This is a genomic window from Allobrachymonas denitrificans DSM 15123, assembly GCF_900110225.1.
Lineage (GTDB): Bacteria > Pseudomonadota > Gammaproteobacteria > Burkholderiales > Burkholderiaceae_C > Brachymonas > Brachymonas denitrificans.
Genome location: NZ_FOCW01000003.1, coordinates 112,776 through 169,379, shown reverse-complemented (window position 1 = coordinate 169,379; position 56,604 = coordinate 112,776). Strand labels below are relative to the sequence as shown.

General features: G+C 63.4%; 52 protein-coding genes and 1 tRNA gene (2 of these 53 running past the window's edge). 24 read left to right on the top strand and 29 right to left on the bottom strand.

The genetic code is table 11. From position 1 onward, the window contains the following. The 3 genes from BMW28_RS08505 to BMW28_RS08495 all read left to right on the top strand — a co-directional run. Positions 1–1,046: the 3' portion of a Y-family DNA polymerase gene (locus BMW28_RS08505; protein ID WP_091816587.1), read on the top strand. Its footprint begins 271 nt before the window's first position; the window shows 1,046 of its 1,317 coding nt (coding positions 272–1,317); its start codon lies beyond the left edge, outside the window; the stop codon is at positions 1,044–1,046. A gap of 10 nt (positions 1,047–1,056) precedes the next feature. Further along, positions 1,057–4,302, top strand: a complete 3,246-nt coding sequence (locus BMW28_RS08500) for an error-prone DNA polymerase (protein WP_143280566.1) — start codon at positions 1,057–1,059, stop codon at positions 4,300–4,302. Positions 4,303–4,545: 243 nt separating this feature from the next. Next, positions 4,546–5,889, top strand: a complete 1,344-nt coding sequence (locus BMW28_RS08495; protein ID WP_091816582.1) for an NnrS family protein — start codon at positions 4,546–4,548, stop codon at positions 5,887–5,889. A gap of 3 nt (positions 5,890–5,892) precedes the next feature. Here the strand turns inward: BMW28_RS08495 and BMW28_RS08490 are convergent, their stop codons facing one another. Further along, positions 5,893–6,282 (bottom strand): sirohydrochlorin chelatase, encoded by a 390-nt coding sequence (locus BMW28_RS08490; protein WP_091816580.1) that lies wholly within the window; start codon positions 6,280–6,282, stop codon positions 5,893–5,895. A gap of 150 nt (positions 6,283–6,432) precedes the next feature. On the opposite strand from BMW28_RS08490, the gene BMW28_RS08485 reads away from it, so the two are divergent. The 11 genes from BMW28_RS08485 to BMW28_RS08435 all read left to right on the top strand — a co-directional run bounded on the left by BMW28_RS08485 (position 6,433) and on the right by BMW28_RS08435 (position 19,025). Further along, positions 6,433–8,178, top strand: a complete 1,746-nt coding sequence (locus BMW28_RS08485) for a nitrite reductase (RefSeq protein ID WP_456151127.1) — start codon at positions 6,433–6,435, stop codon at positions 8,176–8,178. Between the two features lie 85 nt (positions 8,179–8,263). Continuing rightward, positions 8,264–8,575 (top strand): c-type cytochrome, encoded by a 312-nt coding sequence (locus BMW28_RS08480; RefSeq protein ID WP_091816577.1) that lies wholly within the window; start codon positions 8,264–8,266, stop codon positions 8,573–8,575. Between the two features lie 186 nt (positions 8,576–8,761). Further along, positions 8,762–10,588 (top strand): nitrite reductase, encoded by a 1,827-nt coding sequence (locus tag BMW28_RS08475; protein WP_234970081.1) that lies wholly within the window; start codon positions 8,762–8,764, stop codon positions 10,586–10,588. Between the two features lie 135 nt (positions 10,589–10,723). Continuing rightward, the gene (locus BMW28_RS08470) at positions 10,724–11,059 is read left to right on the top strand and encodes a c-type cytochrome (RefSeq protein WP_323030974.1); all 336 of its coding nucleotides are present in this window, start codon (positions 10,724–10,726) and stop codon (positions 11,057–11,059) included. A 19-nt stretch (positions 11,060–11,078) separates the two neighbouring features. Beyond that, on the top strand, positions 11,079–12,296 hold the full coding sequence (locus BMW28_RS08465; RefSeq protein WP_091816574.1) for a cytochrome D1 domain-containing protein: 1,218 nt from the start codon (positions 11,079–11,081) through the stop codon (positions 12,294–12,296). Between the two features lie 9 nt (positions 12,297–12,305). Continuing rightward, a complete protein-coding gene (ahbB, locus tag BMW28_RS08460; RefSeq protein ID WP_091816572.1) occupies positions 12,306–13,340 on the top strand; it encodes a siroheme decarboxylase subunit beta in 1,035 nt (344 codons plus the stop codon). Further along, positions 13,327–14,505 (top strand): siroheme decarboxylase subunit beta, encoded by a 1,179-nt coding sequence (gene ahbB, locus BMW28_RS13150; RefSeq protein ID WP_091816570.1) that lies wholly within the window; start codon positions 13,327–13,329, stop codon positions 14,503–14,505. The genes ahbB (BMW28_RS08460) and ahbB (BMW28_RS13150) overlap by 14 nt, the downstream gene beginning before the upstream one ends. Positions 14,506–14,688: 183 nt before the next feature. Next, complete coding sequence (nirJ, locus tag BMW28_RS08450; protein WP_091816567.1) at positions 14,689–15,954, top strand: heme d1 biosynthesis radical SAM protein NirJ; 1,266 nt, start codon at positions 14,689–14,691, stop codon at positions 15,952–15,954. Then, positions 15,939–17,942, top strand: coding sequence for a cytochrome D1 domain-containing protein (locus BMW28_RS08445; RefSeq protein ID WP_327020815.1), 2,004 nt, complete (start codon positions 15,939–15,941; stop codon positions 17,940–17,942). Before nirJ ends, BMW28_RS08445 begins: the two co-directional genes overlap by 16 nt. A gap of 36 nt (positions 17,943–17,978) precedes the next feature. Then, on the top strand, positions 17,979–18,683 hold the full coding sequence (locus tag BMW28_RS08440; RefSeq protein WP_091816564.1) for a Crp/Fnr family transcriptional regulator: 705 nt from the start codon (positions 17,979–17,981) through the stop codon (positions 18,681–18,683). An 81-nt stretch (positions 18,684–18,764) separates the two neighbouring features. Further along, positions 18,765–19,025, top strand: coding sequence for a sulfurtransferase TusA family protein (locus BMW28_RS08435; protein ID WP_091816562.1), 261 nt, complete (start codon positions 18,765–18,767; stop codon positions 19,023–19,025). A 232-nt stretch (positions 19,026–19,257) separates the two neighbouring features. Here the strand turns inward: BMW28_RS08435 and cobA are convergent, their stop codons facing one another. After that, a complete protein-coding gene (cobA, locus tag BMW28_RS08430; protein ID WP_200785764.1) occupies positions 19,258–20,085 on the bottom strand; it encodes a uroporphyrinogen-III C-methyltransferase in 828 nt (275 codons plus the stop codon). Positions 20,086–20,232: 147 nt separating this feature from the next. Between cobA and BMW28_RS08425 the strand changes: the two genes are divergently transcribed. The 6 genes from BMW28_RS08425 (at position 20,233) to BMW28_RS08400 (ending at position 25,934) form a co-directional block, all read left to right on the top strand. Continuing rightward, positions 20,233–20,658 (top strand): c-type cytochrome, encoded by a 426-nt coding sequence (locus tag BMW28_RS08425; protein ID WP_091816559.1) that lies wholly within the window; start codon positions 20,233–20,235, stop codon positions 20,656–20,658. A 42-nt stretch (positions 20,659–20,700) separates the two neighbouring features. Then, positions 20,701–22,164, top strand: coding sequence for a cbb3-type cytochrome c oxidase subunit I (locus BMW28_RS08420; protein WP_200785763.1), 1,464 nt, complete (start codon positions 20,701–20,703; stop codon positions 22,162–22,164). Between the two features lie 104 nt (positions 22,165–22,268). Next, the gene (locus BMW28_RS08415) at positions 22,269–22,874 is read left to right on the top strand and encodes a cytochrome c oxidase subunit 3 (RefSeq protein WP_091816558.1); all 606 of its coding nucleotides are present in this window, start codon (positions 22,269–22,271) and stop codon (positions 22,872–22,874) included. A gap of 69 nt (positions 22,875–22,943) precedes the next feature. Then, a complete protein-coding gene (locus BMW28_RS08410) occupies positions 22,944–23,207 on the top strand; it encodes a cytochrome C oxidase subunit IV family protein (protein ID WP_091816556.1) in 264 nt (87 codons plus the stop codon). 38 nt (positions 23,208–23,245) lie between these two features. Further along, positions 23,246–24,049, top strand: coding sequence for a CbbQ/NirQ/NorQ/GpvN family protein (locus tag BMW28_RS08405; RefSeq protein WP_091816555.1), 804 nt, complete (start codon positions 23,246–23,248; stop codon positions 24,047–24,049). 25 nt (positions 24,050–24,074) lie between these two features. Next, on the top strand, positions 24,075–25,934 hold the full coding sequence (locus BMW28_RS08400) for a nitric oxide reductase activation protein NorD (RefSeq protein ID WP_091816553.1): 1,860 nt from the start codon (positions 24,075–24,077) through the stop codon (positions 25,932–25,934). A 50-nt stretch (positions 25,935–25,984) separates the two neighbouring features. On the opposite strand, the gene BMW28_RS08395 is transcribed toward BMW28_RS08400, so the two are convergent. The 8 genes from BMW28_RS08395 to BMW28_RS08360 all read right to left on the bottom strand — a co-directional run bounded on the left by BMW28_RS08395 (position 25,985) and on the right by BMW28_RS08360 (position 34,005). Beyond that, on the bottom strand, positions 25,985–26,686 hold the full coding sequence (locus tag BMW28_RS08395) for an SDR family oxidoreductase (protein ID WP_091816551.1): 702 nt from the start codon (positions 26,684–26,686) through the stop codon (positions 25,985–25,987). After that, positions 26,683–27,576: a phenylalanine 4-monooxygenase gene (gene phhA / locus BMW28_RS08390; protein WP_091816548.1), complete on the bottom strand. Its 894-nt coding sequence runs from the start codon at positions 27,574–27,576 to the stop codon at positions 26,683–26,685. The genes BMW28_RS08395 and phhA overlap by 4 nt, the downstream gene beginning before the upstream one ends. Positions 27,577–27,713: 137 nt before the next feature. After that, entirely contained in the window at positions 27,714–29,009 is a 1,296-nt protein-coding gene (gene fahA / locus BMW28_RS08385) for a fumarylacetoacetase (RefSeq protein WP_091816545.1), read from the bottom strand. Then, positions 29,006–29,551: a VOC family protein gene (locus tag BMW28_RS08380; protein WP_091816543.1), complete on the bottom strand. Its 546-nt coding sequence runs from the start codon at positions 29,549–29,551 to the stop codon at positions 29,006–29,008. The genes fahA and BMW28_RS08380 overlap by 4 nt, the downstream gene beginning before the upstream one ends. Positions 29,552–29,597: 46 nt before the next feature. Further along, complete coding sequence (gene hppD, locus BMW28_RS08375; protein WP_091816540.1) at positions 29,598–30,686, bottom strand: 4-hydroxyphenylpyruvate dioxygenase; 1,089 nt, start codon at positions 30,684–30,686, stop codon at positions 29,598–29,600. 46 nt (positions 30,687–30,732) lie between these two features. After that, positions 30,733–31,119, bottom strand: a complete 387-nt coding sequence (locus tag BMW28_RS08370) for a RidA family protein (protein WP_091816537.1) — start codon at positions 31,117–31,119, stop codon at positions 30,733–30,735. 88 nt (positions 31,120–31,207) lie between these two features. Beyond that, entirely contained in the window at positions 31,208–32,551 is a 1,344-nt protein-coding gene (locus tag BMW28_RS08365) for an amino acid permease (RefSeq protein ID WP_091816534.1), read from the bottom strand. 128 nt (positions 32,552–32,679) lie between these two features. After that, a complete protein-coding gene (locus BMW28_RS08360) occupies positions 32,680–34,005 on the bottom strand; it encodes an NAD(P)/FAD-dependent oxidoreductase (protein ID WP_091816632.1) in 1,326 nt (441 codons plus the stop codon). A gap of 257 nt (positions 34,006–34,262) precedes the next feature. Here BMW28_RS08360 and BMW28_RS08355 point away from each other — a divergent pair, with 257 nt between their 5' ends. Next, entirely contained in the window at positions 34,263–34,898 is a 636-nt protein-coding gene (locus tag BMW28_RS08355; protein ID WP_091816531.1) for a TetR/AcrR family transcriptional regulator, read from the top strand. A 73-nt stretch (positions 34,899–34,971) separates the two neighbouring features. On the opposite strand, the gene BMW28_RS08350 is transcribed toward BMW28_RS08355, so the two are convergent. The 12 genes from BMW28_RS08350 to uvrB all read right to left on the bottom strand — a co-directional run bounded on the left by BMW28_RS08350 (position 34,972) and on the right by uvrB (position 45,709). Then, entirely contained in the window at positions 34,972–36,270 is a 1,299-nt protein-coding gene (locus tag BMW28_RS08350) for a TAXI family TRAP transporter solute-binding subunit (protein WP_159430736.1), read from the bottom strand. A gap of 248 nt (positions 36,271–36,518) precedes the next feature. Then, a tRNA-Val gene (locus tag BMW28_RS08345) sits at positions 36,519–36,593 on the bottom strand. Between the two features lie 65 nt (positions 36,594–36,658). Then, complete coding sequence (gene dnaQ / locus BMW28_RS08340; RefSeq protein WP_091816526.1) at positions 36,659–37,381, bottom strand: DNA polymerase III subunit epsilon; 723 nt, start codon at positions 37,379–37,381, stop codon at positions 36,659–36,661. Positions 37,382–37,448: 67 nt separating this feature from the next. Further along, positions 37,449–37,787, bottom strand: coding sequence for an ISC system 2Fe-2S type ferredoxin (fdx, locus tag BMW28_RS08335; RefSeq protein ID WP_091816524.1), 339 nt, complete (start codon positions 37,785–37,787; stop codon positions 37,449–37,451). 19 nt (positions 37,788–37,806) lie between these two features. Beyond that, the gene (gene hscA, locus BMW28_RS08330; RefSeq protein ID WP_091816521.1) at positions 37,807–39,678 is read right to left on the bottom strand and encodes a Fe-S protein assembly chaperone HscA; all 1,872 of its coding nucleotides are present in this window, start codon (positions 39,676–39,678) and stop codon (positions 37,807–37,809) included. A gap of 145 nt (positions 39,679–39,823) precedes the next feature. After that, positions 39,824–40,351 carry a Fe-S protein assembly co-chaperone HscB gene (gene hscB, locus BMW28_RS08325; protein ID WP_091816519.1) on the bottom strand — a complete coding sequence of 176 codons (528 nt, stop codon included), beginning with the start codon at positions 40,349–40,351 and terminating at the stop codon, positions 39,824–39,826. A 6-nt stretch (positions 40,352–40,357) separates the two neighbouring features. Next, entirely contained in the window at positions 40,358–40,681 is a 324-nt protein-coding gene (gene iscA / locus BMW28_RS08320) for an iron-sulfur cluster assembly protein IscA (protein ID WP_091816516.1), read from the bottom strand. 72 nt (positions 40,682–40,753) lie between these two features. Further along, on the bottom strand, positions 40,754–41,146 hold the full coding sequence (gene iscU, locus BMW28_RS08315) for a Fe-S cluster assembly scaffold IscU (protein WP_091816513.1): 393 nt from the start codon (positions 41,144–41,146) through the stop codon (positions 40,754–40,756). Then, complete coding sequence (locus tag BMW28_RS08310) at positions 41,133–41,558, bottom strand: hypothetical protein (RefSeq protein ID WP_143280564.1); 426 nt, start codon at positions 41,556–41,558, stop codon at positions 41,133–41,135. The genes iscU and BMW28_RS08310 overlap by 14 nt, the downstream gene beginning before the upstream one ends. Next, entirely contained in the window at positions 41,558–42,772 is a 1,215-nt protein-coding gene (locus BMW28_RS08305; protein WP_091816508.1) for an IscS subfamily cysteine desulfurase, read from the bottom strand. Before BMW28_RS08305 ends, BMW28_RS08310 begins: the two co-directional genes overlap by 1 nt. Before the next feature lie 52 nt (positions 42,773–42,824). Beyond that, positions 42,825–43,364 (bottom strand): Fe-S cluster assembly transcription factor, encoded by a 540-nt coding sequence (locus tag BMW28_RS08300; RefSeq protein ID WP_091816505.1) that lies wholly within the window; start codon positions 43,362–43,364, stop codon positions 42,825–42,827. A 245-nt stretch (positions 43,365–43,609) separates the two neighbouring features. Further along, positions 43,610–45,709 carry an excinuclease ABC subunit UvrB gene (uvrB, locus tag BMW28_RS08295; protein ID WP_091816502.1) on the bottom strand — a complete coding sequence of 700 codons (2,100 nt, stop codon included), beginning with the start codon at positions 45,707–45,709 and terminating at the stop codon, positions 43,610–43,612. A 391-nt stretch (positions 45,710–46,100) separates the two neighbouring features. Here uvrB and BMW28_RS08290 point away from each other — a divergent pair, with 391 nt between their 5' ends. The 3 genes from BMW28_RS08290 to BMW28_RS08280 all read left to right on the top strand — a co-directional run bounded on the left by BMW28_RS08290 (position 46,101) and on the right by BMW28_RS08280 (position 50,310). Next, the gene (locus tag BMW28_RS08290; RefSeq protein WP_091816499.1) at positions 46,101–47,297 is read left to right on the top strand and encodes an amino acid aminotransferase; all 1,197 of its coding nucleotides are present in this window, start codon (positions 46,101–46,103) and stop codon (positions 47,295–47,297) included. 323 nt (positions 47,298–47,620) lie between these two features. After that, complete coding sequence (locus BMW28_RS08285; RefSeq protein ID WP_091816497.1) at positions 47,621–49,513, top strand: polyhydroxyalkanoate depolymerase; 1,893 nt, start codon at positions 47,621–47,623, stop codon at positions 49,511–49,513. Positions 49,514–49,599: 86 nt separating this feature from the next. Further along, positions 49,600–50,310 carry an RnfABCDGE type electron transport complex subunit B gene (locus BMW28_RS08280; protein ID WP_091816494.1) on the top strand — a complete coding sequence of 237 codons (711 nt, stop codon included), beginning with the start codon at positions 49,600–49,602 and terminating at the stop codon, positions 50,308–50,310. Between the two features lie 65 nt (positions 50,311–50,375). Here BMW28_RS08280 and BMW28_RS08275 read toward each other — a convergent pair whose 3' ends face one another. From BMW28_RS08275 to BMW28_RS08245, 7 genes are all read right to left on the bottom strand, one after another. Beyond that, entirely contained in the window at positions 50,376–50,882 is a 507-nt protein-coding gene (locus tag BMW28_RS08275) for a VOC family protein (protein ID WP_091816491.1), read from the bottom strand. Positions 50,883–50,952: 70 nt separating this feature from the next. Continuing rightward, entirely contained in the window at positions 50,953–52,188 is a 1,236-nt protein-coding gene (locus tag BMW28_RS08270; protein WP_091816489.1) for a cytochrome P450, read from the bottom strand. A gap of 14 nt (positions 52,189–52,202) precedes the next feature. Beyond that, positions 52,203–52,985: a dethiobiotin synthase gene (gene bioD, locus BMW28_RS08265; protein WP_091816487.1), complete on the bottom strand. Its 783-nt coding sequence runs from the start codon at positions 52,983–52,985 to the stop codon at positions 52,203–52,205. A gap of 67 nt (positions 52,986–53,052) precedes the next feature. Then, complete coding sequence (bioF, locus tag BMW28_RS08260) at positions 53,053–54,252, bottom strand: 8-amino-7-oxononanoate synthase (protein ID WP_091816484.1); 1,200 nt, start codon at positions 54,250–54,252, stop codon at positions 53,053–53,055. A 10-nt stretch (positions 54,253–54,262) separates the two neighbouring features. Further along, positions 54,263–54,556, bottom strand: coding sequence for a DUF167 domain-containing protein (locus tag BMW28_RS08255; protein ID WP_091816482.1), 294 nt, complete (start codon positions 54,554–54,556; stop codon positions 54,263–54,265). Between the two features lie 75 nt (positions 54,557–54,631). After that, a complete protein-coding gene (gene pncA / locus BMW28_RS08250) occupies positions 54,632–55,276 on the bottom strand; it encodes a bifunctional nicotinamidase/pyrazinamidase (RefSeq protein ID WP_091816479.1) in 645 nt (214 codons plus the stop codon). Between the two features lie 82 nt (positions 55,277–55,358). Then, positions 55,359–56,604: the 3' portion of an acetyl-CoA carboxylase biotin carboxylase subunit gene (locus BMW28_RS08245; protein WP_091816629.1), read on the bottom strand. Its footprint extends 815 nt past the window's final position; only the last 1,246 of its 2,061 coding nucleotides appear in the window; its start codon lies beyond the right edge, outside the window; the stop codon is at positions 55,359–55,361.

Here is a 56,604-nt window from a genome sequence, read left to right as displayed (position 1 = left end):
GGGTACGGCATGGTTTTGGGGCACCCCTGACCCAGCGACTGGATCCCTTGCCACTGTCCAGCATCGATGCCGTCCAGCAGGAAGCGGCCACGCTGGCTCGGCTTGGATGCCAGACGCTCGGACAGGTACGCTCTCTGCCCCGTTCGGGAACAAGTCGGCGTTTTGGTGCCGGCTTGCTGGATGCGCTGGATCAGGCTTATGGGCAGCGCCCCGAAACCTTTGTGTGGGAGCAGCTGCCGGAGCGCTTTCATGCCCGGCTGGAACTGATGGCGCGCATCGACACCGCACCGGCGCTGATGCACGGCGCCCGGCGCCTGTTGCTGCAGCTGTGCGGCTGGCTGGCTTCGCGCTGCTGCGGCGTCACGGCCATCACCTTGCGCTGGTGTCACGACGGCATGCGCTCGCGCCATGTGGACGAGGGAGGTGAATTGCGCATCCGCACGGCCCAGCCCACTCGGCAGATCGACCATTTGGGCCGCCTGCTTGCCGAGCATCTGGCCAAGGTGGAGTTGCAGGCACCCGTGGGCGAGTTGCAACTATTGGCTGACGAGGTGCAGCCTTTCGAAGAAGCGCCGGCCTCTCTGCTACCCGACCAGCGGCCCGATGATGAACCCCTGCCGCTGGTGCTGGAGCGCATTGCGGCCCGGCTGGGCAGTGCGCGCGTGGTGCGGCCTGTGCTGCGCGAAGACCATCGCCCCGAGTGGCAGGTACGCTGGCAGGAGGCTCAGGAGCCCTTGCCGCGCGCCGGAGGCCAATGGCAGGGAATGCCGCAGCCGGGTTTTCTGCTGCCGGAGCCCGTCCAGCTGGGCACGAATGCGGCCAATCGTCCGCTGTACCACGGCGTACTGACGCTGCTGTCGGGCCCGCACCGTATCGAAGGGGGATGGTGGCATCGGCTGCAGCAAGCCGATGGCAGCCAGCACACGGCCACTGCGGTGCGCGATTACTGGGTGGCGCACAGCGAACAGGCTGGCGTGCTGTGGCTGTACCAGACCCGGCTGGCGCAGGAGGGCACGGCCTGGTATCTGCACGGCTTCTTTGCCTGAGGGGATGGCCATGACGCGCCCTTCTCCCGCCCTTCCCGGCTATGCCGAACTCTGGTGCCTGAGCAATTTCAGCTTTCTGCGCGGCGCCAGCCATCCGCGCGAGCTGGTGGAGCGCGCGCACCGGCTGGAATACCAGGCACTGGCCCTGACCGACGAGTGCTCGCTCGCCGGCGTGGTGCGCGCGCATGAAGCGGCCAGGGAACGGGGGTTGAAGCTGCTGATCGGCGCCCAGTTCGAGGTGCAGCATGCCGCGCCGTTCACCCTGATCGTGCTGGCCTGCAACCTGAACGGATACGGCAATCTGTGCGAGTTCATCACCAGACTGCGCCGCCGGGCTGACAAGGGCAGCTACCGCCTGGAACGGCATGAGATTGTGCCGCGTGCCCTGGATGACTGCGTGGTGCTGGCCGCGCCTGCGCGCCCTGCCACACCCGAGCAACTGCTGGCCACGGCGCGCTGGCTGCTGGACGGTTTCAGCGGGCGTTGCTGGCTGGCGGTACGGCTGCTGCGCGAACTGGGCGATGAACTGTGGCAGCACCAGCTGCGCGAAATATCGGCGCTGACGGCGATTCCGCTGGTGGCGGCGGGCGATGTGCACATGCATGTGCGCTCGCGTAAGCCGCTGCAGGACGTGCTGACGGCCACACGCATCGGCAAGCCCTTGAGCGAATGCGGCTACGCGCTGCAAGGCAATGCGGAGCGCCATCTGCGCACGCGTTTGCGGCTGGCGCAGACCTACCCGCCGGACTTGCTCCAGCAAACCCTGCGGGTGGCCGAACGCTGCACATTCAGTCTGCAAGAGCTATGCTACCAGTACCCCGATGAAGTGGTGCCCGCCAGTGAAACCCCCGCCGCCTACCTGCGCCGCATGACCTACGAGGGGGCCAGCCTGCGTTGGCCGCGAGGGGTCAGCGACAAGGTGCGCGGGCTGATCGAGCACGAACTCACCCTGATCACCGAGATGGGCTACGAGCATTATTTTCTGACCGTGTTCGATATCGTGCAGTTTGCCCGCAGCAGGAACATTCTGTGTCAGGGCCGTGGCTCAGCGGCCAATTCTGCGGTGTGCTACTGCCTCCATGTGACTGAGGTGGATCCGGATCGCAGCACCCTGCTGTTCGAACGCTTCATCAGCAAGGAGCGCAACGAGCCCCCGGATATCGACGTGGATTTCGAGCACGAGCGGCGCGAGGAAGTGATCCAGTACCTCTATGAAAAATATGGCCGCCATCGCGCCGGCCTGACAGCCACCGTGATCAGCTACCGCTCCAGGTCGGCCATGCGCGATGTGGGCAAGGCGCTCGGTTTCGGGCCGGACGTGGTGGACGCCCTGGCCAGGGACCATCACTGGTGGGATGGCAGTGGCATCCGGCCGGAGGCTTTGCAGACCCTTGGCCTGTCCGCCGATGATCTGGCGGTGCGCCAGCTGGTGCACCTTACACGCACGCTGATCGGATTTCCGCGCCACCTTTCTCAGCATGTGGGAGGATTCGTGCTGACCAAGGGGCCTCTCTCGCGTCTGGTGCCAATCGAGAACGCCGCCATGAAGGATCGCACCGTGATCGAGTGGGACAAGGACGACCTGGATGTGCTCAAGCTGCTGAAAGTGGACGTGCTGGCGCTCGGCATGCTGACGGCGCTGCGCAAGATGCTGGATCTGGTCAGCCTGCGCAAGGGCGTGACTTTTCGCATGCAGGATATTCCGCCAGAAGACCCGGCCACCTACGCCATGATCAGCAAGGCCGACACCATCGGCGTGTTCCAGATCGAGAGCCGCGCGCAGATGAGCATGCTGCCGCGGCTGCGACCGGAGCGCTTTTACGATCTGGTGATCGAGGTGGCAATTGTGCGGCCGGGGCCGATCCAGGGCGGCATGGTGCACCCCTATCTGCGCCGGCGCCAGAATCTCGAGCCCGTGACTTATCCGAGCGAAGCCCTGAAGGATGTTCTGGAACGCACCAAAGGGGTGCCGATTTTTCAGGAGCAGGTGATGCAGATTGCCATGGTGGCTGCCGGCTTTAGCGCTGGTGAAGCCGACGATCTGCGCCGCTCCATGGCCGCCTGGCGACGAAAAGGTGGCGTGGAAAAGTACTACCAGAAGATCGTGGACGGCATGCTGGCGCGCGGCTATGAGCGCGCCTTTGCCGAATCGATTTTCGAGCAGATCAAGGGCTTCTCGGAATACGGCTTTCCCGAAAGCCATTCGGCCAGCTTTGCCCTGCTGGTGTATGCCAGCAGCTGGCTCAAGTGCCACCATCCGGCCGAGTTCCTGGCCGCCCTGATCAACAGCCAGCCACTCGGCTTCTACACCCCGCGCCAGCTGGTGAACGATGCCCGGCGCCATGGCGTGGAAGTGCGCCCGGTCGACGTGATGCACAGCGCAGTGGATTGCACGCTGGAAGATCTGCCGGAGTGCCTCGGCCTATTCACTGGAGCCACTGCAGACCCAAAGGATTGCGCCCCTGACTACCCAGCCCGGAAAGCGGAAAGCCAGATCAACGGCTTCTTGGCGCCCAAGCCCACACACGCAGTCGCACATCCAATCGCACACCCCGCAGTGCGCCTGGGCCTGCGCCTGGTCAACGGCCTGCCACACGCCGCCGCCAGACGCATCGTGGCTGAACGCGCCCGCGCGCCTTTCCGCAGCGCCGAAGAGCTGGCCCGCCGCTGCGGCCTGGGCCAGTCCGAAATGAAACTGCTCGCTGCCGCTGATGCGCTGATGAGCCTGAGCGGCCACCGGCGCAACCAGGTATGGGAAGCGGCCGGCCTGCATGCCATGCCGCACCTGCTGCGCGAGGCGCCTGTCAATGAGGCACAGTTCCAACTGCCAGCCGCCCCCGAAGGGGAAGAAATCCTCTGGGACCATGCCTCCACCGGCCTATCCCTGCGCCGCCACCCTCTCGCCCTGCTGCGCCCGCAACTGGCACGGCGCCGCCTGCTGTCCAGCGCCGAACTCGACCAGCTCCCCGATGGCGCCCTGGTGCGCCACGCCGGCATCGTCACCCTGCGCCAGCAACCCGGCACCGCCAAGGGCACGGTCTTCGTCACGCTGGAAGACGAAACCGGCGTGGTGCAGGTGGTGTGCTGGAAAAGCATCCGCGATGCCCAGCGCTCTGTGCTGCTGCAGGCCCGCCTGATGGCCGTGCATGGCCGCTGGCAGCGCGAAGGCGAAGTAAAGAACCTGATCGCCTTCAGGCTGATTGACCTGACCCCGTTGCTGGGCCGCCTGCCGACCGAAAGCCGGAATTTTCACTAGCGAACATGCCGCCCTCCAGCACTCGCACGGCGAGGAGCAGATTTCAGACATCAACGCCGCAACAGTTCCCCAACGAACGCCCGTGCTTGACGCCCATCAAGCAAAGCCATGCCTGCGGTGCCGGCAAGCCCCTAAATCCGAGAATATCACTCAACTTTTATCTACACTGCTTCCTGTAGGCGTACCGTCCAGCGGGCGCCTGGCTTTCTACCGTATCCGACACGCAAGATCAGGAGTACTTGCATGACCGACACCACCCAGCCCTCCCCGCGCCGCAGCATTCCGATCGGCAACGCACCGCCCAAGGCGGTCGACAAGGCCGCAGAACGCGAAGCCATGCGCGCCAGGTACGAGGCCATGCCCTGGCGCATGGCCCTGCTGAACGATGCCCCGCACCGCCTGGGCTTCTTCCTCGCCATGGTGCTGCTGTTCGTGTTCTCGGGCTGGTGGGCCTGGGTGCAGATTGCCCGCGTGACCGGTCTGTTCCAGCCGGCCTACGCCATCCTGCCCACGCTGCAGCACTCGGCCATGATGGTGCTGGGCTTCATGCCGCTGTACTTTGCCGGTTTCCTGTTCACGGCCGGCCCCAAATGGCTGCACGTGCCCGCGCCCGAAACCCGCGATGTGCGCGGCATGCTGCTGATGCAGGCCGGCGGCTGGCTGCTGTGGCTGATGGGCGGTCAGGGCCTGTACGGCCTCGCCATTGCCGGCGCCATCATCGCGCTGATCGGCCTGAGCTGGATGTTTGCCCTGTGGTGGAAGCTGATCCGCGCCAGCAAGGTCCAGGATCAGGTGCATGCGCGCACCGTGGGCATCGCCGGCATCATCGGCTGCGTCAGCCTGCTGGGCATGATCGTGAGCGTGCTCATGGGCAACGTGTCCACTGCCCTGCACTGGGTGCAGACAGCGCTGTGGGGTTTCATCCTGTTCGTGTTCATCGCGGTGGCGCACCGCATGATTCCCTTCTTCACCTCCAACGTGCTGCCGCTGATCGAGGTCTGGCGCCCGTTCTGGGTGCTGTGGCTGATGCTTGGCGCCGCCAGCTTCGAAATCGCCGCGCTCTGGCTGCAGGCCTGGGGCGTGCAGGGCAGCGCCTGGCTGATGTTCCGCGGCGTGGTCGAGATTGTGCTGGGCGGCATGCTGCTGTGGCTGGCCATTGTCTGGGGGCTGGCGCAAAGCCTCAAGATCCGCCTGTTGGCCATGCTGCATATCGGCTTTGTCTGGCTCGGCATCACCTTCGTGCTGTTCGGCATCACACAGTTTGCCGCACTGCGCTACGGCCAGGGCGCCCTGCTGCTGGCGCCGCTGCACGCCCTTACCATCGGCTGCCTGGGGTCGCTCATCATGGCCATGGTCACGCGGGTGTCCTGCGGGCACAGCGGCCGCACGCTGGTGGCTGACGACCTCGTGTGGCGGCTGTTCCTGCTGCTGCAGGTGGCTGTGGTGCTGCGTCTGGTCGGCGCCTTCCCCGGCTTCACCGCCCTGCTGCCACTGGCGGCTGCAGCCTGGTTCGGCATCGTGCTGATCTGGGGCAACCGTCTGGTGCAGTGGTACGGCAAGCCGCGCGTGGACGGCAAGGCCGGCTAGGACTCAGACATCCAGGCGGGTGCGCAGGGCTTCGTTCAGCACCCCCGCCACCGCCTGGTGAAACGCCGGCATCTCGCCAATCGCCGGCGCCAGGCGCCATTCCACCCCGCGCCAGTTGGCACTGAGCTGCTCCAGCAGTTTGGCCATGTCCACCCGCACATGGTGGCCTGCCCCGAGGAACATGGGGATGACCAGCACATGCCGGCACCCCTGGCGCGCCAGGGCATCGCCTGCTGCCAGGCACTTGGGCTCCTGGATTTCCACAAACCCCAGTTCCACTGCCAGCCCCGGGCGACCCGCCTTCAGCAGTTGCGCCACTGCCTCGAAAGGCTGGCTCCAAGCTGGATCACGTGACCCGTGGGCCACCAGCAATGCGCCGTCCATTTCCGTCATGTTTGTGTCAACTCCGTGTATCGATGGGTTTGCATACGTCAATTACATTTGTTTGCAGATTTTGATCCATTGACGGCAGTCAATGCTGCGGAAAAGCACCATCAGGATGATCGACCCCTGCAATGTAAGCAAACACTACAGGAGCACACGATGAGTTCATTCAAGATGAAGTTGCTGAGCGCCAGCCTGATTATGGCAGGGGTCGCTGTGGGTGCGCAGGCGCAAACCAGCGCCGCCGCCAAGTCGGACGGCCAGAACCATACCACGGCCGTCCAGGCCACTTATGAAAACGCAGGCAGCTCCCCCGTAGGCAAGGCGGACATGCACCAGGACATCAACCCCAAGGCTCCGCCGATGTCCAAGACCGAATTCGAGCGCGCCAAGGAAATCTACTTCCAGCGCTGCGCCGGCTGCCATGGCGTTCTGCGCAAGGGCGCAACCGGCAAGGCCCTGACGCCCGACATCACGCTGGAACGCGGCAGCGAATACCTGAAAACCTTCATCGCCTACGGCAGCCCTGCCGGCATGCCCAACTGGCAGACCTCCGGTGAAATGACCGCCGCCGACGTGGACCTGATGGCCCGCTACATCCAGCAAACGCCTCCCACACCGCCGGAATTCTCGCTGGCTGACATGGAAAAGTCGCGCAAGGAATATGTGCCCGTTTCCAAGCGCCCGACGAAGAAGATGAACAAGTACAACATCGACAACCTCTTCTCCGTCACCCTGCGTGACAGCGGTGAAGTGGCCCTGATCGATGGCGACACCAAGCAGATCATCAACATCGTCAAGACCGGCTACGCCGTCCACATCTCCCGCCTGTCCAAGTCCGGCCGCTACCTGTACGTGATCGGCCGTGACGCCCGCTTGAACCTGATCGACCTGTGGATGGAAAAACCGGACAACGTGGCCGAGATCAAGGTGGGTCTGGAAGCCCGTTCCGTCGAGACTTCCAAGTTCAAGGGCTTCGAGGACAAGATCGCCGTGGCCGGCACCTACTGGCCGCCGCAGTTCGTGATCATGGATGGCGATACGCTGAAGCCGCGCAAGATCGTGTCGACCCGTGGCATGACCGTGGACAACGAGTACCACCCCGAGCCGCGCGTGGCAGCCATCGTGGCCAGCCACTACCGTCCCGAATTCCTGGTCAACGCCAAGGAAACCGGCAAGATCTACATGGTCGACTACACCGACCTGAGCAACCTCAAGACCACCACGCTCGACGCGGCCAAGTTCCTGCATGATGGCGGCTTCGACAGCACCGGCCGCTACTTCATGACGGCTGCCAACGCTTCCAACAAGATCGCCGTGGTCGATACCAAGGAAGACAAGCTGGCCGCCCTGGTCGATGTGGGCAAGACCCCGCACCCGGGCCGCGGCGCCAACTTCGTGCATCCCAAGTTCGGCCCCGTTTGGGCAACTTCCCACCTGGGTGACGAAAGCATCAGCCTGATCGGTACCGATCCGGTCAAGCACAAGGCCAATGCCTGGAAAGTGGTGCAGACCATGAAGGGCCAAGGTGGCGGTTCTCTGTTCATCAAGACCCATCCCAAGTCCAAGAACCTGTGGGTCGACACCACCCTCAACCCCGATGCCAAGATCAGCCAGAGCGTGGCCGTGTATGACATCAACAACCTGAACGCCGAAGCCAAGATCATCGACATCGCGGCCTGTGCCAAGCTGACCGATGACGGCGCCAAGCGCGTGGTGCAGCCCGAGTACAACAAGGCCGGGGACGAAGTCTGGTTCTCCGTCTGGAGTGCCAAGAACAAGGAATCCGCGATTGTTGTGGTCGACGACAAGACACGTGCCTGCAAGACCGTGATCAAGGACAAGCGCCTGATCACGCCGACCGGCAAGTTCAACGTCTACAACACGCAGCACGACGTGTACTGATTGACTGCAATCAATGAGCCATTCTTCGCGGCCCTACACAATGGGCCCGAAGCCAACAAGGTTTTTCAACTGGAGTGAACCCATCATGAGCAAGCGTCTTATTACTCCCGCCCTCGTCGCCGTCGGTCTGCTGTTCGGCATCGCCAGCAACGTGCAGGCCAGCGAAGCCCTGGCCAAGTCCAAGAACTGCATGGCTTGCCATGCCGTGGACAAGAAGATGGTTGGCCCTTCCTACAAGGATGTGGCGGCCAAGTACAAGGGCAAGGGTGCTGAAGCAACCCTGGCTGCCAAGATCAAGAAAGGCGGCGTGGGTGCCTGGGGCAACGTGCCCATGCCTCCCAACAACGTGACCGATGCCGAAGCCGCTTCGCTGGTCAAGTGGGTCATGTCCCTGTAATACGGTTGACGTATACGTAAAGTCGATGCATGTGCATCGGCTTTTTTTATTTCCTGAACGCGCAAATCCGTAGCAAACAGGCACATTTTGATGCATCATCCAACAGGTTGACGGCAGTCAATGCAATAACCCCACGCCAAGGCGATGATTCGTTCCGAACCCTAGCCAACAAACCTGGAGTCAACTATGAGCCCGTTCCAGCTGAAGTATCTTGCTGCCACCCTGGCAGTCGTCGGCATCTCCGTAGCCGGATGCAGTAACAAACAAGATGCGGCTCCCACCGCAGCTTCCGCGGCTTCTGCCGTCAGCGCAGCACCGGCCGCCAGCGCACAGGCCCCTGCCGAGAATGCAGCAGCCAAGAGCGACGCCGCCAGCCATGGCGACACCACCGCTGCCACCTACGCCAACGCCGGCTCCTCCCCGGTAGGCGCAGCAGCCCTGCACCAGAACATCAACCCCAAGGCTCCGCAAATGACGCAGGCCGAGTTCGAGCGCGGCAAGGAAATCTACTTCCAGCGCTGCGCCGGCTGCCATGGCGTGCTGCGCAAGGGTGCTACCGGCAAGCCGCTCACCACCGACATCACGCTGGAGCGCGGTACCGAATACCTGAAGACCTTCATCGCCTACGGCAGCCCCGCAGGCATGCCCAACTGGCAGACTTCCGGCGAAATGACCGCCCAGGACGTGGACCTGATGGCCCGCTACATCCAGCAGGAACCGCCCACTCCGCCCGAGTTCTCGCTGGCTGACATCGAAAGCTCCCGCAAGGAATACATCCCGGTCGACAAGCGTCCGACCAAGAAGATGAACAACTACAACATCGACAACCTCTTCTCCGTCACCCTGCGTGACAGCGGCGAAGTGGCCCTGATCGATGGCGACACCAAACAGATCATCAACATCGTCAAGACCGGCTATGCGGTGCACATCTCCCGCATGTCCAAATCGGGCCGCTACCTTTACGTGATCGGCCGTGACGCACGCCTGAACCTGATCGACCTGTGGATGGAAAAACCGGACAACGTGGCCGAAGTGAAGGTCGGTCTGGAAGCCCGTTCCGTCGAGACTTCCAAGTTCAAGGGCTTCGAGGACAAGCTGGCGATCGCCGGTACCTACTGGCCGCCGCAGTTCGTGATCATGGATGGCGATACGCTCAAGCCGCGCAAGGTGGTTTCCACCCGTGGCATGACCGTGGACAACGAATACCACCCCGAGCCGCGCGTGGCAGCCATCGTGGCCAGCCACTACCGTCCTGAATTCCTGGTCAACGCCAAGGAAACCGGCAAGATCTACATGGTCGACTACACCGACCTGGCCAACATGAAGATGACGGTGCTGGATTCTGCCAAGTTCCTGCATGATGGCGGCTTCGACAGCACCGGCCGTTACTTCATGACGGCTGCCAACGCCTCCAACAAGATCGCAGTGGTCGATACCAAGGAAGACAAGCTGGCCGCCCTGGTCGATGTGGGCAAGACCCCGCACCCGGGCCGTGGCGCCAACTTCAAGCATCCCAAGTTCGGTCCGGTGTGGGCCACCTCCCACTTGGGTGACGAAAGCATCAGCCTGATCGGTACCGATCCGGTCAAGAACAAGGCCAACGCCTGGAAAGTGGTGCAGACCATCAAGGGCCAGGGTGGCGGTTCTCTGTTCATCAAGACCCATCCCAAGTCCAAGAACCTGTGGGTCGACACCCCGCTGCACCCGGATGCCAAGATCAGCCAGAGCGTAGCCGTGTATGACATCAACAAGCTGGACGGCGCTCCGCAGATCATCGACATCGCTGCCTGCGCCAAGCTGGCTGACGACGGCGCCAAGCGCGTGGTGCAGCCCGAGTACAACAAGGCCGGTGACGAAGTCTGGTTCTCCGTCTGGAGCGCCCTGAACAAGGAATCCGCCATTGTGGTGGTCGACGACAAGACCCGCGCCTGCAAGACCGTGATCAAGGACAAGCGCCTGGTCACGCCGACCGGCAAGTTCAACGTCTACAACACGCAGAACGACGTCTATTGATCCACGCCCTTTCCTGAAAAGGCGCACAGGCCGGGCGGGCAACCGCCCGGCCTTTTTACTGGGTTGCCGGCAATCAAGGTTCCGCCTGCCGCAGCCTCCTATACTTCACTCAATCCAACCACATGGTGCCGCGAGATGTTGCAGTTGATCCGAATCATCGTGATGTGTGGCGCCTGCCTGGCCAGCATGGCCCAAGCGCAGGAATCTGCCCCCGTACCCTCTGAAGCCCGCCAGCGAGAACTGCTGCACCTGCTCAAGCAGGATTGCGGCGCCTGCCATGGCATGACCATGCAGGGCGGCCTGGGCACCCCTCTTACCGCCGAAGCGCTGCGCGACAAGCCCGTCGACAGCCTGGTTGCCACCATCATGGGTGGCCGCCCCGGCACCGCCATGCCGCCATGGAAGCCATTCATGAACGAGCAGGAAGCCCGCTGGATGGTGGAGCTGCTGCAGGCCGGCAAGCATCCGTAAGCATTTCAGGGAGTCCATCATGACCAGCAAGAACATCCAGTCCACCTCTTCCCTGCGCCGGCTGCCCGGCGCCCTCTCGATCCTGGTGGCCGCGCTGGCCCTGGCCGGCTGTGCCGCCACGGGCGGTGCGGTACGCGGCACCGGCGACCTCGGTGTCGTCATCGAGCGTGCCACCGGCAGCGTGCAGATCGTCGAAAACAGCACCGACACCAGCCTCGCCCAGGTCAAGGGCCTGGGCGACCTCTCGCATGCCTCCGTGGTGTTCTCGCGCGATACGCGCTACGCCTACGTGTTCGGCCGCGACGGCGGCCTGAGCAAGGTCGACATGCTCACGCACAAGCTGGTCAAGCGCGTGATCCAGGCCGGCAACAGCATCGGCGGTGCCGTCTCCACTGATGGCCGCATCCTGGCCGCCCAGAACTACGAGCCGGGCGGCGTCAAGCTGTTCGATGCCGACACGCTGGAACTGCTGGCGGACATTCCTGCCGTGGGCGCCGATGGCAAGCCCTCCAAGGTGGTCGGCCTCGCCGACCTGCCGGGCCAGCGCTTTGCCTACAGCCTGTTCGAAGCCGGCGAAATCTGGATGCTCGACGCCTCCAACCCGCGCCAGCCCAAGGTGACCAAGTTCCACAACGTCGGCAAGCAGCCCTACGATGGCCTGGGCAGCTCCAACGGCCGCTACTACATCGCCGGCCTGTATGGCGAGGATGGTCTGGCCATGCTCGACACCTGGGCCAAGGACCTGCAGGTGCGCCGCATCCTGCCCGACTACGGCAAGGGCCGCGAGAAGCAGCCTGTCTACAAGATGCCCCACCTGCGTGGCTGGGCCATTTCGGGCGACTATGCCTTCCTGCCGGCCATCGGCCACAAGCAGGTACTGGTGGCCGACAACCGCAGCTGGAACCAGGTGACTGCCGTGCCGGTGTACGGCCAGCCCGTGTTTGTGATGGCCGAGCCCTCCGGCCGCAAGGTGTGGGTCAACTTCGCCTTCCCGCACAACGATACGCTGCAGGTGATCGACGTGCCTTCCATGAAGGTGGTGCAGACGCTCAAGCCGGGCAAGGCCATCCTGCACATGGAGTTCTCGCCCAAGGGGGACGAGATCTGGGTTTCCAGCCGCGACGAGAACAAGGTCGTGGTGATCGACACGCAAAGCTACACCACCCGCAAGGTGCTGCCGGCAGAAAGCCCGTCCGGGATTTTCTTTACCTGGCGTGCCAGCCGCATGGGCATGTAAGCTTGGCCCATGCACGCCACTGATGACTCCTACCGGGCTGCTCCCGAGGCAGCCCTGGCAGATTCTGCCCCGCAACTCGCCCTGCTCGATGCCTGGCAACGCGGCTTTCCGCTGGAGCCCCGGCCCTATGCGCGCATTGCTACAGCGCATGGCCTGAGCGAAGCGGAGCTGCTGGCCCGCCTGCGGCAGGTGCTGGAGCAGAAGCTTCTAAGCCGCGTCGGCGGCATTTTTGCTCCCAATACTGTCGGCGCCAGCACGCTGGCCGCAGTGACGGTGCCGGCGGACCAGGTCGAAGCCGCCGCAGCGCTGATCAACCGCTACCCGGAGGTCAACCACAACTACCTGCGTGAGCACCACTACAACCTGTGGTTTGTGGTGGCCGCAACCGACCGGGCTGGCGTGCAGCGCGTGCTGGCCGAGATTGGCGAGGCGCTGAATCAGACCGTGCTGGATCTACCGCTGGAAGCCGAATACCACGTGGACCTCGGTTTTTCGCTGCAGGATGGCAGCAAGGCCGCGCACCGCCCTGCCCCTGCCGCCCTCACACACATCACACCCGAACAACGCGCGCTGATGGCTGCGCTCGGACATGGTCTGGCGCTGGAGTCGCAGCCCTATGCCATCATGGCAAAGTCCATTGGCTGGAGCGAGCAGCAAGTCATCGACCAGCTGGCCGAATGGGTGCACAGCGGCGTGCTGCGCCGCCTGGGCCTGATCGTGCGTCACCACGAGTTTGGCTACACCGCCAATGCCATGTGTGTGTGGCAGGTGCCACCCGAACTGCGCGATGCCAAGGGCGAAGCGCTGGCGGCTCAGCATGGCGTCAACCTTTGCTACGCGCGCCCGGCACGCGGCAGCCACTGGCCCTACAACCTGTTCTGCATGGTGCACGGCAAGGACCGCACCGAAGTCAGCCTGCGCGTGGCGGAGCTGAACCAGGCCGCCGGCCTGGAGCAATTGCCGCACGCTGTGCTGTTCTCCACCCGCCGCTTCAAGCAAAGCGGCGCCCTGTATGGAAGGATGCGCCCCCATGCCGCAAGCTGAATCCGCCCCGAAGCATCCCCAAACACCCGGCACAGCCTCGTCCGACGCGCGCCGGCAGGCAGCCGAACTGACAGCGCTGGAGGCAAGCATCGTCAACACACTGCAAGGCGACTTTCCCCTGACACACCGGCCGTTCGACGTGGCAGGACAGAGGCTGGACATCAGCGGCAAGCAACTGCGCAGCACCATCGCCAGCCTGCTGGAACGCAAGGTGCTCACCCGCTTCGGCCCGCTGTTCCAGATCGAGCGCATGGGCGGTCAGTTCGTGCTGGCCGCGCTGCAGGTGCCCGAAGAGCGCTATGACGAGGTCACAGCCCAGGTCAACGCCTTTGACGCCGTAGCCCACAACTACCGGCGCGAGCACGCGCTCAACATGTGGTTTGTGCTGGCCACCTCCACACCGGCCGGGATGCAGCAGGCCATAGCCGACATCGAGCAGGCGACGGGTCTGCCGGTACATGCCTTTCCCAAGCTGGAGGAGTATTTCGTCGGCATGCGCTTTACCGTGGGGGGAGAACAGCCCGTGGGTGTGGTGGCCCCTGCTGATGCGCTTGAAGCCGGCAACGCACGCAATGCTCCCGGCACCGCGATCCAAGGTGTAGCAGACAAACTGGACGCCATTCGTGCCGACGACGGCGCTGGTGCCCAATCGGATGCCAGCGCGCCTCCCGATTCAGGCGTGGCAGTCCCGACCCTGCACGACGAGGACTGGCCCCTGATCCGCGCCTGCCAGGCAGGCCTCGCGCTCGACACCGATACGCCCTATGCCACCCTCGCCTCCCAACTCGGCTGGACGGAAGACCGCGTGCTGCAGCGCCTGCAGGAACTGCTGGACGCCGGCATCATCCGCCGCATCGGCGTGGTGCCGAACCATTACGCCATTGGCTACCGCTTCAACGCCATGGGTGTGTTCGATGTGGATGATGCGGCGATCGCACGGCTCGGTCCGCAGGTGGGTGCGCTGGATTTCGTCACCCACTGCTACCGCCGCCCGCGCGACCTGCCCCTGTGGCCCTACAACCTGTTCGCCATGTGCCATGGATCCAGCCGCGAGGCCGTGCTGCAGCAGATCGCGCAGGTGCGCGCCCTGCTCGGCACCGACTGCCGCGGCCACGATGCGCTTTTTTCCACGCGCATCCTGAAAAAATCCGGCTTGCGCGTTTAAGCTGCAGGGGGTATCGGAAAAAGGAGAATATGCGGGATCGGGGACATTCACCTGCATGCTTTTCCCTACCCCGGGGCGCCTTACAGGACGCCTCTCAAGTGCGAGCTGACGGAGGATTGACGGCAATTAAGTGCGCCCGACGCCGTCTGTGGTCTACTTTCGTTGAAGTTTACGGAGTTGTACATGCTGCGCCTTACCACCTATCTGCAGGGTCTGCTGTCCGAGCAGCCTGACCGTTTCGTCCCGGCCCGCAAGCCCAGCGGCCCTGTCGTCATCTGGAACCTGATACGGCGCTGCAACCTCACCTGCCAGCACTGCTACGCCAGCGCCGCCAACAAGGACTTTGCCGGCGAACTGGATACGGCCGAAGTGTTCCGCGTGATGGACGACCTGTACGACAGCGGCGTGCGCGTGCTCATCCTCTCGGGCGGCGAGCCGCTGATGCGGTCGGACATCTTCGAAATCGCCGCGCGCGCCAAGGCCAAGGGCATGTACACCGGCCTGTCGAGCAACGGCACGCTGATCGACGAACACAACGTGGGCCATATCGCCTCGGTGGGTTTCGACTACATCGGCGTCAGCCTGGACGGCATCGGTGCCACGCATGACGCCTTCCGCGGCCTGCCCGGCAGCTTCGAGCAGTCCATGCGCGGCATCCGCCTGTGCCATGCCCACGGCATGAAGGTGGGCGTGCGCTTCACCATGACCGAAGAGAACGCCCACGACCTGCCCGCCCTGCTCAAGCTGGTGGAAGACGAGGACATCGACAAGTTCTACTTCTCGCACCTCAACTACGCCGGCCGCGGCAACGCCAACCGCGAGACCGATGCCCTGCACCAGCGCACGCGCTGGGCCATGGACATGCTGATCGACGCCTGCGCGCAAAGCATTCGCAACGACCGCCCGCGCGAGTTCGTCACCGGCAACAACGATGCCGATGGTGTTTATCTGTTGCAATGGGCGCAACGCAATTTCCCTGATCGGGAAGAACAAGTCAAACAGCTGGAACAGAAACTCTACAGCTGGGGCGGCAACAGCAGCGGCGTCAACGTCGCCAACATCGACAACCGCGGCTACGTGCATCCCGACACCATGTGGTGGAAGATCCGCCTCGGCAACGTGAAGGAGCGCAGCTTTGGCGAGATCTGGCAGGACACCAGCCACCCGCTGATGGCCGGCCTCAAGCAGTCGCCACGCCCGGTCACCGGCCGCTGTGCCAACTGCCAATACCTCACGCTTTGCAACGGCAACACCCGCGTGCGTGCCTGGGAACTGACGGGCGACTACTGGACGGCTGACCCGGCCTGCTACCTGAGCGATGCCGAACTCGGCATCACGCCCGGCAGCTACTCCGAAGAGGAGCACCGCCTGGCCCGCCGCCTGCGCAGCATTCCCATCCAGCCGGTTTCCCTCGACGATCAGGAGGTCGCACCATGCGCTCACGCATGATTTCCCGCACGGCTGGCGCGGCCAGCCCGTTGGCTCGTACCCTGACAACAGCCCTGGTTGGCTTGAGCAGCGTTGCGGGCCTGTCCACGGCGGGCTGCGCACAGGCGGCTCCGGACAACTCCAATACGCAGATGCTGGAGTGGATGCAGCGCGCCCACCAGCCGGCAGGCGGCACGTCCTCCGCCACTTCTGCGGCCAGCACGGCGCCAGCAGCTTCCATCACGAGCAAGGGCTCGGGCAGCACGGCAGGCGCAAGCACTTCCACCGGTACGAAGCCGGCATCCAGCATCCGCACTGCCAGCCCAACGGCTGCGACCAGAACCGCAACACCCCGTCCAGCAGCCCCGCCATCCACAACAACAGGAACGCGCAAGGTGGCCGTAGCCTCCCCCGCGAAATCCACCGTCTCACCAGGCGTACAAGCCACACCGGCCTTGAACAAGCCCGCTGCAGGCGCTGCCCCGGCCGGCACTCAGACCGCCGTCGCCATCCCTGACGCCCGCCTGGCCAAGCTCTACCAGCAGCAATGCGCCACCTGCCACGGCAGCGAACGCCTCGGCGCCATGGGCCCGGCCTTGCTGCCCGAGAGCCTGGAGCGCATCAAGCCGGCCGAAGTGCTGCGTGTCATCCGCCAGGGCCGCCCGGCCACGCAGATGGTGGGCTATGCCGACAAGCTGAGCGAAGCTGAAATCCAGGGTCTTGCACGCTGGGTGCAACAACCCCCTGCAAAGCCGGTCGGCTGGACCGATGCCGAAATGCGCGCCTCGCACCGCGAGTTCGTCAAGCCCGACTACTCCGACAAGGTCAAGCCCGCCTTCAAGGTCAACGACCCACACAACCTGTTCGTGGTGGTGGAAGCCGGTGATCACCACGTCAGCGTGATCGACGGCGACACCTTCACCCCCATCACCCGCTTCGAATCGCACTTCGCGCTGCATGGCGGGCCGAAATTCACGCCGGATGGCCGCTTCGTCTACTTCGCCAGCCGCGATGGCTGGGTCAGCCAGTACGACCTGTACACGCTGAAGAAGGTCGCCGAGATCCGCGTCGGCATCAACACGCGCAACGTGGCCGTCTCGTCCGACGGCAAGTGGGTGCTGGCCGGCAACACGCTGCCGCAGAATCTGGTGCTTCTGGATGCGCAGGGCCTGAAACCGGTACGCACCTACCCGGTGAAAGACCGCGAAGGCAAGTCCTCCCGCGTCTCTGCTGTCTATGACGCTGCCCCACGCAACAGCTTCGTGGTGGCGCTCAAGGATTCGCCGGAGCTGTGGAGCATCTCCTACGATCCCAAGGCCGAACCCTTCTACGCCGGCTTTGTGCATGACTACAAGATGAAGGAAGGCATCCCCACCAAGGGCTTTCTCAACCCGCGCGTCACGCCGCTGCAGATGGTGCTAGACGATTTCTACTTCGATCCCGACTACAAGTACGTGATGGGCGCCTCGCGCGACGGCAAGGCCCAGGTCATTTCGCTGGTCTCGCGCGGCAAGGTGGCCGAGCTGCCCCTGCAAGGCATGCCGCACCTGGGTTCCGGCATCACCTTCAATGCCAATGGCCGCCTCTACATGGCCTCCACCAACCTGAACACGCCCACGATTACCGTGATCGACATGCAGAACTGGAAGGTGGCCAAGGAGATCCCGATTCCCGGCCCCGGCTTCTTCCTGCGCAGCCATGAAGAAACGCCCTACGCCTGGGTCGACTCCATGATGTCGCCCACCGCGAAGGACACCATTTCCATCATCGACAAGCGCACGCTCGAAGTGGTGCGCCAGCTCAGGCTGCGGCCCGGCAAGACCAACGCCCACGTGGAGTTCACGCGCGACGGCCGCTACGCACTGGTCAGCATCATGGAAAATCCCGGCGAATTGATCATCGTGGATGCAAAAACCTTCCAGGAGGTCAAGGCTTTGCCCATGTCCAAGCCGATTGGCAAATACAATGTCTTCAACAAGGTCACGCGATCCGAAGGCACGAGCCACTGAGCGTGAGCGAGATCCACACTCCGTCAGATCAGAGGCATGAGAAAAGAAGTCGACGTCCGCAAGCTGGTTCGCTATCAACCCCTGTTCCAGGAACTTAACGACGCCCAGATCGAAGCTCTCATGCCCGGCATCCGCGAGGTACGGATCGAGAAAGGCCGCGACCTGTTCCACCGCGAAGACCCCTGTGATGGCTTGTGGTTGGTGGTGTATGGCCGCGTCAAGCTGTTCATCACCTCGCCGCAGGGCAACGAGAAGGTAATCGAGATCATGCAGGCCGGCCAGAGCTTTGGCGAAGCCGTCATGTTCCTGCGCCGCCCCTACCCGGTCAGCGCCCATGTGCTCGAAGACAGCATGCTGCTGCATGTGAGCGAATCGGCCATCTCCAACGCCATCGAAACCGACAAGTCCTTCGCGCGCCACTTGCTGGCGGGCCTGTCCATGCGCCTGCATACCTTTGTGCAGGACGTGGAGCGCTACTCCATGGAGAACCCGCTGCAGCGCGTGGCGGGCTATCTGGTGCAGCTCAGCGAAACGCCCGAAGCCGATGCATTCACCGTCAGCCTGCCGGTCAACAAGAACCTGATCGCCTCGCGCCTGAGCCTGGCGCCAGAAACCTTCTCGCGCGTGCTCAACCAGCTCAGCGCTGCGGGTTTCATCGAGGTTGATGGCAAGGACATTACGGTCAACAATCCATCGGGCATGCTGCTGTTTGCCCAGACCTCTGGCAAGACCAAGTCCTGACCACCCTGCCGGATGTGCCCGGCTGGTCCGGGACATCGGGCATTCCAGCCGACAACAACAAGCATATTTCCGGGAGCATCCATGTCAGACAGCAAAGCCACCGAACCGGTCAAGCCGATTGACCTGCGCAAGTTGCCGCCGCCCGAGCCGATGCTGGTGATCATGGATGCCATTGCCGATCCCCTGCCGGCCTGTGGCTACTGGGCCTTCCTGCTGCCGCGCTTTCCGCAGCCGCTGGTTTCCATGCTGAACGACCGCGGGCTGGATTATCGCGTCGAACCCGAGGAAAACTATGACGGCGTGATCATGCGCATCGCGCCGGAGTTTCCCGAAGACGATTAAGTAGCGCAGCGGGGCGCCCCGCCAGACGTTCCCCCGACTATTCCGCCATGCCGCTGCGGTGCTGCGGTGCTGCCGGTGCTGCCGGTGCTGCCGGTGCTGCCGGTGCTGCCGGTGCTGCCGGTGCTGCCGGTGCTGCGTAGCATATCGCGCTGTAGTAGCGCCCACCTGAACGCAGTACCGCCCATGCAAAACGACCGCCCAGGCAGGCGGCCGCATTCTCCCGAAAGCCGCCTCAGGCCGCTTCCACCATCCCCCGTTTCGCCTGCTCGATCAGCGGATACAGGTCTGCATGCAGCGTCACCACGCTGCCGATGATCAGCAGCACTGGAGACACCAGGCCGGAGCCTTGCAGCGCTTCTGCCAGCGCCCCCAGGGTGGTTGTCAGCACCTCCTGTTGCGGCGTGGTGGCACTGGCCACAGCCGCCACCGGCGTATCGGCTGCGTGGCCGTGCGCCATCAGTTCCGCCGCAATGCGCGGCGCCTCGCCCAGCCCCATGTACACCACCAGTGTCGACGCGGGATTGAGGTGACGCACCCACTCCAGATCGTCACAATCCTTCTTGCGGTGTCCGGTCACGAAACTCACCATCTGCGCATGGTCGCGGTGCGTGAGCGGAATGCCGGTGCTGGAGGCCGCGCCCATGGCTGCGGTCACGCCCGGCACCACCTCGCAGGGAATCCCTTCACTGGCCAGCTCCTGCATTTCCTCGCCGCCGCGTCCGAACATGAAAGGGTCGCCCCCCTTGAGACGGACCACGCGCAAGCCCATGCGCGCCTTGTTGACAATCATGCGATTTGTTTCTTCCTGTGGCAGCATGTGTCTGTTTGCGCGTTTGCCTACGCAAATGCATTCGCACCGTTCGGGAATCAAGTCGAGGATCTCTTGCGAAACCAGCAAGTCGTAAAGGACCACGTCTGCCTCGCGCAGCCGCCGTAACGCCCGCAGCGTCAGGAGTTCCGGGTCTCCCGGCCCTGCTCCCACCAGGCTGACCAGCGGCCCGTTTTCGGGCTGTGATGCACCGGCGGCCTCCACTGTGCATGCATTGTTGGTGTTCCTCATGAATGACCATCCTTGTACTGCTGATTTGCGAGGCTCCAGTGTACAAACGGAGCGGCAGGTTTTTGATTGACTGGGGTCAATGCCTGCAGAGCGACGTGAAACTTACATTACATCGTGTTGCAAAGGCACTTTCAGAAAGGATGTGGTATGTCAGCAAGCTTCACCAAGTCGACAGCCCGTAATATTTTTTACGGCGGGTCGACGTTCTTTTTCCTGCTATTCCTGGCACTCACGTTCCAGACCGAACGCAGCTTCCCCCAGTACGACAACCGCGCCGCCATCACCGACCAGGTCGTGCGTGGCAAGAAGATCTGGGAAACCAACAACTGCATTGGCTGCCACACCATGCTTGGTGAGGGCGCCTACTTCGCTCCGGAGCTCGGCAACGTGTACCCGCGCCGTGGTCCCGAGTTCATCAAGGCCTGGATGAAGGCCCAGCCGAGCAAGGTGCCTGGCCGCCGCCAGATGCCGAACTTCCACCTGACCGACGAGCAACTGGATGATCTGGTGGCATTCCTGAAATACAGCTCCGAAATCAAGACCCACAACTGGCCGCCCAACAAGGAAGGCTGATCACCGGTCCGGAACTATTCATCAACGATTGAGGAGAAAACCATGACAAGCGCGACCTTGCCCGTGGATGCCGAAAGACTGGCACCCATCGCGCCGGCTGATGTGGCACCCAGCCCGGCAAAAGTGAAATACGCCTCCCAGGCGGTAGCAAAACCCTACTTCATCGCCGCCATCGGCCTGTTCGTCGGCCAGATCATCTTCGGATTGATCATGGGCGCCCAGTACATCTGGGGCGACTTCCTGTTCCCGGCGATTCCGTTCAACATTGCCCGCATGGTGCACACCAACCTGCTGATCGTGTGGTTGCTGTTCGGCTTCATGGGCGCAGGCTACTACCTGATTCCCGAAGAGTGCGAACGCGAGTTGCACAGCCCGAAACTGGCGCTTGCGCTGTTCTGGATCTTCCTGGTTGCCGGTGCGCTGACCATCGTCGGCTACCTGATGGTGCCCTATTCCACGCTGGCCGAGATGACCGGCAACGATCTGCTGGCCACCATGGGACGGGAGTTTCTGGAACAGCCGCTGATCACCAAGATCGGCATCGTGATCGTGGCCCTGGGCTTCCTGTACAACCTGTCCATGACCATGGCCAAGGGTCGCAAGACCACCATCAGCCTGGTGATGATGATCGGTCTGTGGGGCCTCGCCATCTTCTTCCTGTTCGCGTTCTACAACCCGCACAACCTCGCCCGTGACAAGTTCTACTGGTGGTGGGTGGTGCACCTCTGGGTGGAAGGCGTGTGGGAACTGATCATGGGCGCCATGCTGGCCTTCGTACTGGTGAAAGTCACCGGCGTTGACCGCGAAGTGATCGAAAAGTGGCTGTACCTCATCATCGCCATGACGCTGATCTCCGGCATCATCGGTACCGGCCACCACTACTTCTGGATTGGCACGCCGGGCTTCTGGCAGGTGTGGGGTTCCATCTTCTCCGCCCTGGAGCCGATTCCCTTCTTCATGCTGACGATCTTCGCCTTCAACGTGGTGAACAAGCGCCGCCGCGAACACCCCAACAAGGCTGCCGTGCTGTGGGCACTGGGCTGCGCCGTGATGGGCTTCCTGGGCGCTGGCGTGTGGGGCTTCCTGCACACCCTGTCCTTCGTCAACTACTGGACGCACGGCACGCAGATCACTGCCAGCCACGGTCACATGGCCTTCTACGGAGCCTATGCCATGGTCGTGATGTGCATGATCTCCTACACCATGCCCATCATCCACGGCCGCGAAGCCAACAGCAACCGGTCACAGGTGATGGAAATGTGGGGCTTCTGGCTGATGACCGTCTCCATGGTGTTCATCACCCTGTTCCTGACGGGCGCCGGCATTGTCCAGGTGTGGCTGCAGCGCTATAGCGATACCCCGATGAACTTCATGATGACGCAGGACAAGATCGTGATCTTCTACTACCTGCGCCTGATCTCCGGCTTCACCTTCCTGTTTGGCGTGATCGCCTACGTGTGGAGCTTCTTCATCGGCGCCGACAAACCGAAGTCCGCACTGCGCTGATCTCCGGATTTTCACCCGGCCGCTTTCCGGGGCGGCCTTGGGGCGACGCGGCAACGTCGCCCTTTTTTCTTTCTGCCGAGCCATCCGGCATCTGGAGGCATTGCATGCAGTCCCCTGCAACTTCCACTCCCCCCCAGCCCCCGCATGAACGTCGCGTTCCAGGCGACATGGCCATGTGGGCCTTCATCCTGATCGAACTGACGGTTTTCGGATTCTTCTTCGGCGCCTATGCCTGGTCGCGGGCAAAGCAGCCCGAGGTTTTCGTGCAGGGCCAGGCGCAACTCGACATCGGACTCGCCCTGATCAACACCGTGCTGCTGATTCTGGGCAGTGCTGCCGCTGCCTGGGCGGTCTGGCTGGCACGCCGTCCGCAGGCACAAGCCGGTCAGGTCCGTGTGGCCCTGATGACCGCACTGGCCTTCGGCGCCGGCTTTCTGGTGCTCAAGATGGCCGACTTCGTCATGAAGCTCAATGCCGGCTTCGACATGGCCACCGACGACTACTGGATGTTCTATTTCTCGCTGACCTTCTTCCACTACCTCCACGTCATTCTCGGCATGGTCTTTATCGGCATGGTGTGGGTACGGCTGCGTTCCGTGGCAAGCTGCGGAGACGAGCAGGCCTACTGGGTGGAAACCGTGGCCTCCTACTGGCACATGGTGGATCTGGTCTGGCTGGTGCTGTTCGCACTGGTCTACATCGCCCACTGAGGCGTTCACCCCCGTTTTTCTTGGCTGGCGTCAATGCGACGCAAGCGCATTTCCGGAGATAGTGCACCCATGCGCAGTTTCAGCTTTCCTCCCAGTGTGGCCGTGATCACCGTGATCCTGCTGGCCCTGACAGGACTCGCGGCCTGGCTGGCCGAATCCGGCACCGCCCTGCCCCTCCGCCTCGGCATCGTGGCGCTGGCCATGGCCTGGATCAAGGGCTTTCTGGTGGCCGAGCATTTCATGGAATTGCGCCACGCCCCGCTCTACCTGCGCCTGTTCGTGCAGCTCTGGCTGGCCCTGGCCTGTGGCGGGCTGATGATGGTCTTCTGGTAAGCAGCTGCCGCACCCCCTAACGATTGGAGTACCCCCCTATGAACGCCTTGAACGAGCCCGTGTTCGAAGTCCCCTATTACCAGCCCACCGGCCAGGAGTGCGAGCTGTTCGAGCAGGCCTGGAAACAGCACCTGCCCATGCTGATCAAGGGCCCCACCGGCTGCGGCAAGACGCGCTTCGTGGCCCACATGGCTGCCCGTCTGAAGCTGCCGCTTTTCACCGTCAGCTGCCACGACGACCTGACCGCCGCCGACCTGATCGGCCGTCACCTGATCACCGCCGGCAGCACCGTGTGGTGCGATGGTCCGCTCACGCAAGCCGTGCGCACCGGCGGCATCTGCTATCTGGACGAAGTGGTCGAGGCACGCAAGGACACCACCGTGGTGCTGCACCCGCTCACCGACGACCGCCGCATCCTGCCGATCGAACGCACCGGCGAGGTGCTGCACGCGCCCGACAGCTTCATGCTGGTGGTGTCGTACAACCCCGGTTACCAGCATGTGCTGAAAACACTCAAACCCTCCACGCGCCAGCGTTTCGTCGCCATGTCCTTTGATTTTCCGCCGCCCGAGGTGGAAATCGGCGTGGTGCAGCAGGAAAGCGGCGTGTCTGCCGAAGTGGCACAGCGCCTGGTCGGTCTGGCCACCAGCCTGCGCCGCCTGCAGGGCTATGACCTGGAGGAATCGGTCAGCACGCGCTTGCTGGTCTATGCCGCCAAGCTGATGGCCGCTGGCATGCCGCCACGCATGGCCTGCCTGGCTGCCCTGGTCGAGCCGCTGTCTGACGAGTCCGATACCATCGCCGCGCTGCAATCCATTGTCGACACGCAGTTTCCAGCCTGATTGATCGCCTGAAGGAAGTACGGTCATGGAAGAGAAAGTCGGTAGCTGGTGGGATTCGCTCATCAAGAAGGCCGCCTATCGCGGCTATCCGCAAGCGGCCGTGCGGCTGGACACCATGGAGAAAGTCGCGCCCGTGTTTTTCCGCGCCATGGGCGGGAACCCGGCGCTGGGCCTGCGCAGCACGGTGGGCACCGAGCATCAGGGCAGGCGCTCCCTGCTGGAGCGCATCGCCGGCACCAATGACCGGGTGGAACTGGCCTGGGCCGATGACAAGTCCCTCTTCCTGCCCGAACAGATCGACCTGTTTCCCGACAAGAGCCTGAACCGCAAGCTCTACTTCTGGCTGCTGGCGCTTAGCGCGGAATATGTGCCCGAGTTGAGTGATGCCAAAATGGATTGGTTGCGCACCAACCAGGAAGCCACCCAGCGCTGCCTGGCAGCCATGCCCGGACTGGCTCAGGTATACCAGGAACTGGTGGCCGCCTACATCCCGCTGCGGGGCAGCATGGGCATGATGCCGGCCGCGCAGGCTGTCACCGAAAAGGCCATCCGCGAGGCGCTGGAGCATCCCGGACAGCCGCTGTCTGCCACGGTGAACAGCCTGGAGGGCATCATGCCGGTGCATCTCTGGTCGCATCCCACGCCGCCCTCCATGCCTGCTGTGCGGCGCAAGGACGACGATGACGAAACCGATGCCGAAGCCACGCTGCACAACCAGAAGGAATCCAAGAAGCAGCGCCGCTACCGCGCCAAACAGGCCGAGCAGGACGAGCGCAAGAACGGCCCGCTGATGATCTTCCGCGCCGAATCCATCTTCACCTGGGACAACTTCGTCAAGGTGAACCGGCACGACGACGATGACGAGCTGGGCGACCTGCGCGCCGCCGACGACATGGATGAGCTGGCGATTGCACGCGATACCAAGAAGCGCTCTTCGCGCCTCAAACTGGATCTGGACCTGCCCGCCAACGCCTACGACGACACCCCGCTGGGCCCTGGCATCCTGCTTCCCGAGTGGAACTACAAGACCCAGCAACTGGTGGCGGACCATTGCTGCGTACAGCCCATGCTGCCCAAGAACTCGCACCCGACCGAGCTGCCGGAGCGCCTGCAGCGCAGCGCGCATCGCCTGCGCCGCCAGTTCCAGGCACTGGCACCGCAGCGCAACCGCCGCTTCGGCCAGATCGACGGCATGGACCTGGATCTGGACCGTGTTGTGCGTTTCTTCACCGAAGTGAAATCCGGCAAAGCCGAATCCACCGGCAACTTCTACCTGGACACCCCTCGCAACGAGCGCAGCCTGGCCTGCCTGCTGCTGGCCGATGTGTCCCTCTCAACCGAAGCCTGGGTGGGCAAGGGCCAACAGGCCAGCTCGGTGATCGACGTGGTGAAGGACAGCCTGATGCTGTTTGCCGAGGCGCTGCAGGCCTCCGGCGATGCCTTCGGCCTGTACGGTTTCTCCTCGCTCAAGCGCAAGCAGGTGCGCTACCTGACGCTCAAGGGCTTTGACGAGTCCTACAACGAAGTCACCCGGGGGCGTATTGCGGCGCTGTCCCCGGGCTTTTACACTCGCATGGGCGCGGCCATTCGCCAGTCCACCGAAATCCTGCTCAAGCAGCCCGCACACAAGCGCCTGCTGCTACTGGTAACCGATGGAAAACCAAACGATCTGGACCACTACGAAGGCCGCTACGGCGTGGAAGACACGCGCCAGGCCGTGCTGGAAGCGCGCAAGGCGGGGCTGGTACCCTTCTGCGTGACAATCGACCGCGAGGCCGGAGAGTATCTGCCGCACCTGTTCGGCACGCACCATTACGTGGTGGTGCCGGATGCCACGCGGTTGCCCAAGGTGCTGACGCGCTTGTATTCGACCTTGTCGCAATGATTCAGGCTGGCTGCTTCCGGGTTGCCCTTCCCTGACTTGCGCGTACTGCCTCACACGCGCCCGGTAACGGGAATCGCAGCGCCATGAATGGCGCGGGCAGCGTCGGACGCCAGGAAGGCAATCACGTCCGCCAACGCCTCAGGGGCTACCCAGCGCGATACATCAGCGTCGGGCATGGCGGCGCGATTATCGGGCGTATCGATGATCGAGGGCAGCACGCAGTTGACGTTGACGCCCTGGTCACGCAGTTCGGCCGACATCGCCTCGGTGAGACGGATCAGCGCAGCCTTGGAAGCCCCGTAGGCCCCCATGTCTGCAGCGCCCTTGAGTGCGCCCGCCGCGCCGACAGTCACAACCTTGCCACCGCCCTGCCCGATCAGGTGCGGCACCACGGCGGCGGCAATGTTCAGCAGGCTGCCCGCGTTCAGGCCCAGCAGAAAGTCCCAGGTCCTGGCAGAAGTCTCGTGCACCTTCTCGCCCATGCGAAAGCCTCCTGCCACATGGCACAGGGCGTGGATGCGTCCGACGCGCGCCACTGCGTCTGCCACGCGGGCAGCCACCTGATCACCGTCCAGCAGGTCGACGTCGATCAGAACCGCATCGGCCAGGGTGCCAAAACGGCCATGCAGCACGTCGGCGTCGCGGTCCAGCAGCACCAGGCGTGCGCCACGCTGGTGAAAGGCGGAAGCCACGGCCGCGCCCAGCTGGCCGGAAGCCCCGGTGATCAGAACAGTTTCTCGTTGCGTGCTCATGCCAGAATTCCCTCCCGTTTCTGTGTGTGGTAGCGGCCGGTGCCGCGCGTGAAGACGCGGTCACTGTCCAATACATCGCCCGGCAAATGCTCCCCCGCCTTCGTCACGCGGTCGTAGTAGGGATCGAAGTCGACCTGAGCCAGCGCCAGCAGGTCGTCGATCTTGTCCAGCACGAAGTACGTCTCCTGGAAATCGTCGATGCGATAGAGCGTGCGCATCACGCGCTCGAGCTCGAAGCCGATGCGGTTGGGCGAATGGTCTTCCACCGAAAACACCGTTTCGGCAGACGAGGAGACAATGCCGGCGCCGTAGATGCGCAGTCCCTCGGGCTGGCGTACCAGGCCGAACTCGACCGTGTACCAGTACACGCGTGCCAGCTTGTCGAGCACGCCCCGCTGGTTGGCGCGCAGGCCGCCCTTGCCGTAGGCCTGGATAAATTCGGCGATCACGGGATTCATCAGCAGCGGCACGTGGCCGAACACATCGTGGAAAACGTCGGGCTCTTCCAGATAATCCAGTTCATGCGGCTTGCGGATGAACTGGCCGGACGGGAAACGGCGGTTCGCCAGGTGTTCGAAGAACACGTCGTCAGGAACCAGGCATGGCACGGCCACCACCTGCCAGCCGGTACGCTTGGTCAGCACCTCGGACAGTTGCTCGAAATTGGGGATCTGGTCGGGACCGATGGGCAGGTCCTGCATGCCGCGAATGAATTCGTCGCAGGCGCGCCCCGGCAGCAGCCGGCTCTGACGCTCGTACAGCGTCTTCCAGACTGCGTGCTCCTCGGCGGTGTAGTTTGCCCAGCCCTGGTCGATGGTCCAGTCCGGCCGGTCCGGCTGATAGCCGGCTGCCAGCCCGTGCTTGGCGGATTCATGGGATTGCGATTGCACGGATCTTTCTCCTTACGTTCATGTGTCTTGCCGCGCCTGGGCAAAGTCGTGAAAGACGAACTCGCGCGACAGCGTGCCGCCACGTTCGAAACTCGCCCTCCATGCAGATAGGGGCGCCGGCTGGGCGCCGGCAAGCTTCATGCGGCCTCGCCTTGCATCTGCAGACTCGGCAGCACCGTGCCGCGGCACTCGCCGAAGCCGATGCGGCGTGCGCCTTCGCGTTCGCAGTAAGCCCGCAGGACGATGGTGTCGCCATCCTCCAGAAAGGCACGACGCTCGCCGTTGGACAGCGTGATCGGGTTCTTGCCGCCGGTGGTCATCTCCAGCAGGGAGCCGGCCTGATGCTTCTCTGGGCCGGAAAGCGTGCCGGTGCCGAACAGGTCGCCGGCGCGCAGCGCGCAGCCATTGACCGTGTGGTGGGTGACCAGTTGCGCCACGGTCCAGTAGGCTGCCTCGGAAAAGTTCGAGCGGCTGATGACATCGCCCGCGTGCCCTGCCTGCGCCATGCGCTCGGTCTGAAGCACCACCTCCATCTGGATGCCGATGGCACCACGCTCGCGGTTCTCGGCCGAGTCCAGGTAAGGCAGCGGCCGCACATCGCCCGCCGGCCGCTCAAATGGCAGGCGGAACGGTGCCAGCGCCTCGAGCGTCACCATCCAGGGCGACACGGTGCTGGCAAAGTTCTTCGACAGGAACGGGCCCAGCGGCTGGTATTCCCATCCCTGCACATCGCGCGAACTCCAGTCGTTGAACAGGGTGATGCCAAACACGTGTGCCTCGGCATCCTGCATGCGCACCGGCTCGCCCAGCGCATTGGGTCGGCCCACGAAGATGCCCAGTTCCAGCTCCAGATCCAGCTTGGCGGTTGGTGCCAGAACCGGTTGCGCCGCATCGGGCGCCTTCACCTGGCCCAGCGGCCGGCGAAAGGCGGTGCCGCTGGGCAGCAGCGTCGAGGCACGCCCGTGGTAGCCGATAGGTACCCACTTGTAGTTGGGCAGCAATGGATTCTCGGGCCGGAACTGTCGCCCGACCTCGGTGGCGTGGTGGATGCCAACGTAGAAGTCGGTGTAGTCCCCCACCTCGCACGGCAGGCCCAGCTCCACCGCAGACTGCGCCACCAGGGCCGCCTCGAAGGCTGTGCGCTGGCTGCTGCCCTCGCGCAGTCCGTCAGACAACGCCAGGCGCAAGGCGCGGCGCTCCTGCGGCGTCGCCTGCATCAGCTGGTTCATGTCGGCATGATCCACCAAGCCTGCTGCGCGAAGGTCCAGCACCTGGTCGCCGATCGCGACGCCCAGGCGCCAGGCGGTTTCGCCAGCCAGGCGAAAGCGCCCGAAGGGCAGGTTCTGGATCGGAAAGTCGGAGCACGGGGCATTGGCCGATTCCACCCAGCTGCGCAGCGCCGGATCGTGGGTTGCGTCGAGGTATGCGTTCATGATGACGCCCCTAGTTCCCTGGCGTGCAGGAAGGCAGCATGCTTGGGTGCACGCTTGGTTTTGGACCAGTCTTCCAGCATGTCCCATTTCACCGCGTCCAGCTTCTTGAGCATGGCCTCTTCCTCGGGATCGGGGCACGCCAGTTCGACACGATGGCCGTTGGGATCAAAGAAATAGATCGAGTGGAAGGCGCCATGGTCGGTCACGCCGAGCACGGGCACACCGCGGCCTTCCAGATGCGCCTTGAATTCCAGCAGCTCGGCCCGGTCCTTGACCTTGAAGGCGATGTGCTGCACCCATTCGGGCGTGTTCGGGTCGCGTCCCATCGGCGGCTGCGTGGGCAGTTCGAAAAAGGCCAGGACATTACCGTTGCCGGCGTCCAGGAAGACGTGCATGTACGGATCTGGCGCCTTGGTCGAGGGCACGAGGTCCTCGGCGATGGCCAGTACAAAGTCCATGTTCAGGTTGTCGCGGTACCAGAGCACCGTTTCCCTGGCGTCCTTGCAGCGGTACGCAACATGGTGGATGCGGTCGATTTTCATGGGGTGTGTATCCAGTGACTGAAAGAAATGAAGTGGAGAAGCCGGGTCAATCGGCCTTCTGCGTTTCGATCACTCCACGGTTGACCTGGTCACGCTCCAGCGACTCGAACAAAGCCTTGAAGTTGCCCTCGCCAAAGCCTTCGCGGTAGTTGCCCTTGCGCTCGATGAATTCGAAGAAGACCGGTCCCAGCAGGGGTTCCGAGAAGATCTGCAGCAGCAGGCGCGGGTTGCCGCCTTCCGTCGTGCCATCCAGCAGGATGCCGCGGGCCTGCAACTCGCCCACCGGCTGCCCGTGCCCGGGCAGCCGCTTTTCCAGGTTCTCGTAATAGATGTCGTTGGGCGCAGTCAGCAGCGGAACACCAGCCATCTGCAGCTGGTCAATCGACTCCAGCAGGTTGTCCGTGAGCAAGGCGATGTGCTGGATGCCCTCGCCGTTGAATTTCATCAGGAACTCCTCGATCTGCCCGCCGCCCTGCTTCGCCTCTTCGTTGAGCGGAATGCGGATCAACCCGTCGGGTGCAGTCATGGCCTTGCTGGTCAGACCGGTGTATTCACCCTGGATGTCGAAATAGCGGATCTCCTGGAAATTGAACAGCTTGCCGTAGAAGTCCGCCCAGTAGGCCATGCGGCCGCGGTAGACGTTGTGCGTGAGATGGTCCACGACCTGGAAACCATGTCCCTTGGGATGACGGTCCACGCCGGGCAGAAACTCGAAGTCGATGTCGTAAATGGACTTGCCGTCCTCGTAGCGGTCGATCAGGTACAGAGGCGCACCGCCAATGCCCTTGATGGCCGGCAGGCGCAGCTCCATCGGGCCGGTGGGAATGTCGACCGGCTGTGCACCCAGCTCGAGCGCACGCTGATAGGCCTTGTGGGCATCCTTCACGCGGAAAGCCAGGCCGCAGGCCGAGGGGCCGTGCTCGGCCGCGAAATAGGCAGCCTGCCCCGGCTCGTTGTTCACGATGAAATTGATGCCGCCCTGGCGGTACAGCTGCACATTCTTGGAACGGTGGCGCGCCACATGGGTAAAGCCCAGTTTTTCGAACAGCGGCTCCAGCACGCCGGGAACGGGCGAGGCGAACTCGACAAATTCGAAGCCCGTCAGGCCCATGGGGTTGTCGAACAGATCAGACATGGCTGTATCTCCTGCAAAAAAGTGGAATGGATGTGGGGCCGAGGCCTTATCGGCTCGCAGTCGTGTCCAGCGCCTGCACTTCGATCTCCACGCCAACGCCAAAGGCCAACTGCGCCTGCACCAGGCTGCGCACCGGGTACCGTCCTTCCTTGAAATAGCTGCGGTAAACCTCGTTGAAAGCGGCGAAGTGGGCCAGGTCGCTGAGCCAGACGTTGACCTTGACCACCTCGTCCAGCGAGCTGCCGAGCCCCTGCAAGGTGTTCGCGATGCTCTTCAGGACAGCGTGCGTCTGCTCCTCGATGGAACCGGTGTGCGGGCGCTTCGCGTCGTCGAAGGGAATCTGGCCCGACAGCATCAGAAAGCCGCCAGCGCGAACGGCGGAAGAGAACGGCATGCCGCCGGGAGCGGGATAGAAAGTGGGAACAGAAGTCATGGAGTGGTCTCGGAAAATCAGAAAAGGATGGGAATAAGGTGAACAGCCGGGGGTATCCATGGGGACACCCCCGGCTACAGACAGTGCGTCAGGTAGTGGCGGGCACTGCCGCTGCCGCCGGCTGGCGGAAGGTCACGCGGAAAGCCACATAGACCACCAGCAGCCACACCGGAATGGCAATGGCCGAACTGCGGATGGCCGGCGTCAGGGCCATCACCACCACCACCAGAGCCATGGCGGCCAGGCAGATGTAGTTGGACATCGGGGAGCAAAGCGCACGGAACGTCAGCTTGGCGCCGCGGGCCTCATAGGCCTTGCGAAAACGCAGATGCGTCAGGATGATGATGGTCCAGGTGATGACCAGCGCTGCCACAACCAGCGACATCAGCAGCCCGATCACACCGGCCGGAGCCACGTAGTTCAGCACGATGCACAGCGCCGTGATGATGCCCGGGTAGACGATGGCACGCACCGGCACGCCGCGCTTGTTCACCTGCATCAGCGCCCTGGGTGCATTGCCCTCCTGCGCCATGCCGTACAGCAGACGGCTGCTGCTGTAGACCATGCTGTTGTAGACCGACAGCGTGGCCGTCAGGATCACGAAGTTCAGCACATTGGCCGCCATGTTGGCGCCCAGGCCGGAGAACACCAGCACGAAGGGACTGCTGCTGTAGATGTCTCCTCCTGCCTGCATGTGCGTCAGCAGCTCGGTCCAGGGCTTGAGCGACAGCAGCACCGCCAGCGAGCCGACGTAGAAGATCAGCACGCGGAAGATGAGCTGGTTGATGGCCTTCGGAATCACCTTGCGGGGATTCTCTGTCTCGGCAGCGGCGAAGCCCAGCATCTCGACACCACCAAAGGCGAACATGACGAAAGCAAACGCCATCGCAACCCCCTGGATACCATGAGGCAGGAAACCGCCGTGCGACCAGAGGTTGCTGACCGTCTGCGTGGGGTTCGAGCCGGAAGACAGCATGTAAATGCCCGCCAGAATCATGCCGAGCACGGCCACGATCTTGATGAGTGCGAACCAGAACTCAAACTCGCCGAACACCTTCACGTTGATGAAGTTCACCCCGTTGATCGCGACGAACAGCACGGAGACGATGATCCAGGTGGGAATGTCAGGCCACCAGAACTGGATGAACTTGGCGCTGGCCGTGAGTTCGACCATGCCAACCAGCACGTAAAGCGCCACGCAGTTCCAGCCCGAGAGAAATCCCGCGAATCTGGAGAGGTAGCTGTTGGCGAAATGGCTGAACGAGCCGGCGGAAGACTCCTCGACCAGCATTTCGCCGAGAAAGCGCATGATCAGGAAGATGATTGCGCCGCCAAGGGCATAGCCCAACAGCACGCCAGGCCCGGCCAGTTCGATGACGCCTGCCGAGCCGAGAAACAGGCCCGTGCCGATGGTGCCACCCAGCGCGATCATCTGGATGTGGCGGTTCTTGAGCCTGCGCTCTAGATGTCCTGAAGAAGAAGGTATCACCGGATTGTCTCCTCGAATGTCTATGTGGTGGTGGGGAATCAAGTAGGCGCAAGGCGCCGTGTGTCAGGAATTCATTGCTCTGCGCGGCCGCGCCACATGTCCCAGGCCAGCGTGAGGCCCACGCCGATGTCGCGCAGCGGGCGCGGCGGGATGTAGTTGGCGGTGCCCTCGACCAGGAAGTCGTCGATCAGCGGGTTGTCACGGCCCAGCGCCAGGTCGGCAATCAGCATGCCGGCAGCGGTGTGGCGCACAATGCCCGAGCCATTGCAGCAGGAAGCCGCAAACGCGTTCTCGCCGATGGGCCCGAAGGCCGGCGCATGGTTTTGCGATACGGCCAGCCATCCCATCCAGAAATGCTCCAGCTGTATCTCGCCGAGTTGAGGAAAGCGCCGGCGCAGCAACTCCAGATTCATGGCCCTGGCCTTGGCACGGCGCTCTTCGTTGGTGTTCAGGCTGGGCGAATATTCAAAGCCCTGGCGGATCATCAGCCGGCGGTCCTGGGTCAGCCGCAGCGTCGAACCCGCAACGCCGTGGGCAGGCGTCACCCCCCAGGTCACGTCGCTGCCCAAGCTGGCGATCTGTGCGTCGGACAGCGGGTGGGTCAGGCTGGCGAACAGCAACACCGGCACCTGGCGCTCCCCGTACACGCCGAACGATTGCGAAAAGGCATTCACGGCCAGGATCAGCTTGCGGGCGCGAATACTTCCCTTGGCAGTGCGCACATAGGGCGAAGCGCCCTTGAACTCGGTCTCGATGACCGGCGATCTCTCGAACAGCTGCACCTGCGACGGAAGACTGTCCGCCAGGCCACGCACCAGCGCGGCAGGATTCAGCAGGTGCGTGCCAGGGGTATAAACGGCTGCTGCGTAATAGTCGGTACCCAGACGGTCGCGCAGCGCGGCACGCTCCAGGTATTCGTAGGACTCGCCCCAGGCGTCCAGATTGCGCGCATACGGCGCAAGCGACTGGGCCGCCACGTCGTCGGTCACGGCCACGTGGTAGCGGCCACGCTTGTTCCAGTCGCAGGCGATGCCGTGCTCGGCCACCAAGCGGTCCAGCGCGTCGACTGCAAAGCGGTTGACACGAATCACGCTGCGGCCCTTCTCGACGGCTGCGTCGGAAGGGGAAGAGCTGTGCGGCAAGTCAATGGCGAAGCCGGAATTGCGACCCGACGCGTTTTCTCCGACCACGCCCGCTTCCACCACCGCTATGGTGGCGTCCGGCTGCTGCAAGGCGAGCTGGCGGGCAGCGGCAAGCCCGGCGTACCCTGCGCCGACAATGACCCAGTCAACATCCAGGTCACCTTGCAGCGAGGGTCGTGGCTGGCGCGGGCCTGCCAGGGCACTCCATCCGTTGGTGCGATCATCATTGGGCAGATCCGTGATACTGCGCGGCATCTTTGTCATCTCCTTGCCCCGAACACAGCGGAGCGTGGCCGCAACTGTAAACAACAATAATTTATTATTGTTTTATTGATTTCACGCATTGACAAGATCCGTTAGATGTGCCTGCGAATAAACGCACACACTTGAACTCCGGCCCAGCGCCTTGCCGTAGACCCCATTCAGGGCACCACTCGCCTGTCACGCTGCCATCGGGCAAGCAGTCGAAAAATCGGGAGTGTTTCCCGTTGTTTTTGCAATAGACTCAATGCATGACCGTGCCCGCAAGACAACGGCGTGTGCGCACGCCACAGAACGAACGCGTGGAGGCGACGCAGCGCAAGATCATCGATTCCGCTCTGCACCTTCTGCGCGAGCAAGGATTCAAGAGCGCTACGCTGCAGGCGATCGCCCGTGGCGCCGAGGTTTCCTTGGGCGCCTTGCAACATCACTTCGAAAGCCGTGACGTGCTGATGGAGCGGCTGGTCGATGAAGTGATGGCACCGTTGGGCGACCAGGGCAGCGTCTGGCCCGACAAGGCCCTGCCCTTGCGCGAGCGGGCCGATCAGTTCGTCAACCGGGCCTGGGGCAACATCTTCGGCAGTGCCAATTACGTGGCTGCGTGGAGCCTGTTCTTTGGCTGCAAGTCCGCATCAACGCTGTTCGAGAACATCGACGAACGCAGGGGTGATGTCGACCGCACGTTCAACGCCCGCTTTCTCGATGCGTTCCCCGAACTGGAGAAGACGCACCCCGATCCCCAGGGTTTTGCCATGCTGGTCTTCTCCAGCCTGCGGGGCGCCGGCGTACTGGAACTGTTCAGCGTGGATCCGGCAGAACACCGGGGCAGCATGCAGGCGCTGGCCAATGTCATCGTCCACGCCTGCGGCGGCGCGGACGCTGCCTGAGCCATCACCATCCGTTTTACCCACCAGAGACGGTTTGCCTGCACTGCAGGCCCCCGGCTCCAGTCAGTCCTTTTCAGCGCGAAAGCGTTTGACGAATCTTGCTTTCCAGCTCCATGGTGGCCGTCAACAGGGTGCCAAAGGGCTGCTTCTTGCCACTAGGCAGCCACATGGAGCGCAGCCGCGCCTGCAGCGCATGCACACGCTTGAGCAAGGCCAGCAGCTCAGCCCGGCTGCGCGCATGGCTCAGTTCCGCCTCCAGCTCCAGCAGGTCGTGATAGCGGTCACTTTCGAGCGCCGAGTAATACAGGCTGCGGTTGTTGGGCAGGCTCTTGATGATCGGGAACAGCAACCCCACCAGCGCCAGCAGGCCCAGCCACGCCGAATCGATCAGGGTCGCCAGCCAGTACGGCAGGTAGTTCCAGGCCATGGGCAGGCCATTGTCGTAATAGCGGCGCGCGACCTTGCCATGCTCCAGCCCGTCCTTGGCCAGTGCCGGAAAATCCTCCGCTTCGGTGAACGGATCCAGCTCATCCCCTGCCAGCCGCTGGCTGATGTCCAGCAGAAGGTATTTGGTGGCGCTGTGCAGCTCCGGCCGCACCACCAGCGTCATGGTACTGGCAGCCATGTGCACATCCTGCGCCGGCAAGGGCGGCTCCAGCGCCGCAGAGCCCGCCTGCATGACGACGGGATGCTCATTGGGATCCAGCCTGGCGTAGCCTTCCATGTTGGCAAATTTCCACAGCTGCACCGCCGGGTCGCGCAGCAAGGCCTGCACGTGGCCGGACTGATAGCTGGTCGAGAGGAAGGCTGCATCCACGGCGCCCGACTGCATCGCCTGCAGCATGTCTGCGTTGCTCAGCTCCAGCGTCTGGAGCGAGCTGCGGATTTCAGGAGAAAGATGCGCCAGCAGGCGCGACACCATGCGGTGCGTACCGCTCCCCGGCGTACCGATGGCCACCCGCTTGCCCTGCAGGGCTGTCCCGAGCGTCGTTCCGGGCGTGACCGTGGCGCGATGGAACAGCCAGAGCGGCTGATAGGCGACGCTGCCCAGACTCTCCACCTCCTTCACAACGGGAAGCCCCGCCTGGGAAAAGCCCAGATCAGCCTTGCCTTCGCTGACCAGGCCGAGATTGTCCGGCGCCCCTCGCGAGTCCACATACTCCACCTGGATGCCCTCCTTCGCCAGTTCCGCTGCATAGCGCTCGGCCATGGCAGCGATACCGGAATTGGGCTGTCCCTTGGCGATGCGGAGGGTGTCTGGTGGCAGGGGGAGAACAAGATAGGCCAGCACGGCCAGCGCGGCGAGCAGCAGCAGCCATGTGGTCCACTCCCGCCGCAGCATCCAGGCCGTAGCCATGACTTCGTGGCGCATGGCGTTTCGAACGTAGCGGCCTACGCGGGGGTTTTCTTGGCTGGGATGGTTTTCTGCGCTCATATACCCTCATGTGTGCCGTCGAGATCCCTGAACTGCCAATGACTGGCAACCTCCTCAACAGGCCGATCTGCTGCTACGCGTTGGGAAATGCAGAAATAGTACACGTTACAAGACGTGTATTCACCATGCAAGGCCTGGGCAAAACAAAGAAAAAGGCGCCTGATGTTGCCATCAAGCGCCTTTATTGGTGGGTGATACATGGATCGAACATGTGACCCCTGCCGTGTGAAGGCAGTGCTCTACCGCTGAGCTAATCACCCGTATCGGGTAGCTTCTGAAGAACTTGTGTTCGTCAACCGCTGAAGCCGCTATTATGGCACGGTTTTCAGCCTGTCTGCAAGTCGATCGAAATTTTTTTCCAGATTGTCTTTTCGCCACTGGCCTTGTCGATCACCTGCAACATGGCCGCATGGGCTTCCAGTTCGTGCGCGCTGGCACGCAGCACCGGCAGCTGGATGCCGCTCAGGTCGATCTGCACCATGCCGGAGCCGGTGCCCTCGTCGCCCTGCCCGGTTTCCATCATCAGCGATTCCTGCCCGCGCGTGAGGCTGATGTACACATCGGCCAGCAGCTCCGCATCCAGCAAGGCGCCGTGCAGGGTACGGCTGGAGTTGTCGATGCCGAAGCGGTCGCACAGCGCATCCAGCGAATTGCGCTTGCCCGGGAACTGTTCCTTGGCCAGCGCCAGCGAATCGATCACGCCCGTCACATGGGCGCGGAACGGCTCACGCCCGAGCAACTGCAATTCGTGGTCCAGAAAGCGCGTATCGAAGGCCGCGTTGTGGATGATGACTTCCGCGTCCTGCACATAGGCCAGGAAGTCCTCGACGATCTGCGCGAACTTGGGCTTGTCGCTCAGGAACTCGGTGGTCAGCCCGTGCACCCGCAGTGCGCCCTCCTCGCTGTCGCGCTCGGGGTTGATGTACAGGTGCAGGTTGTTGCCGGTGAGCTGGCGGTTCAGCAGCTCCACGCAGCCGATCTCGATGATGCGGTTGCCGTCGGAAACTTCCAGGCCGGTGGTTTCGGTGTCGAGAATGATCTGGCGCATGGGGCAATGATAAGGGCTGCACGCGGCAGCCCTGGGTAAAACATGCGGGGCCTTGGCCGCCCGCCGCTCAGTGGTTTTCCTTGGCGTGGTTGATCGAGTACTTGGGGATCTCGATCGTCAGGTCCTGCGTACCCACCATGGCCTGGCAGGACAGGCGCGAATTGGGCTCCAGGCCCCAGGCGCGGTCCAGCATGTCTTCCTCGCATTCGTCCTGCTCGCTCAGGCTGTTGAAGCCCTCGCGCACGATCACGTGGCAGGTGGTGCAGGCGCACACCATGTCGCAGGCATGCTCGATGCCGACGTTGTTGTCCAGCAGGCCCTGGCAGATGGTGGTGCCGGTCGGGATCTGGACTTCGGTGCCCTCGGGACAGTATTCCGCATGGGGCAGGATCTTGATGGTAGGCATGGGTGCCGCTCCTGGAAAATCAGATGTCTTCGATGTTGTGGCCGGCCAGCGCCTGCTGGATGCCGCGGTTCATGCGCATGGCAGCAAAGGCCTCGGTGCCGGTGGCCAGCGCCTTGGTCGCCGCCTCGATATCAGCCGGCTGGCTGCCCTTGGCCGTTTCCTGCAGCGCCACGATCAGCCATTCGATGGACTGGCGCTCGGCCTCGCTCAGCAAGTCGCCATCCGCGGCGAGAGCGCTGCGCGTCGCCAGCACCATGCGGTCGGCATCCACGCGGGCCTCGGCCAGCGCACGCGCGGCCATGTCCTGTTCGGCCGTGGTGAAGCTTTCCTGCAGCATGGTGGCGATATCGTCATCGCTCAGGCCATAGCTGGGCTTGACCTCGATGCTGGCCTCCACGCCGCTGCCCTGCTCGCGTGCACTCACGTGCAGCAGGCCGTCAGCGTCCACGGTAAAAGTCACGCGGATGCGTGCCGCACCGGCCGCCATGGGCGGGATGCCGCGCAACGTGAAGCGGGCCAGGCTGCGGCAGTCCTGCACCATGTCACGCTCGCCCTGCACCACGTGCAGGCTCATGGCGGTCTGACCGTCCTGGTAGGTGGTGAAATCCTGTGCCATCGCCACCGGAATGGTCTGGTTGCGCGGAATGATGCGCTCCACCAGCCCGCCCATGGTTTCGATGCCGAGCGACAGCGGAATCACGTCCAGCAGCAACAATTCGCCATTGGTGCTGTTGCCTGCCAGCTGGTTAGCCTGGATGGCAGCGCCCAGCGCCACCACTTCGTCGGGGTTCAGGTTGGTGAGCGGCGTGGTGCCAAAGAATCGGCCCACGGCCTGCTGGATATGCGGCATGCGGGTGGATCCCCCCACCATCACCACACCCTGCACTTCGGACGGCAGCAATTGTGCGTCGTGCAGCGTGCGCTGTACCACCTCCATGCAGCGCTGCGTCAGGGCTGCCGTGGCAGCGTCGAAATCCGCACGCGTCACGGTCTGGCGCAGCGTGCCGGTAGACAGCTCCGCCACAAATTCGGCGCTGTCGGCGTCCGTCAGCCCATGCTTGCAGGCACGGGCCGCCACCATCAGCGCAGCACGGTCTTCCGCACTCTCGGCCTTGACGCCGGCGCGTGCCAGCACCTGCTGCACCAGCGCACGGTCGTAGTCATCCCCGCCCAGCGCAGAATCGCCGCTGGTGGCAATCACCTCGAACACGCCCTGCGACAGGCGCAGGATGGAAATGTCAAACGTGCCACCACCCAGATCGAACACGGCGTAGACGCCCTCGCTGGCGTTATCCAGGCCATAGGCAATGGCAGCCGCCGTCGGTTCGTTGATCAGGCGCAGCACCTGCAGACCGGCCAGCTGGGCCGCATCCTTGGTCGCCTGGCGCTGGGCGTCGTCGAAATACGCCGGCACGGTGATCACGGCACCGTACAGATCGTCATTGAAAGTGTCTTCGGCGCGATAGCGCAGCGTGGCGAGAATTTCAGCGCTCACTTCCACCGGAGACTTGTCACCACCGCGCGTGCGGATGCGCACCATGCCCTTGGCCGGATCCTCGGCCACAAACTCGTAGGGCAGATGATCGCCATGGCTGGCGCGGATGTCGTTCAGGCTACGCCCCATGAAGCGCTTGACCGACACAATCGTGTTCTGCGGATCATCCGCCACATGGCGCAGCGCCTCGGCGCCGATCTGGCGGCCGCCGTTATCCAGATAACGCACCGCCGAGGGCAGGACCACCTTGCCATCCGCATCCGGCAGACACTCGGCCAGGCCATGGCGCATGGAGGCCACCAGCGAATGCGTGGTGCCGAGGTCAATGCCAACGGCAATGCGCCGCTCGTGCGGATTGGGCGATTGCCCGGGTTCGGAGATCTGGAGGAGTGCCATAGAGAAACTGTTTCTGCGCAACGCCCCGGCGCTGCGCGAAGGGAAAGCCGGCTGCCTTCTTCAGGCAGGCCGTATTGTCCCAGACTTGGGGCCCAGCCCCGCATGGCCGACAGGCGGCCTTACCAAGGGTGCGTGATTGAGACGCTCAACTCTGCTGTAACTGCTGCTGCAACTGACGCTGACGCACTTCCTGGGCAAACTTCTGGATGAACATCATGCGGCGCACCAAGGCAGCCGCAGCCAGCATGTCCTGCTGCGTATCGATGGCTGCGGTCACTTCCTGCAAGGCATCGCTGCTGGCCTGTTGCACCTCGCACGCCAGTGCCTGCAGGGCTCCGGCGTCTTCGGCATCATCCAGCGCCTCGCGCCATTCCATCTGCTGCATCAGGAAGTCGGCCGGCATGGCGGTATTGCTGTGCGCCTCCACCGGCACACCACCCAGTTCGCACAAGTAAGCCGCCCGCTTGAGCGGATCCTTCAGGCGCTGGTAAGCCTCGTTGATGCGCACCGACCACTGCATGGCTACACGCTGCGCCGCCGCACCCTGGGCCACAAAGCGGTCAGGATGCACCTGGCGCTGCAGCGTCTTCCAGCGCTGATCCAGCTCGGCCAGATCCAGCTGCTGACGACGCGGCAACTGGAACAGCTCGAAATCGTTATCCTGCAGGTTCATGGTGCGTCAGACGCGGAAGCTCTCGCCGCAACCACAACGGTCGCGCTCGCGCGGGTTGAGGAACTTGAAGCCTTCGTTGAGGCCCTCGCGCACATAGTCGAGCTCGGTGCCGTCGATGTACGACAGGCTTTTCGGATCCACCAGCACCTTCACGCCATGCTGTTCGAAGATCACGTCTTCCGGCTCGGCCTCGTCCACATATTCCAGCTTGTAGGCCAGCCCTGAGCAGCCCGTCGTTTTCACGCCGAGGCGCACTCCCAGGCCCTTGCCGCGCTTGGACAGCGAACGGTTCACGTGGCGCGCCGCCGCTTCAGTCATTGTGATTGCCATGTCATTACCCATTGCTGCAGCCTGTCTTCACGACAAGCCGCCAGTCAGATCACGCTGTTCCCGATCAGGAAATCAGGCAGTTGCGTCGTGCTTCTTCTTGTAGTCGGTCACGGCGGCCTTGATGGCGTCTTCCGCGAGGATGGAGCAGTGCACCTTCACCGGCGGCAGCGCCAGTTCTTCGGCGATCTGGCTGTTCTTGAGCGCAGCCGCCTCGTCCAGCGTCTTGCCCTTGACCCATTCGGTCACCAGCGAGCTGCTGGCAATGGCCGAGCCACAGCCGTAGGTCTTGAAGCGCGCATCCTCGATCACGCCGGTTTCGGGGTTGACCTTGATCTGCAGCTTCATCACGTCGCCACAGGCAGGTGCACCCACCATGCCGGTACCGACGGACTCGTCGGACTTGTCGAAGGAGCCGACGTTGCGGGGGTTCTCGTAGTGGTCGATGACCTTGTCACTGTATGCCATTTTTTCTCTCCAGATATTTGCCCAGCGGGATCGGTTCGTACTTCCGCCAGACGGTGCCGCCACGGTCGTCGCCGTAACGGAAGCTCAGCCAGATGCGGTCGCCCGCCCGGGCCGGCTTGGAATTGTCATTGCCACGCGCATCCAGGCTCACCCAGAGGGCATCGCCTGTGCGGAACTGCTTGCTGCATTCCACATCGTTGCGCACAGTGTTGTCGTCCTTCACCTGCTGCAGCTGCACGCGCACCACGCGCTCGTTGAGCGGCTGCTGCTGCACCTGCAACACCTTGCCGGCGAGCAGGCAGGCCACCTGGGTGGAGGCCTGGACCGGCTGCGCCATCCACGCACCTGCCAGCAGCGCCACCACACCGGTGGCGCGCATCAGGGCGCGGGGGGCAAGGACGACGGTGTTCATCAGTGGGCCGCCCATTCGATGGTGCTGAGGTCGATGCCTTCCTGGTGCATTTCCCACAGCGGGCTCAGTTCACGCAGCTTGGCCACGTTTTCCTTGATGGTGTTGATGGCATAGTCCACCTCCTCTTCCGTCGTAAAACGGCCAAAGGTCATGCGCAGGCTGCTGTGCGCCAGCTCGTCGCTGCGGCCCAGGGCACGCAGCACGTAGCTGGGTTCCAGACTGGCGCTGGTACAGGCAGAGCCGCTGGATACTGCCAGGCCCTTGATCCCCATGATGAGCGACTCGCCCTCGACGAAGTTGAAACTCATGTTCAGGTTGTGCGGCACGCGATGCTCCAGATCGCCGTTGACGAACACCTGATCGATTTCCTTCAGGCCGTCCAGCAGGCGCTTCTGCAGGCGGGCTGCATGCTCATGGTCCTTCTGCATCTCTTCCTTGGCCAGGCGGAAGGCCTCGCCCATGCCCACGCACTGGTGGGTGGGCAGCGTGCCGCTGCGCATGCCGCGCTCGTGGCCGCCACCGTGCATCTGCGCCTCGATGCGCACGCGCGGCTTGCGGCGCACGTACAGGGCACCAATGCCCTTGGGACCATAGGTCTTGTGGCTGGCCAGACTCATCAGGTCGATCGGCATGGTCTTGACGTCGACTTCCACCTTGCCGGTTGCCTGCGCAGCGTCCACGTGGAAGATGATGCCCTTCTCGCGGCACAGTGCGCCGATGGCCGGAATGTCCTGCACCACGCCGATCTCGTTGTTCACGAACATCACGCTGATCAGGATGGTGTCGGGACGGATGGCCGCCTTCAGCACGTCCATGTCGATCAGGCCGTTTTCCTGCACATCCAGATAGGTCACCTCGAAGCCCTGGCGCTCCAGCTCGCGCATGGTGTCCAGCACGGCCTTGTGCTCGGTCTTGACGGTGATGAGGTGCTTGCCCTTGCTCTTGTAGAAGTGCGCAGCGCCCTTGATCGCCAGGTTGTCGGACTCGGTCGCGCCGCTGGTCCAGACGATCTCGCGCGGGTCGGCGCCGATCAGGTCGGCCACCTGTTCGCGGGCCTTCTCGATGGCCGCTTCGGCTTCCCAGCCCCAGGCATGGCTGCGCGAGGCCGCGTTGCCGAAGTGCTCACTGATCCAGGGGATCATGGCTTCGGCCACGCGCGGGTCCACCGGCGTGGTGGCGCCGTAATCGAGGTAAATCGGAAAATGAGGAGTCATTGTTGTACTCGTTGTTGCAGGAAATGCCGGCCCGGGGAGGCCCGCATTGTATTTACTTGGAAAGCGGCACGGTGCCCAGGGCGAAGACCGAGTTGGGCGCATTCACGCGCACTGGCTTGAGCACGGGTGCGGAGGAGATGGCGCGCTTGATCATGGGCTTGTCCTCGATGCGCACGCCCTTGGCGATCTGTTCGTCCACCAGCTTCTGCAGGGAGACGGAGCGCAGGAACTCGAGCATGCGGTCGTTCAGGCTGGTCCACAGGTCGTGCGTCATGCAGGGGCCGTTGTTCTCGCCCATGCAGTTGGCCTTGCCGCCGCAGCTGGTGGCGTCGAGCTGTTCATCCACCGACACCACGATGTCGGCCACGGTGATGTCGCCGGCCTTGCGCGCCAGCGTGTAGCCGCCACCCGGGCCGCGGGTGGATTCGACCAGTTCATGACGGCGCAGCTTGCCAAACAGCTGCTCCAGATACGACAGCGAAATCTGCTGGCGCTGGCTGATGGCAGCCAGGGTTACCGGACCGCTGCTCTGGCGCAGGGCCAGGTCGATCATGGCGGTAACGGCGAAGCGTCCTTTGGTGGTAAGTCGCATGGCAATCTCTCTTGTGACAGGTTGAGCGGGCAGCTTGGGGCAGGCTGGTGGCCCACGAAATAGCCTCTAACCCGACTATTTAGGTCAAGTATACCCGATAACCTTGTACCTTGCTCGGATACAAGGAGATTTTTTGTTGCCGTGGCGACAAAAAGTGGTGCAGGCGTCGAGTGGCTGGCGTCTTGAGGAGGTGCTGCCTGTTTGCAACCCCGCTTCCACTGATCGAAAAGTCCCCGCGCCGCCGATCAACTCAGCAGATCGTGCCCTGCCCCACCCAGCACCCGCTCGCGCAGAGCCGCCAGCTGGTCGCGCGTGCGCGCCGCCTGCTCGAATTCCAGATTTTTGGCGTGCTCCATCATCTGCTTTTCGAGGCGCTTGATTTCCTTCGCCAGATCCTTCTCGCTCAACTCCTCGGCATAGGCACGCTGCATTTCCTGCTGCTGCGCCGCCTTGCTGGCCTTCTCGCTGTAGACGCCATCGATCAGGTCGCGCACCTGCTTGATCACGCTGCGTGGCGTGATGCCATGCGCCTCGTTGAAAGCCATCTGCTTGGCGCGACGGCGTTCCGTTTCGGAGATGGCCCGCTGCATGCTGTCGGTGATGCGGTCTGCGTACAAAATGGCCTTGCCGTTCACGTTGCGCGCCGCCCGCCCGATCGTCTGAATCAGGCTGCGCTCGCTGCGCAGAAAGCCTTCCTTGTCCGCGTCCAGAATCGCTACCAGCGACACTTCCGGAATGTCCAGACCCTCGCGCAGCAGGTTGATGCCCACCAGCACATCGAAGCTGCCCAGACGCAGGTCACGGATGATTTCCACGCGCTCCACTGTGTCGATGTCGCTGTGCAGATAGCGCACCTTCACGCCGTTTTCCGTCAGGTAATCCGTCAGCTGCTCGGCCATGCGCTTGGTCAGCGTGGTGATCAGCACGCGGTCGCCCTGCTCCGTGCGGTTGCGGATTTCCTGCAGCACATCGTCCACCTGGCTGGTGGCCGGGCGCACTTCCACTTCAGGATCAACCAGGCCGGTGGGACGCACCACCTGCTCCACCACCTGGCCGGCATGGGTCTTTTCATAATCCGCTGGCGTAGCCGAGACGAATACCACCTGCCGCATCTTGCGCTCGAACTCCTCGAACTTTAGCGGGCGGTTGTCCAGCGCGCTCGGCAACCGGAAGCCGTACTCCACCAGCGTGGTCTTGCGCGAGCGGTCGCCGTTGTACATGGCGCCCAGCTGGCCGATCATCACGTGGCTCTCGTCCAGGAACATCACAGTATCGGCCGGCAGGTAGTCGGTCAACGTGCTCGGCGCCTCGCCCGGCAGCGTGCCGGCCAGATGACGCGAGTAGTTCTCGATGCCCTTGCAGTGCCCGACTTCGGCCAGCATTTCCAGATCGAAGCGCGTACGCTGTTCCAGCCGCTGCGCTTCCACCAGCTTGCCTTCGTCGTAGAAATACTTGAGGCGATCCGCCAGTTCCAGCTTGATGCCTTCCACCGCGCTCAGCACCTGCTCGCGCGGCGTGACGTAATGGCTGCTCGGGTACACGGTAAAACGCGCCAGCTTCTGCCGCACCTTGCCGGTGAGCGGATCGAACAGCTGCAGCGTCTCGATCTCGTCATCGAACAGCTCGATGCGCAGCGCCAGCTCGCTGTGTTCGGCCGGAAACACGTCGATGGTGTCACCACGCACGCGGAACTTGCCGCGCGTGAACTCCATCTCGTTGCGCTGATACTGCATGCGCACCAGCTGCGTGATGATGTCGCGCTGGCTGTACTGGTCGCCTGCGCGCAGCGTCATGATCATGCGGTGGTAGCTCTCGGGCTTGCCGATACCGTAGATGGCCGACACAGTGGCCACAATCACCACATCGCGCCGTTCCAGCAGACTCTTGGTGCAGCTCAGCCGCATCTGCTCGATGTGCTCGTTGATGGCGCTGTCCTTCTCGATGAACAGGTCGCGCTGCGGCACGTAGGCTTCCGGCTGGTAGTAGTCGTAGTAGCTGACGAAATACTCCACCGCGTTCTTCGGAAAGAACTCGCGGAATTCGCTGTACAACTGCGCCGCCAACGTCTTGTTGGGCGCAAACACGATGGCAGGCCGGCCCAGCCGGGCAATCACGTTGGCCATGGTGAAGGTCTTGCCCGAGCCCGTCACGCCCAGCAGGGTCTGGTAGGCCTCGCCATCGTGCACACCTTCCACCAGCTCGTCGATGGCCGTGGGCTGGTCGCCCGCCGGCGGATACGGCTGGAACAGCTGAAACGGCGAATCGGGGAACTGCACGAACTCTCCCGCCGGCGCGGTAGCCTGGGCGGGATCGGCGAGGATTTCGGTCTGTGGGCTGGCGGACATGGCAATCAGGTGGGGGCCAAACGTGCAATGTAAAGCATCCGGCTGCGCCCGGGCATCTGAAATCGTGCGAAAGGCCGGACAGCCCCACCCAAGTGATCAAATCGCGTACGGATTTCAAGCCGCAACATGAAGCTGGCGCTGCCCCACTGTTTACCGTGCCGCCAGCCAAGTGCCGCACCGCGTTGGACTACGCCAATACAACTGGCGCCGCCCGACCTTTTGCCATGCCGCCACACGCGCGACCGCTCCCGCAATTTAGTTGCCCCATCCTCCACGCCGCGCTTTTCGAATGGCAGGCCGCGCTCTTACAATAGAAAAGTTGTCCGCAATGCTGCTGCGAGTGTGGTGTGCGGGCCTGTTTTCTCCCCAAACACCAGCCAGAGGTACCCTCATGTCCCTTTTCTCCGCCGTCGAAATGGCCCCCCGCGACCCGATCCTGGGCCTGAACGAGCAATACAACGCCGACACCAACCCCAACAAGGTCAACCTGGGCGTGGGCGTGTACTTTGACGACAACGGCAAGCTGCCCCTGCTGCAGTGCGTGCAGGCCGCCGAAAAGACCATGATGGACAAGCCCGCTGCCCGCGGCTACCTGCCGATCGATGGCCTGGCTGCCTATGACAACGCCGTCAAGGCGCTGGTGTTCGGCGCTGACAGCGCTGTGGTGCAGGACGGCCGCGTGGCCACCGTGCAGGCCCTGGGCGGCACCGGCGGCCTGAAAATCGGCGCCGACTTCCTGAAAAAGCTCAACCCCAATGCCAAGGTGCTGATCAGCGACCCGAGCTGGGAAAACCACCGCGCCCTGTTCACCAATGCCGGCTTCACCGTCGAGACCTACGCCTACTACGACGCCGACAAGCTGGGCGTGAACTTCGACGGCATGCTGGCCAGCCTGAACGCTGCCGAAGCCGGCACCGTGATCGTGCTGCACGCCTGCTGCCACAACCCCACCGGCTACGACATCACCCCCGAGCAGTGGGACAAGGTCGTTGAAGTGGTCAAGGCCAAGGGCCTGGTCGCCTTCCTCGACATGGCTTACCAGGGCTTCGGCCACGGCATCGCCGAAGATGGCGCCGTGATCGGCAAGTTCGTGGCTGCCGGCCTGAACTTCTTCGTCTCCACTTCCTTCAGCAAGAGCTTCAGCCTGTACGGTGAGCGCGTCGGCGCCCTGAGCGTGGTGTGCGAAAGCAAGGAAGAAGCCGCCCGCGTGCTGAGCCAGCTCAAGATCGTGGTGCGTACCAACTACAGCAACCCGCCCACGCATGGCGGTACCGTGGTCGCCACCGTGCTGAACAACCCCGAGCTGCGCGCCCAGTGGGAGCAGGAACTGGGCGAGATGCGCACCCGCATCAAGGCCATGCGTCAGGCGCTGGTCGACGGCCTGAAGGCTGCCGGCGTGCAGCGCGACATGTCCTTCATCACCAAGCAGATCGGCATGTTCAGCTACTCCGGCCTCTCCAAGGACCAGATGGTGCGCCTGCGCAATGAATTCGGCGTGTACGGCACCGACACCGGCCGCATGTGCGTGGCTGCGCTCAACAGCAAGAACATCGGCTACGTCTGCGAAAGCATCGCCAAGGTGCTGTAAGGCAACCTGATGGCACAGCCGCAAAGCCACCGTCCGCAAGGCCGGTGGCTTTTTTTCATGGTCTGCTCCTTCCTGCAAGAGCCCTCCAGAATGCAAGATTTGATGTTTATCTCAATCGCATGAAAACCATGTGACAGATGCCACCGATTCTTCGCATGACCGTGCCAAAAATTAGGGTTGCCGCTATGTTGCGCTGCACTCCCGGAGTTGCAAAATGTGACATTGCTGCACCTGCACCGTCCTGCGATGCTGTCTGACAGCGCGTATTTCATAATCACTGCTAAAATTGTTGCACCGCAGCATTTTTCTCCCGAAGGTTGTCCATGCTTTACCAGATCTACGAGACACAACGCTCTCTGATGGAACCGTTCGCGGAACTCGCCCTGGCGGCGTCCCGCATGTTCACCAATCCCGTGCTCCCGTTCAGCCACGCTCCAGGCGCCAACCGCATGGCCGCCGGCTACAACCTGCTGCACCGTCTGGCCAAGGACTATGAAAAGCCCCGCTTCGAGATCGAATCGGTCGATGTGGACGGCGCCGAAGTCACCATCCACGAGCGCGTGGAAATCAACAAGCCGTTCTGCGAACTGCGCCGCTTCAAGCGCTACGCCGACGACACCGAAACCCTGGAAAAGCTCCTGCGCAACCCGGTCGTGCTGATCGTGGCGCCGCTTTCCGGCCACTACGCCACCCTGCTGCGCGATACCGTGCGCACCATGCTGAAGGACCACAAGGTCTACATCACCGACTGGAAGAACGCGCGCAACGTGCCGCTGTCCGAAGGCGGCTTCAACCTGAACGACTACGTCAACTACGTGCAGGAATTCATCCGCTATCTGCAGAAGGAAAACGGCGAGTGCCACGTGGTGAGCGTGTGCCAGCCCACCGTGCCCGTACTGGCTGCCGTGTCGCTGATGGCCTCGCGCGGCGAGCAGACCCCCGCCACCATGACCATGATGGGCGGCCCGGTCGATGCCAGCAAGTCGCCCACCGCGGTGAACGATCTGGCCGTGCAGCGCAGCATCGAGTGGTTCGAGAACAATGTGATCTACCGCGTGCCCTCCGGCTACCCGGGCGAAGGCCGCCGCGTGTACCCCGGCTTCCTGCAGTTTGCCGGCTTCGTGGCCATGAACCCCAACCGCCACGCCACCAGCTACTACGACTACTTCAAGGACCTGATCCGCGGCGACGGCGAGAGTACCGAAGCGCACCGCAAGTTCTATGACGAGTACAACGCCGTGCTGGACATGGACGCCGAGTACTACCTCGACACCATCGAAACCGTGTTCCAGGAATTCAAGCTGGTCAACGGCACCTGGGACGTGAAAGGCGTCGACGGCCAGATCGAGCGTGTCCGTCCGCAGGACATCACCAAGACGGCCGTGCTGGCCATCGAGGGCGAACTGGATGACATCGCCGGCCTCGGCCAGACCCAGGCTTCCTTGAGCATGTGCTCCGGTGTGCCCGACAGCGAAAAGCTTTACTACGAAGTGAAGGGGGCCGGCCACTACGGCATCTTCAGCGGCCGCCGCTGGCGCGAAATGGCCTACCCGGTGCTGCGTGACTTCATCCTGCGCCACCACAGCGGCATCGTGACCGCCAAGCGCCGCAAGGCTTCGCAACCGCATCTGGACGATCTGGCCAAGCGTGCCGAGCTGTATGAACAGCTGCAGCTGGGCCAGGAAGCCAGCAGTGTCGAACCGGCTCCGGCCGTGGCCGAAGTGGCTCCTGCCGAACCGGTCAAGGCAGCTCCCAAGGCACGCACTGCTGCACGCAAGACGGCTGCCAAGCCAGCTTCCCGTGCCGGCAGCACCCGCAAGACAGCCACCAAGGCTGCGGCGACAGAAGCACCTGCCGCCGCAGAGAAAGCGGCCCCAGCCAGCGCTCCTGCAGCCAAGGCCGTGACCGGGACTGCTCCGGCCCAGGCGGCGGAAAAAGCCATCGCTCCCGCAACCACTGCCGAGGCGTCCCCGAAAGCCGAGACCGTAGCCGCGGCTCCTGCGGCAGTGGCGCCAGCCGCCGCAACCAGCAAGGAAGCCCCGCAGGCCGACGCCGGCAAGAGTGCCGAAGTGCCGCCGCAACAGGCAGCTGACAGCGCTATCGTAGTGCAGGCAGATGCGTCCACCAGCAAGCCCATGACGACATGGCGCCTGCCGGGTTCTGTTGCCGAGGAGCAGACGACCGATCAGGCCATGGCAGACAGCCAGCAATCCTGATCAGCCCGAACGGCTGCAGCCAACCCGATGCCTGATCCGCATCGGGTTTTTTCATTTCCGCCCCACCCCGCAGGCATAATTCCGCCATGCCATTGCCGTCGCCTGATTCTCCCGCCGTCGTTCCCCTTTCCGGGCCGGCCCTTGCCGTACACCGCGTACTGCCGCAAACGCAGTGCCAGCGTTGTGGCTATCCGGATTGCGCTGGCTATGCCGAGGCGGTGGTGGATGGCAGTGCCGACATCAACCAGTGTCCCCCGGGCGGTGAAGACGGCATCCACCGCATTGCCCAAGCGCTGGGCCAGCCGCAGCGCGCCGAAGGCAAGACGCTGAATGCGGAGTTTGGCCAGGAGGGTCCGATGACGGTGGCCATCATCGACGAGAACTGGTGCATTGGCTGCACATTGTGCATCAAGGCCTGCCCAACCGATGCGATTCTCGGCAGCAACAAGCGCATGCACACCGTGATCGAACCGTTCTGCACCGGCTGCGATCTGTGTGTGCTAGCCTGCCCGGTGGACTGCATCGCCATGGAGCCCATCAGCGGCACACGCGCGGGATGGGAGGCCTGGTCAGCGGCGCTGGCTGAGCAGGCGCTGCAGCGCTATACCTTCCACCAGTTTCAGGTGGCCCGTGCGGAACAGGAAAACGCCGAGCGTCTGGAAGACAAGGCGCGCCACAAGCTGGAGCATCTGGAAGAACAAAGCCAGCACACCGATCCGGTCGTGCTGGACAAGAAACGCGCCATCATCGCGGCGGCCCTGGCCAAGGCCAAGGCGCGCCGCGAAGGGAGCGTCTGACCGGATTGCAACGGCCATCCGGCCATGGGCGCACACTTGCGCTCCTGCAACCGGTCCGATGCCTGTCAGCAGCCTTGGGCCAGTGCCGCAAAAGCCTTGACCACTTCCTCCGGCGCCTGCACCAGTTCAATCAGCACGCCTTCGCCACCAATCGGCAGCTCTTCGTTGCCCTTGGGGTGAATGAAGGTGATGTCGAAACCGGCAGCGCCCTTGCGGATGCCGCCCGGTGCAAAACGCACGCCCTGGGCGGTCAGCCATTCCACGGCCACCGGCAGGTCATCGATCCACAGGCCGATGTGGTTCAGCGGCGTAGCGTGCACGGCGGGCTTCTTCTCGGGGTCCATGGGCTGCATCAGGTCCACTTCCACCTTGAAGGGGCCGCTGCCGATGGCGCAGATGTCCTCGTCCACGTTCTCACGTTCGCTCTGGAAAGTGCCGGTCTTCTCCAGGCCGAACATGTCCACCCAGAGGGTCTGCAGACGCTCCTTGCTCGGGCCGCCAATGGCGATCTGCTGGATGCCCAGCACCTTGAACGGACGCGGGCTGCCTTTGGCGATGGGGGTTTGGGTCATGGGTTTCTCCTTGATGATGGTATGAATGTTCTGCTGTCAATTTTGGCACGCCATGGTGCCCGGAAAACTTTCAGGTGCGCGCATCGCCACCCTGCACCGGCAGCGCGAGAATGCCGCGATAGACCGGATTGCCGTTGCGGACCACCGGCCCGGCCTGCACCAGATCCGGGCGCTTCTGCACCAGTTGCGTGAACAGGGTCTGGGCCTCCATCTGCGTCAGCGCGGCGCCTATGCACACATGCGCCCCACTGCCGAAAGACAGCGCGCCCGGATTCGCGCGCTGCACATCCAGCCTGTCGGGATCGGAGTGGCGCCTCGGATCATGGTTGGCCGATCCGATCAGCGGCAACACCAGATCGCCGCGGCGCAACTGCTGGCCGTGCAGCACCATGCTGCTGGCCACGCGGCGGCCGGTCCATTGCACCGGGCTGTCGAAACGCAGCAACTCGCGCACGGCTTGGGGCACCAGCGCCGGATCACGGCACAACAGATCCCACTGGTCGCGGTGTTCCATCAGCACCAGCATGCCGTTGCCCAGCAGGTTGCGCGTGGTTTCGTAGCCGGCAAACAGCAGCATGGCGCACTGGGCCAGCAGTTCGGTGTCGGAAGTGATGCGGCCATCGTCGCGGGCCTGCACCAGCTCCGTCACCAGATCGTCCTCGGGATTGCGGCGGCGACGCGGCAGCAGGTCCTGCTCGAAGTAGGCAGCCATCTCCAGCAGGCTCTTCTGCGCGATGCGCGCCTGCTCGGTCGTCGGGCGAACGGCGCCGATGAAGGCTGCCAGATCATCCGCCCAGCGCATGAAATCGCTTTCAAGAGCCAGATCCACACCCATGATGCGCGCGATCACGCGCACTGGCAAGGGTCGTGCGATGCGCTCCATGAAATCGAATGGTTCGGTACGCGGAAGTGCATCCACCAGTTCGGCAGCGAACTGTTCGATTTCAGGCTGCAGCGCCTGCAGGCGCTGCGGGCGGAATGCCGGCATCAGCACCTGGCGCAGGCGCGGGTGTTCGGGTTGATCCAGAAACAGCAAGGCGCGGGCAAACAGGCGCTGGAACGGGCCCAGCGCTGCACGGTCGCCCTCGGCCACATCCATCACCCAGCCACCGGTCCGCTGGGCCGACAGCCGCGGATCACGCAGGGCGGCCTCCACATCGGCATGGCGCGTCAAGAGCCAGGCCCCTCCAAAAAAGGCATCGCTCCACACCACGGGGGCTGCTTCACGCCACAAGGCATAGGTGGCGTAGGGATTCACTTCAAAGTCCGGCAGCAGTTCTGCCGGTTTTTCAAGAATAGCGTTCATAGGTCGGTCATTGTCTACCGGTTCCGCTCCGGAGCCAGTCCGGCAGCCATTGCACTGCCGGATTCCTGATTCAGCGCAAACACATGGTGCAGCAAGGCGCTGTCGAGGCTGTCGGCAATGGCATCGGCCGTGGGTGACGCCAGATGCGGCACCACGCCCAGGCAAGGCGTCTGGAATCGCCGCTGCATCTCCTGGCGCAGGGTGTTCAGGTTCTCGCCGAAAAACGGCATGGCGGGCTGCACCGTGTTGGCCACCCAGCCTGCCAGCTCCAGGCCACGCGCACGAATGGCCTCCGCAGTCAGCAAGGCGTGGTTGATGCAACCGAGCCGCATGCCAACCACCAGCACCACCGGCAGCTGCAGATCCGCCATCAGGTCGGCACTGTTCCAGCCCTCGCCCAGCGGCACGCACAGGCCACCCGCACCTTCGACCACCACGCGCTCGGTCATGGCTGCCACGCGGTGCGCACCGACGATCAGGCCCGCACGATCGATGGACCGTCCTTCACGCTCGGCCGCGATGTGCGGAGCACAGGCCAGACGCAACTGGGCCGTGCAGATCTGCGACTCTTCCAGCGGCACCGAGCTGGCCTGCTGCAGCACGCGCACATCTACGTTGAACCAGCGCCCCTGGGCGTCCTGCTCCATGCCGGCAGCCACAGGCTTGTAGCCCCCAGCACGCACGCCCTGTCGTGCCAGCCAGCGCAACAGGCCGGAGCTCACGCGCGTCTTGCCCACTTCCGTATCGGTCCCCGTGACAAAACAGCCACGCAATCCCGTTCCAGCCACATCCTGCATCACAGGCAATCTCCAGATTCTTCCAGATCCCTGCAGCACGTTTGCTGCAACCATGACCCGACCTGCCTCATGCCACCCCCTCCATGCGGGCGAGCGTCGCCAGCAATCGGTCCAGCTGCTCGCCCGTGTGGGCGGCGCTCAGGGTGAAGCGCAGGCGCGCCGTGCCGGCAGGTACGGTAGGTGGCCGGATCGCAGGCACCCATAGGCCCTGCCGTTCCAGTGCAGCCGACAGGTGCAAGGCCTCCTCATTGCTGCCGACGATCAGCGGCTGAATGGCAGTCGACGACTCAGGCAGGCTCCAGTGCGCATGTCCGAACAGCAAGGCCCACAGTCCCTCGCGCAAGCGCCCGATCATGGCCTGCAGATGCGCACGGCGGGCGGCGCCCTCTTCCGACTCGACCAGCGCCATCGACGCCAGCAGCACATGCGCCAGCGCCGGCGGCATGCCGGTGGTGTAGATATAGGGCCGCGCACGCTGTACCAGCCAGTCGATGATGGTGGCATGGGCCACCACCACGGCGCCCGCCACTCCCATGGCCTTGCCCAGCGTTCCCATCCAGATCAGGCGTTCGCTGTGCAGGCCGAAATGCTCCAGACTGCCGTGGCCCTGCGTGCCCAGCACTCCCAGGCCATGCGCATCGTCGATCACCAGCCAGGCGTCGTAGGCCTCGGCCAGCCGCAGCAGCCCCGGCAGATCGGCCACATCCCCGTCCATGCTGAAAACGGCATCGGTCACGATCAGACGAATGGGTGTCGTGCAGCGCTGCAGCAGGCGCTCCAGCTGTTCGAGCTGCCCATGCGGATAACGGCGCATCTCGGCCTGCGCCAGCAAGCCGCCGTCGATGAGCGAGGCATGGTTCAGCTTGTCGGCAAAAATGGTCGCATCACTGCCGCCCAGTGCCGTCATCAGCGCCATGTTGGCCATGAAACCACTGCCGAACAGCAAGGCCTGCGCCTCGGGGATATGGGCCTGCTGCCAGCGCGCAAATGCAGTTTCCACGTCTTCGTGCACCTGCATGTGGCCGCTGACCAGATGCGAGGCACCCGCGCCCACGCCCCAGCGCGCAGCGCCTTCGGCCAGCGCCTGGATCAGGGCAGGATGCTGCGCCAGACCGAGATAGTCATTGCTGCAGAAGGACAGCAGCGGCTGCTGCTGCCCTGACAGACGCTGCTCCGGGCCGCACGGAGTCTGCACAACGCGTCGGCGCCGCTGCAGGCCCTCGGCAGCCAGACGATCCAGTTCTTCCCGCAAATGGGCAATCAGCATGCGGACTCCATCAGTTTTCTCCACGCAAGCGTGCCAGCAAGGCTTGCGCTTGCGCCAGTGCAGCGGCGTCGGGAAATTGAATGGCCAGCACCTTCTGCCGGCCTGCCGCGCCATGCAGCAGGTCGACCTGCTTGCGCACCACGCCAAAGGTTTCCGCCGCCCAGGCAATCAGCGCCTCGTTGGCCTTGCCATCCACAGGTGGTGCGCCCAGGCGCACCCGCAGGGCATCCCCATACAGGCCCGCCGCCTCGGTGCGCTTGGCGCCCGGCGTGGCGTGAATGGAGATTTTCAGAACAAATGACATGCAGATTCAACAGCTTGCATCAACAAACAGCCGTGCGCACTGGCGGATGGCCTGCCGCCCCCATGCACAGGCACATCAACCCAGCAGATCCGAGGCAACCACGCGCTGCACACCGGCAGCGTCCATATCGGCCCAGGCCTTGGCCAGCGATCCATTCAGGTCGATGGCGCGGCAGGCATCCTCGATGACGGTGACGGAAAATCCGGCCTTGCGCGCATCCAGCGCACTCCAGGCCACGCAGTAGTCGGTTGCCAGGCCACATAGGTACAGCTGGCGAATGCCGCGCGCCTGCAGATAGGCAGCGAGTCCGGTGGTCGTCGTGCGGTCTGCCTCGACAAAGGCCGAGTAGCTGTCCACCTCACGATGGAAGCCCTTGCGGATGATGAGCTGCGCCTGCGTGAGCTGCAGATCGGGATGCAGTTCGGCATCCTGTGTGCCCTGCACGCAATGCACGGGCCAGAGCACCTGCTCGCCATAGGGAAGCATGATGGTGTCGAACGGCTGGCGTCCGGCATGATTGGCCGCAAAGGACACATGATCGGCCGGATGCCAGTCCTGCGTGATCACGGCATTGGCAAACAGCGGCGCAATGCGGTTGATGACGGGAACAATGGCGTCGCCATCGGCCACCGGCAGGCCGCCTCCGGGCATGAAGCCATTCTGGGCATCCACCACCAGCAGACAGCAGCTTTCATCAATGCGGGCTTGAGCATGGTTCATGACCCGGTCTCCTCCTCACACATCCGGCACGGCACAAAAACAAATGGCCGGCGCTCACGCGCCGGCCACCAAGGGCTACAGCTTACTCGAATTCAACGATCGGCTGGTCCACCCACAGGCTTTCGCCTTCCTTGGCCATGATGGCCTTCACCACGCCGTCGGCGGTGGCGAACAGGATGTTTTCCATCTTCATGGCTTCGATCACGGCAACGCGCTCGCCCGCCTGGACCTTCTGGCCGGGCTGCACCGCGATGTTGACCAGCAGCCCGGGCATCGGGGACAGCACGTACTTGCTCATGTCCGGCGGTGCCTTGTAGGGCATCAGCTTGTGCAATTCGGCAGTGCGCGGGTGCATCACCACGGCGTCGATCTGGGAGCCGTTGTGGGTCACGCGGATGGCCAGCGGGTTCTTGTGGTTGCCACGTTCCATCTGCAGCACGAAGGGCTCGCCGTTCACCATGCCGGTGATGCGGGACTCGCCCAGCATGTACTCGGCCAGCACCTCGTACGTGCGCTCGCCTTCGGGCGTGTGCACGGTCACGGTGCTGGGCTTGCCCAGTTCCACTTCGCCCAGGGTCACGGTGGAGTACAGGTTGTCACCATCCTTGCCCAGCGTGCAGACCACGAACTCGCGGCTAGGCAGGCGCTTGTAGCCTTCCCAGAACTGGCCCTGCAGGCCTTGCGCACGGTTGCGGTACCACATGTGCAGGCGCGCAGCCATGGCCACCATGAAGTACGGGTCGGAGTGCGGCACGTCTTCGGAACGGAAGCCGTCGGCGTAGTTCTCCGCGATGAAGCCGGTGTTGAAATCGCCGCTCACGAACTTGGGATGCGCCAGCAGCGCGGCCTGGAACGGGATGTTGCTCTGCACACCCTTGATCACGAAGCCGTTCAGGGCTTCGCGCATGCGGGCGATGGCGTCATTACGATCCGTACCGTGCACGATGAGCTTGGCGATCATCGAGTCGTAGTACATGGAGATCTCGCCGCCGTCGACCACGCCGGTATCCACACGCACGCCGTGCTCGGTCGTGGCTTCACCCTGGAACAGGTTCTGCTCCGGCGGCACGAAACGCACCAGACGGCCGGTAGAGGGCAGGAAGTTGCGGAAGGGATCCTCGGCGTTGATACGGCACTCGATGGCCCAGCCTTCCTTCTTCACGTCAGCCTGGGTCACGGACAGCTTTTCGCCGGCAGCCACGCGGATCATCTGCTCGACCAGGTCGAGACCGGTAATCAACTCGGTGACGGGGTGCTCCACCTGCAGGCGGGTGTTCATTTCCAGGAAGTAGAAGTCCTGGTTCTTGCCCACCACGAATTCCACCGTA

Excerpts from the sequence above, each read along its gene's own strand:
- bioF (WP_091816484.1), bottom strand. The coding sequence starts at position 54,252 with ATGCTGATTGCCCATTTGCGGGAAGAACTGGATCGTCTGGCTGCCGAG.
- ahbB (WP_091816572.1), top strand. The coding sequence starts at position 12,306 with ATGCACGCCACTGATGACTCCTACCGGGCTGCTCCCGAGGCAGCCCTG.
- hppD (WP_091816540.1), bottom strand. The coding sequence starts at position 30,686 with ATGTCTGATCTGTTCGACAACCCCATGGGCCTGACGGGCTTCGAATTT.
- bioD (WP_091816487.1), bottom strand. The coding sequence starts at position 52,985 with ATGCAGGATGTGGCTGGAACGGGATTGCGTGGCTGTTTTGTCACGGGG.
- BMW28_RS08490 (WP_091816580.1), bottom strand. The coding sequence starts at position 6,282 with ATGACGGAAATGGACGGCGCATTGCTGGTGGCCCACGGGTCACGTGAT.
- BMW28_RS08440 (WP_091816564.1), top strand. The coding sequence starts at position 17,979 with ATGAGAAAAGAAGTCGACGTCCGCAAGCTGGTTCGCTATCAACCCCTG.
- BMW28_RS08470 (WP_323030974.1), top strand. The coding sequence starts at position 10,724 with ATGTTGCAGTTGATCCGAATCATCGTGATGTGTGGCGCCTGCCTGGCC.
- BMW28_RS08465 (WP_091816574.1), top strand. The coding sequence starts at position 11,079 with ATGACCAGCAAGAACATCCAGTCCACCTCTTCCCTGCGCCGGCTGCCC.
- BMW28_RS08420 (WP_200785763.1), top strand. The coding sequence starts at position 20,701 with ATGACAAGCGCGACCTTGCCCGTGGATGCCGAAAGACTGGCACCCATC.
- BMW28_RS08300 (WP_091816505.1), bottom strand. The coding sequence starts at position 43,364 with ATGCGACTTACCACCAAAGGACGCTTCGCCGTTACCGCCATGATCGAC.
- BMW28_RS08410 (WP_091816556.1), top strand. The coding sequence starts at position 22,944 with ATGCGCAGTTTCAGCTTTCCTCCCAGTGTGGCCGTGATCACCGTGATC.
- BMW28_RS08380 (WP_091816543.1), bottom strand. The coding sequence starts at position 29,551 with ATGAAAATCGACCGCATCCACCATGTTGCGTACCGCTGCAAGGACGCC.
- BMW28_RS08350 (WP_159430736.1), bottom strand. The coding sequence starts at position 36,270 with ATGCGCCACGAAGTCATGGCTACGGCCTGGATGCTGCGGCGGGAGTGG.
- BMW28_RS08445 (WP_327020815.1), top strand. The coding sequence starts at position 15,939 with ATGCGCTCACGCATGATTTCCCGCACGGCTGGCGCGGCCAGCCCGTTG.
- BMW28_RS08355 (WP_091816531.1), top strand. The coding sequence starts at position 34,263 with ATGACCGTGCCCGCAAGACAACGGCGTGTGCGCACGCCACAGAACGAA.
- hscA (WP_091816521.1), bottom strand. The coding sequence starts at position 39,678 with ATGGCACTCCTCCAGATCTCCGAACCCGGGCAATCGCCCAATCCGCAC.
- dnaQ (WP_091816526.1), bottom strand. The coding sequence starts at position 37,381 with ATGCGCCAGATCATTCTCGACACCGAAACCACCGGCCTGGAAGTTTCC.
- BMW28_RS08305 (WP_091816508.1), bottom strand. The coding sequence starts at position 42,772 with ATGACTCCTCATTTTCCGATTTACCTCGATTACGGCGCCACCACGCCG.
- BMW28_RS08400 (WP_091816553.1), top strand. The coding sequence starts at position 24,075 with ATGGAAGAGAAAGTCGGTAGCTGGTGGGATTCGCTCATCAAGAAGGCC.
- BMW28_RS08370 (WP_091816537.1), bottom strand. The coding sequence starts at position 31,119 with ATGACTTCTGTTCCCACTTTCTATCCCGCTCCCGGCGGCATGCCGTTC.
- BMW28_RS08485 (WP_456151127.1), top strand. The coding sequence starts at position 6,433 with ATGAGTTCATTCAAGATGAAGTTGCTGAGCGCCAGCCTGATTATGGCA.
- fahA (WP_091816545.1), bottom strand. The coding sequence starts at position 29,009 with ATGAACGCATACCTCGACGCAACCCACGATCCGGCGCTGCGCAGCTGG.
- fdx (WP_091816524.1), bottom strand. The coding sequence starts at position 37,787 with ATGCCTACCATCAAGATCCTGCCCCATGCGGAATACTGTCCCGAGGGC.
- iscA (WP_091816516.1), bottom strand. The coding sequence starts at position 40,681 with ATGGCAATCACAATGACTGAAGCGGCGGCGCGCCACGTGAACCGTTCG.
- BMW28_RS08270 (WP_091816489.1), bottom strand. The coding sequence starts at position 52,188 with ATGAACGCTATTCTTGAAAAACCGGCAGAACTGCTGCCGGACTTTGAA.
- BMW28_RS08255 (WP_091816482.1), bottom strand. The coding sequence starts at position 54,556 with ATGTCATTTGTTCTGAAAATCTCCATTCACGCCACGCCGGGCGCCAAG.
- BMW28_RS08290 (WP_091816499.1), top strand. The coding sequence starts at position 46,101 with ATGTCCCTTTTCTCCGCCGTCGAAATGGCCCCCCGCGACCCGATCCTG.
- cobA (WP_200785764.1), bottom strand. The coding sequence starts at position 20,085 with ATGAGGAACACCAACAATGCATGCACAGTGGAGGCCGCCGGTGCATCA.
- hscB (WP_091816519.1), bottom strand. The coding sequence starts at position 40,351 with ATGAACCTGCAGGATAACGATTTCGAGCTGTTCCAGTTGCCGCGTCGT.
- BMW28_RS08285 (WP_091816497.1), top strand. The coding sequence starts at position 47,621 with ATGCTTTACCAGATCTACGAGACACAACGCTCTCTGATGGAACCGTTC.
- BMW28_RS08415 (WP_091816558.1), top strand. The coding sequence starts at position 22,269 with ATGCAGTCCCCTGCAACTTCCACTCCCCCCCAGCCCCCGCATGAACGT.
- BMW28_RS08495 (WP_091816582.1), top strand. The coding sequence starts at position 4,546 with ATGACCGACACCACCCAGCCCTCCCCGCGCCGCAGCATTCCGATCGGC.
- BMW28_RS08475 (WP_234970081.1), top strand. The coding sequence starts at position 8,762 with ATGAGCCCGTTCCAGCTGAAGTATCTTGCTGCCACCCTGGCAGTCGTC.
- BMW28_RS08500 (WP_143280566.1), top strand. The coding sequence starts at position 1,057 with ATGACGCGCCCTTCTCCCGCCCTTCCCGGCTATGCCGAACTCTGGTGC.
- BMW28_RS08310 (WP_143280564.1), bottom strand. The coding sequence starts at position 41,558 with ATGAACACCGTCGTCCTTGCCCCCCGCGCCCTGATGCGCGCCACCGGT.
- BMW28_RS08280 (WP_091816494.1), top strand. The coding sequence starts at position 49,600 with ATGCCATTGCCGTCGCCTGATTCTCCCGCCGTCGTTCCCCTTTCCGGG.
- BMW28_RS08275 (WP_091816491.1), bottom strand. The coding sequence starts at position 50,882 with ATGACCCAAACCCCCATCGCCAAAGGCAGCCCGCGTCCGTTCAAGGTG.
- uvrB (WP_091816502.1), bottom strand. The coding sequence starts at position 45,709 with ATGTCCGCCAGCCCACAGACCGAAATCCTCGCCGATCCCGCCCAGGCT.
- ahbB (WP_091816570.1), top strand. The coding sequence starts at position 13,327 with ATGCCGCAAGCTGAATCCGCCCCGAAGCATCCCCAAACACCCGGCACA.
- nirJ (WP_091816567.1), top strand. The coding sequence starts at position 14,689 with ATGCTGCGCCTTACCACCTATCTGCAGGGTCTGCTGTCCGAGCAGCCT.
- pncA (WP_091816479.1), bottom strand. The coding sequence starts at position 55,276 with ATGAACCATGCTCAAGCCCGCATTGATGAAAGCTGCTGTCTGCTGGTG.
- BMW28_RS08405 (WP_091816555.1), top strand. The coding sequence starts at position 23,246 with ATGAACGCCTTGAACGAGCCCGTGTTCGAAGTCCCCTATTACCAGCCC.
- BMW28_RS08365 (WP_091816534.1), bottom strand. The coding sequence starts at position 32,551 with ATGATCGCGCTGGGTGGCACCATCGGCACGGGCCTGTTTCTCGGCTCG.
- BMW28_RS08425 (WP_091816559.1), top strand. The coding sequence starts at position 20,233 with ATGTCAGCAAGCTTCACCAAGTCGACAGCCCGTAATATTTTTTACGGC.
- iscU (WP_091816513.1), bottom strand. The coding sequence starts at position 41,146 with ATGGCATACAGTGACAAGGTCATCGACCACTACGAGAACCCCCGCAAC.
- BMW28_RS08360 (WP_091816632.1), bottom strand. The coding sequence starts at position 34,005 with ATGCCGCGCAGTATCACGGATCTGCCCAATGATGATCGCACCAACGGA.
- BMW28_RS08395 (WP_091816551.1), bottom strand. The coding sequence starts at position 26,686 with ATGAGCACGCAACGAGAAACTGTTCTGATCACCGGGGCTTCCGGCCAG.
- BMW28_RS08435 (WP_091816562.1), top strand. The coding sequence starts at position 18,765 with ATGTCAGACAGCAAAGCCACCGAACCGGTCAAGCCGATTGACCTGCGC.
- BMW28_RS08480 (WP_091816577.1), top strand. The coding sequence starts at position 8,264 with ATGAGCAAGCGTCTTATTACTCCCGCCCTCGTCGCCGTCGGTCTGCTG.